This window comes from Kribbella qitaiheensis, from assembly GCF_042657745.1.
In the GTDB taxonomy this organism is placed as follows: Bacteria; Actinomycetota; Actinomycetes; order Propionibacteriales; family Kribbellaceae; genus Kribbella; species Kribbella qitaiheensis.
Window position 1 is genome coordinate 55,675 of sequence record NZ_JBHSKE010000065.1, and the last position, 40,963, is coordinate 96,637.

General features: G+C 66.6%; 34 protein-coding genes, 1 tRNA gene and 2 pseudogenes (1 of these 37 cut by a window edge). 25 read left to right on the forward strand and 12 right to left on the reverse strand.

Features of this window, described 5'->3' with window-relative positions; genetic code table 11:
- Window positions 1-900 carry the 3' portion of a glycosyltransferase family 2 protein gene (locus ACFPJ1_RS36910; protein WP_380110952.1) on the forward strand. Its footprint begins 105 nt before the window's first position, so 900 of the gene's 1,005 nt are visible here — the last part of the coding sequence; its start codon lies beyond the left edge, outside the window; its stop codon occupies window positions 898-900.
- Window positions 901-1,040: 140 nt separating this feature from the next.
- Here ACFPJ1_RS36910 and ACFPJ1_RS36915 read toward each other — a convergent pair whose 3' ends face one another.
- On the reverse strand, window positions 1,041-2,120 hold the full coding sequence (locus ACFPJ1_RS36915; RefSeq protein WP_380110953.1) for an ABC transporter ATP-binding protein: 1,080 nt from the start codon (window positions 2,118-2,120) through the stop codon (window positions 1,041-1,043).
- A gap of 232 nt (window positions 2,121-2,352) precedes the next feature.
- On the opposite strand from ACFPJ1_RS36915, the gene ACFPJ1_RS36920 reads away from it, so the two are divergent.
- On the forward strand, window positions 2,353-3,378 hold the full coding sequence (locus ACFPJ1_RS36920; RefSeq protein WP_132189021.1) for a LacI family DNA-binding transcriptional regulator: 1,026 nt from the start codon (window positions 2,353-2,355) through the stop codon (window positions 3,376-3,378).
- Window positions 3,379-3,665: 287 nt separating this feature from the next.
- Here ACFPJ1_RS36920 and snpA read toward each other — a convergent pair whose 3' ends face one another.
- Both snpA and soxR read right to left on the reverse strand, forming a co-directional pair.
- Window positions 3,666-4,328, reverse strand: coding sequence for a snapalysin (snpA, locus tag ACFPJ1_RS36925; RefSeq protein WP_380110954.1), 663 nt, complete (start codon window positions 4,326-4,328; stop codon window positions 3,666-3,668).
- Window positions 4,329-4,481: 153 nt separating this feature from the next.
- Window positions 4,482-4,958 (reverse strand): redox-sensitive transcriptional activator SoxR, encoded by a 477-nt coding sequence (soxR, locus tag ACFPJ1_RS36930; RefSeq protein WP_380110955.1) that lies wholly within the window; start codon window positions 4,956-4,958, stop codon window positions 4,482-4,484.
- Between the two features lie 580 nt (window positions 4,959-5,538).
- Between soxR and ACFPJ1_RS36935 the strand changes: the two genes are divergently transcribed.
- The gene (locus tag ACFPJ1_RS36935; RefSeq protein WP_380110956.1) at window positions 5,539-7,572 is read left to right on the forward strand and encodes a DEAD/DEAH box helicase; all 2,034 of its coding nucleotides are present in this window, start codon (window positions 5,539-5,541) and stop codon (window positions 7,570-7,572) included.
- Window positions 7,573-7,607: 35 nt separating this feature from the next.
- Here ACFPJ1_RS36935 and ACFPJ1_RS36940 read toward each other — a convergent pair whose 3' ends face one another.
- Complete coding sequence (locus ACFPJ1_RS36940) at window positions 7,608-8,726, reverse strand: aminotransferase class V-fold PLP-dependent enzyme (protein WP_380110957.1); 1,119 nt, start codon at window positions 8,724-8,726, stop codon at window positions 7,608-7,610.
- Between the two features lie 134 nt (window positions 8,727-8,860).
- Here ACFPJ1_RS36940 and ACFPJ1_RS36945 point away from each other — a divergent pair, with 134 nt between their 5' ends.
- Complete coding sequence (locus tag ACFPJ1_RS36945) at window positions 8,861-9,790, forward strand: neutral zinc metallopeptidase (RefSeq protein ID WP_380110958.1); 930 nt, start codon at window positions 8,861-8,863, stop codon at window positions 9,788-9,790.
- A 15-nt stretch (window positions 9,791-9,805) separates the two neighbouring features.
- Here ACFPJ1_RS36945 and ACFPJ1_RS36950 read toward each other — a convergent pair whose 3' ends face one another.
- Window positions 9,806-10,396 carry a TetR/AcrR family transcriptional regulator gene (locus ACFPJ1_RS36950; protein ID WP_380110959.1) on the reverse strand — a complete coding sequence of 197 codons (591 nt, stop codon included), beginning with the start codon at window positions 10,394-10,396 and terminating at the stop codon, window positions 9,806-9,808.
- A gap of 141 nt (window positions 10,397-10,537) precedes the next feature.
- On the opposite strand from ACFPJ1_RS36950, the gene ACFPJ1_RS36955 reads away from it, so the two are divergent.
- The 5 genes from ACFPJ1_RS36955 to ACFPJ1_RS36975 all read left to right on the forward strand — a co-directional run bounded on the left by ACFPJ1_RS36955 (window position 10,538) and on the right by ACFPJ1_RS36975 (window position 17,488).
- Complete coding sequence (locus tag ACFPJ1_RS36955; RefSeq protein WP_380110960.1) at window positions 10,538-13,732, forward strand: penicillin acylase family protein; 3,195 nt, start codon at window positions 10,538-10,540, stop codon at window positions 13,730-13,732.
- Window positions 13,733-13,759: 27 nt separating this feature from the next.
- Complete coding sequence (locus ACFPJ1_RS36960; protein ID WP_380110961.1) at window positions 13,760-14,356, forward strand: YbjQ family protein; 597 nt, start codon at window positions 13,760-13,762, stop codon at window positions 14,354-14,356.
- Entirely contained in the window at window positions 14,346-15,683 is a 1,338-nt protein-coding gene (locus tag ACFPJ1_RS36965; protein WP_380110962.1) for a GH1 family beta-glucosidase, read from the forward strand. Before ACFPJ1_RS36960 ends, ACFPJ1_RS36965 begins: the two co-directional genes overlap by 11 nt.
- 106 nt (window positions 15,684-15,789) lie before the next feature.
- A complete protein-coding gene (locus ACFPJ1_RS36970) occupies window positions 15,790-16,953 on the forward strand; it encodes an MFS transporter (RefSeq protein ID WP_380110963.1) in 1,164 nt (387 codons plus the stop codon).
- Window positions 16,954-16,963: 10 nt separating this feature from the next.
- Complete coding sequence (locus ACFPJ1_RS36975) at window positions 16,964-17,488, forward strand: gamma carbonic anhydrase family protein (RefSeq protein ID WP_380110964.1); 525 nt, start codon at window positions 16,964-16,966, stop codon at window positions 17,486-17,488.
- Here the strand turns inward: ACFPJ1_RS36975 and ACFPJ1_RS36980 are convergent.
- Window positions 17,474-18,304 carry a hypothetical protein gene (locus tag ACFPJ1_RS36980; protein ID WP_380110965.1) on the reverse strand — a complete coding sequence of 277 codons (831 nt, stop codon included), beginning with the start codon at window positions 18,302-18,304 and terminating at the stop codon, window positions 17,474-17,476. The two genes, ACFPJ1_RS36975 and ACFPJ1_RS36980, sit on opposite strands and share 15 nt — an antisense overlap.
- Window positions 18,301-18,822, reverse strand: a complete 522-nt coding sequence (locus ACFPJ1_RS36985; RefSeq protein ID WP_380110966.1) for a SigE family RNA polymerase sigma factor — start codon at window positions 18,820-18,822, stop codon at window positions 18,301-18,303. The genes ACFPJ1_RS36980 and ACFPJ1_RS36985 overlap by 4 nt, the downstream gene beginning before the upstream one ends.
- Before the next feature lie 431 nt (window positions 18,823-19,253).
- Between ACFPJ1_RS36985 and ACFPJ1_RS36990 the strand changes: the two genes are divergently transcribed.
- On the forward strand, window positions 19,254-20,450 hold the full coding sequence (locus ACFPJ1_RS36990; RefSeq protein WP_380110967.1) for an MFS transporter: 1,197 nt from the start codon (window positions 19,254-19,256) through the stop codon (window positions 20,448-20,450).
- Here ACFPJ1_RS36990 and ACFPJ1_RS36995 read toward each other — a convergent pair.
- Entirely contained in the window at window positions 20,419-21,612 is a 1,194-nt protein-coding gene (locus ACFPJ1_RS36995; protein WP_380110968.1) for an MFS transporter, read from the reverse strand. The two genes, ACFPJ1_RS36990 and ACFPJ1_RS36995, sit on opposite strands and share 32 nt — an antisense overlap.
- Window positions 21,613-21,696: 84 nt before the next feature.
- Here ACFPJ1_RS36995 and ACFPJ1_RS37000 point away from each other — a divergent pair.
- A tRNA-Thr gene (locus ACFPJ1_RS37000) sits at window positions 21,697-21,769 on the forward strand.
- Between the two features lie 93 nt (window positions 21,770-21,862).
- Here ACFPJ1_RS37000 and ACFPJ1_RS37005 read toward each other — a convergent pair.
- Window positions 21,863-23,323 (reverse strand): helix-turn-helix domain-containing protein, encoded by a 1,461-nt coding sequence (locus tag ACFPJ1_RS37005; protein WP_380110969.1) that lies wholly within the window; start codon window positions 23,321-23,323, stop codon window positions 21,863-21,865.
- 264 nt (window positions 23,324-23,587) lie between these two features.
- Between ACFPJ1_RS37005 and ACFPJ1_RS37010 the strand changes: the two genes are divergently transcribed.
- Together ACFPJ1_RS37010 and ACFPJ1_RS37015 are read left to right on the forward strand one after the other, a co-directional pair.
- Window positions 23,588-23,920 (forward strand): histone-like nucleoid-structuring protein Lsr2, encoded by a 333-nt coding sequence (locus ACFPJ1_RS37010; RefSeq protein ID WP_380110970.1) that lies wholly within the window; start codon window positions 23,588-23,590, stop codon window positions 23,918-23,920.
- A 101-nt stretch (window positions 23,921-24,021) separates the two neighbouring features.
- Window positions 24,022-24,375: a response regulator transcription factor gene (locus ACFPJ1_RS37015; protein ID WP_380110971.1), complete on the forward strand. Its 354-nt coding sequence runs from the start codon at window positions 24,022-24,024 to the stop codon at window positions 24,373-24,375.
- Between the two features lie 1,166 nt (window positions 24,376-25,541).
- Here the strand turns inward: ACFPJ1_RS37015 and ACFPJ1_RS37020 are convergent.
- The gene (locus tag ACFPJ1_RS37020) at window positions 25,542-26,039 is read right to left on the reverse strand and encodes an Lrp/AsnC family transcriptional regulator (RefSeq protein ID WP_380110972.1); all 498 of its coding nucleotides are present in this window, start codon (window positions 26,037-26,039) and stop codon (window positions 25,542-25,544) included.
- 178 nt (window positions 26,040-26,217) lie between these two features.
- On the opposite strand from ACFPJ1_RS37020, the gene ACFPJ1_RS37025 reads away from it, so the two are divergent.
- The 7 genes and pseudogenes from ACFPJ1_RS37025 to ACFPJ1_RS37055 form a co-directional block, all read left to right on the forward strand.
- On the forward strand, window positions 26,218-26,955 hold the full coding sequence (locus ACFPJ1_RS37025) for an SDR family oxidoreductase (RefSeq protein ID WP_380110973.1): 738 nt from the start codon (window positions 26,218-26,220) through the stop codon (window positions 26,953-26,955).
- Window positions 26,956-27,062: 107 nt separating this feature from the next.
- The gene (locus tag ACFPJ1_RS37030) at window positions 27,063-27,464 is read left to right on the forward strand and encodes a YciI family protein (RefSeq protein WP_380110974.1); all 402 of its coding nucleotides are present in this window, start codon (window positions 27,063-27,065) and stop codon (window positions 27,462-27,464) included.
- 34 nt (window positions 27,465-27,498) lie between these two features.
- Window positions 27,499-29,136 carry a DUF6058 family natural product biosynthesis protein gene (locus ACFPJ1_RS37035; RefSeq protein ID WP_380110975.1) on the forward strand — a complete coding sequence of 546 codons (1,638 nt, stop codon included), beginning with the start codon at window positions 27,499-27,501 and terminating at the stop codon, window positions 29,134-29,136.
- A gap of 61 nt (window positions 29,137-29,197) precedes the next feature.
- Window positions 29,198-29,797, forward strand: a complete 600-nt coding sequence (locus ACFPJ1_RS37040) for a dihydrofolate reductase family protein (protein WP_380110976.1) — start codon at window positions 29,198-29,200, stop codon at window positions 29,795-29,797.
- 448 nt (window positions 29,798-30,245) lie between these two features.
- Window positions 30,246-30,914 carry a DUF899 domain-containing protein gene (locus ACFPJ1_RS37045; RefSeq protein WP_380110977.1) on the forward strand — a complete coding sequence of 223 codons (669 nt, stop codon included), beginning with the start codon at window positions 30,246-30,248 and terminating at the stop codon, window positions 30,912-30,914.
- A 270-nt stretch (window positions 30,915-31,184) separates the two neighbouring features.
- Window positions 31,185-31,311 (forward strand): annotated as a pseudogene (locus tag ACFPJ1_RS37050) (IS3 family transposase); the annotation flags it as partial.
- Window positions 31,312-31,371: 60 nt separating this feature from the next.
- Window positions 31,372-31,707, forward strand: a pseudogene (locus ACFPJ1_RS37055) (transposase); the annotation flags it as partial.
- 176 nt (window positions 31,708-31,883) lie between these two features.
- On the opposite strand, the gene ACFPJ1_RS37060 reads toward ACFPJ1_RS37055, so the two are convergent.
- Window positions 31,884-32,063: a hypothetical protein gene (locus tag ACFPJ1_RS37060; protein ID WP_380110978.1), complete on the reverse strand. Its 180-nt coding sequence runs from the start codon at window positions 32,061-32,063 to the stop codon at window positions 31,884-31,886.
- 220 nt (window positions 32,064-32,283) lie between these two features.
- Between ACFPJ1_RS37060 and ACFPJ1_RS37065 the strand changes: the two genes are divergently transcribed.
- The 4 genes from ACFPJ1_RS37065 (at window position 32,284) to ACFPJ1_RS37080 (ending at window position 37,253) form a co-directional block, all read left to right on the forward strand.
- Complete coding sequence (locus tag ACFPJ1_RS37065; protein WP_380110979.1) at window positions 32,284-33,219, forward strand: NADP-dependent oxidoreductase; 936 nt, start codon at window positions 32,284-32,286, stop codon at window positions 33,217-33,219.
- 368 nt (window positions 33,220-33,587) lie between these two features.
- Window positions 33,588-35,057 (forward strand): MFS transporter, encoded by a 1,470-nt coding sequence (locus ACFPJ1_RS37070; RefSeq protein WP_380110980.1) that lies wholly within the window; start codon window positions 33,588-33,590, stop codon window positions 35,055-35,057.
- Between the two features lie 729 nt (window positions 35,058-35,786).
- On the forward strand, window positions 35,787-36,281 hold the full coding sequence (locus ACFPJ1_RS37075; RefSeq protein WP_380110981.1) for a hypothetical protein: 495 nt from the start codon (window positions 35,787-35,789) through the stop codon (window positions 36,279-36,281).
- Between the two features lie 276 nt (window positions 36,282-36,557).
- Complete coding sequence (locus ACFPJ1_RS37080; protein ID WP_380110982.1) at window positions 36,558-37,253, forward strand: FAD-binding oxidoreductase; 696 nt, start codon at window positions 36,558-36,560, stop codon at window positions 37,251-37,253.
- A 539-nt stretch (window positions 37,254-37,792) separates the two neighbouring features.
- On the opposite strand, the gene ACFPJ1_RS37085 is transcribed toward ACFPJ1_RS37080, so the two are convergent.
- Complete coding sequence (locus ACFPJ1_RS37085; protein ID WP_380110983.1) at window positions 37,793-39,097, reverse strand: ApeA N-terminal domain 1-containing protein; 1,305 nt, start codon at window positions 39,095-39,097, stop codon at window positions 37,793-37,795.
- Window positions 39,098-39,947: 850 nt separating this feature from the next.
- Here ACFPJ1_RS37085 and ACFPJ1_RS37090 point away from each other — a divergent pair.
- The gene (locus ACFPJ1_RS37090; protein WP_380110984.1) at window positions 39,948-40,931 is read left to right on the forward strand and encodes a hypothetical protein; all 984 of its coding nucleotides are present in this window, start codon (window positions 39,948-39,950) and stop codon (window positions 40,929-40,931) included.
- Window positions 40,932-40,963: the final 32 nt, after the last annotated feature.

Genomic DNA, 40,963 nt, shown 5'->3' on the forward strand with positions numbered 1-40,963 from the left:
ATCATCTACGTTGACGACGGCAGCCGCGACGGCACTCTCGACGCGATCCTCGGCATCGCCGCCGCGGACCACACCGTGCGCTATCTGTCCTTCAGCCGCAACTTCGGCAAGGAATCGGCGATGCTCGCGGGCCTGCGCCATGCCGACGGCGACGCGGTCATCCTGATGGACGCCGACCTGCAGCACCCACCCGAGCTGATCAGCCGGATGCTCGAACTGCACGCCCGCGGCTTCGACCAGGTGGTGGCGAAGCGGACCCGGGCCGGTGTGCCGGCCGGCCAGCGGCTCGCGGCCCGGACGTACTACTGGCTGATCAACCGCTGGGCCGATGTCGAACTCGTCGACGGGGTGGGCGACTTCCGGCTGATCTCCCGCCGGGCGGTCGACGGGTTGCTCGAGCTCGAGGAGTACAACCGGTTCTCGAAGGGCCTGTTCGCCTGGATCGGCTTCGAGTCGATCGTCTTCGAGTACGAGAACGTGCAGCGCGAGACCGGCAAGAGCCGGTGGACCTTCCGCAAGCTGTTCGAGTACGGGCTGGACGGGCTGCTCTCGTTCAACAACAAGCCGCTGCGGGTGGCGATCTACTTCGGCCTGGGCCTCACCGCGATCGCGGTCCTCTACGCGATCTGGGTGGTGGTGGTCGCGGCCACCCAGGGCGTGAAGATGCCGGGGTACGTCACCCTGATCGCCGCGATCGTCGGCCTCGGCGGGATCCAGATGGTGATGCTCGGCGTGATCGGCGAGTACATCGGCCGGATCTACTACGAGACCAAGCAGCGCCCGCACTACCTGATCAAGGAGAGCAACCTGACCCCGCCGGGGGTGGTGATCGGCGGCGCGGCCACCTCGACCTACAAGTTCCAGAGCCGCGACGAGAACCGCCTCGACCGCACCGACTGACCGTACTCCGAACCGCCCGCTCCGCCGTACCGCGTGGCGCTCTCACCGGGCACGACGAACAGCCGGGGACAAGACGAACGCCGGCCCCGGGTGGACGAGCCACCCGGGGCCGGCGTACGCAGTACCGGATCCGCTGGGGATCAGGCGGTCAGGCGCTCCTCGGTGGAGGCCGAGAAGAGGTGCAGCTTGTCCGGCTCCGCTGCCAGGTGGATGGTCGAACCCTTCTCGACCTTCATCCGGGCGTCGATCCGGGCGACGATCTGCTGGTGCTCGTTGTTGTGCTCGGCGGTGCCGTAGAGGAACGCGTCGGCGCCGAGCTCCTCGATCACGGCGACCTTGACCGGCAGGCCCTGGTCGGAGACCTTGAAGGCCTCCGGCCGGACGCCCAGGGTCAGGGTCTTGTCGTTGCCGGCCTTGGCGAGCAGCGACCGCTCGACCGGGACGGTGTAGTCACCCAGCTTGGCGCCACCCTCGACCAGGTCCGCGTCGAGCAGGTTCATCGCGGGCGAGCCGATGAAACCGGCCACGAACTTGTTCTTCGGGTGGTCGTACAGGTTCAGCGGGGTGTCGACCTGCTGGAGCAGACCGTCCTTCAGCACGGCCACCCGGTCGCCCATCGTCATCGCCTCGACCTGGTCGTGGGTGACGTAGACGGTGGTGACACCGAGACGCTGCTGCAGCTCGGCGATCTGCGTACGGGTCTGGACCCGCAGCTTGGCGTCGAGGTTCGACAGCGGCTCGTCCATCAGGAAGACCTGCGGGTTACGCACGATCGCGCGGCCCATCGCGACGCGCTGGCGCTGACCGCCGGACAGTGCCTTCGGCTTGCGGTCGAGGTACTCCTCCAGGCCGAGCAGCTTGGCGGCCTCCATCACGCGCTTGGCGCGGTCATCCTTGGAGACACCCTGCATCTTCAGCGCGAAGCCCATGTTGTCCGCGACGGACATGTGCGGGTAAAGAGCGTAGTTCTGGAACACCATCGCGATGTCCCGCTCTTTCGGCGGGCGGTGGGTGACATCGCGGTCGCCGATGTAGATCGAACCCTCGTTGACCTCTTCGAGGCCGGCGAGCATCCGGAGCGAGGTGGACTTGCCGCAACCCGACGGGCCGACGAGCACCATGAACTCGCCGTCCTCGATCTCGAGGTTGAGCTTGTCGACGGCGGGCGTCTCAGAACCCGGGTAGACCCGGGTAGCCGCCTTGAACGAGACAGTAGCCATGACGATTCCTTCCTTCACCGGCAGGAACGTGCCGGACGATCCGAGTAAAGGCCCCCGGTCGGGGGTGCGTTCATCCTGACCTGAGTGGCTGCTCCTGACAAGGTGTACGGCGTGTGAGGTGTCCGTACTGTTCACCTGGTGGACACTTCCGCGCAGGCTGGGCGCGGCGGGAGTCTGCAAGATCTTGCAGACTCTTGCTGCAAGAACAACGATCGGTGGGTAGGGTGCCGCCGTGAGCAGTAGAGCGAGGCTGGCCGACATCGCGGTCAAGGCGGGGGTCAGCGAGGCGACCGTGTCCCGGGTGCTGAACGGTAAACCAGGTGTCGCGGAGGACACCAAACAGGCGGTGCTGACCGCCCTGGACGTGCTCGGCTTCGAGCGGCCGACCCGGTTACGGCGCCGCTCGGCCGGCCTGATCGGGCTGGTGATGCCCGAGCTGATCAACCCGATCTTCCCGGCCTTCGCCCAGGTGATCGAGTCCGCCCTGTCGCAGCGCGGCTTCACCCCGGTGCTGTGCACGCAGTCGCCGTCCGGCGCCACCGAGGACGAGTACGTCGAGATGCTCCTCGAGCGCGGGGTGTCCGGCATCATCTTCGTCTCGGGGCTGCACGCCGACACGGGCGCGGACCACGCGCGGTACCAGTCCCTGGTGGATCGCAAGCTGCCCGTGGTGTTCGTGAACGGCTGGCTGCCGGGCGTCGAGGCGCCCTTCGTCTCCTCCGACGAGGCGGCCGCGATGGAGCTCGCCGTCTCCCACCTGGTTGCCCTCGGCCACCGCCGGATCGGGTTCGCCTCGGGGCCGGAGCGGTTCATCGTCGTACAGCGCAAACTGGCCGGCTACCGCACCGCGATGAAGGCCCAGCTCGGCCTGAACGACGCCGAGGTCGACTCGATGGTCGAACTCAGCATGTTCGGCGTCGAAGGCGGAGCCGCCGCGGCCCAGCGCCTCCTCGACGTCGGCGTCAGCGCAGTCGTCTGCGGCTCCGACATGATGGCGCTCGGCGTCATCCGAGCCGCCCGCCAACGAGGCCTCGCGGTCCCCGACAACATCTCGGTCGTCGGCTACGACGACGCCCCGATGATGGAGTTCACCGACCCGCCCATGACGACAGTCCGCCAGCCCGTCAACGCCATGGCCCTCGCCGCAGTCCAGTCCCTCCTGGAAGAAGTCCGCGGCCACACCACCCCCCACACCGAGTTCCTCTTCCGCCCAGAATTGGTAGTCCGCAACACCACCGGCCCCCACCGCGAGCTGTAGCCCACGGCTGGAAGAGCCGAGAACAAGCCTTCTGACCTATTGGGTAACGGCCGATCGGTTGCCTCTCGGGGAGCGGCCGGCCGGGCGAGCGGCGTACCGAAGGACAGGAAGTAGTCCGTCAGTCCGCCCTGACCGTCAGGCCGGCAAGCGCAACCACCCGCGCGCACTCGGACAACTTTCCTGTCCTTCGGTACGCCGCCAGGCGAACGAACTTCCGTTTGGGCCGTGGCAGTACTTCGGCTCGGAACCGTCCCCTGCCGGGCGGTTCCGAGCCGAAGGTCGGGGGGCTACTTGGAGGTGTGGAAGGCGGCTGCGGCGCCGAGGCTGCTGAAGCCGTTGGCCCACAGCTGGTTGACGCGGGAGCGCTCGGCGGAGTCCGGGTAGGGGTTGGTGCAGGACGGGCCGGGGCCGCCACCGGACATCAGTTCACTGCAGGGGCCGCTGTAGTGGTCCGGCAGGCCGAGAACGTGACCGGTCTCGTGGGCGGTGATCCGGGTCGGGTCGTACTGGATGGCCTGGGCGTAGTCCAGGAAGATGTAGCCGCTGCCGTGCCCATCGGTGGACGCGTAGGAGCCGCGCGGGTCGTTGCCCTCGGTGTAGTAGAAGTCGTAGTTGCTGCCCTCGACGAGCGTCACGTTGCTGACCGAGGAGTTCCAGATCGAGGTGCTCGAGTTGATCTCGGACTGGAAGCTCGGCGCGTCGACCGCGTAGGTGACGGTGACCGCGGCGGCCTTGTTGACGGCCTTGGCCTGCTTCGCCCGGGCGGACTTCATCACCGCGTCGTAGAACGCCTTGGTGGCGGCCTCGTCCTGCGGGGAGCCGGTGTACGCCGCGACGGTGGTCGGGGACGAACTGGGGGCCTGCGCCGTGGGGGCGGCGGCGAAGGCGGGGACGGCCAGGGCTGCGGCGGCGAGCCCGGCGAGAGAAGTCAGTATCCGGCGACGGGACATGGGAGGGCCTCACTCCGTGATTTGTGGCGGAAAGCGATCAGCGGGTTACTGATCGCTACGATCCCGGATGTTGCCAAGCCTTGAGGAAATCCACACCAGATCGCGAAGAAGTCGGGGGTTAACCCTCGTTCGCCGAGTTCGGCTCTATGACATTCATAACTCGCCGGGTATGCCGACGTTCAGAATGCGGGCACCCGGTCCACGTTCGGCCAGCCGGTCCGCCTTGTTGTAGAGGTTGCAGCGCTGCAGGCTGAGGCAGCCGCAGCCGATACAGCCGTCCAGGTCGTCGCGCAGCCGTTCGAGCTCGGAGATCCGCTGGTCCAGCCGGCTCCGCCAGGACTTCGACAACCGGCTCCAGTCGGCGCGGGTCGGGGTCCGGTCGTCAGGCAACGAATCCAGCGCGGCCTTGATCTCGACCAGTGCCAGTCCGACGCGTTGCGCGGCCTGGACGAAGGCGATCCGTCGCAGGGTGCTGCGCTGGTACTGCCGCTGGTTGCCGGCCGTCCGCCGGGAGTTGATCAGGCCCTGGTCCTCGTAGAAACGCAAGGCCGACGCGGCGACGCCGGAACGGTTCGCGATCTCGCCGATCGACAACCAGTGGTCCTTGCTGGGAATGGTTTCCTCCGCCATACCGCCACCCTAGGACGCCGGGACAAGAGCTGAAGGGGACTTTAGTTGTTGGTGGTACTGCGTGGGTGCGCGCCGTCGGCGGTCTTGGGGGTGGGTGCCGCGACCGGGACCGGGGGCTGGCTGGGAACACGACGAGAGTGCCTTTTGTCCGGCCGTTGCCCGCCGCACGGTTCTGGCCGTTGTTTTTGCCGGACAAAGCCACTCGTCGCCGGTTGTGGTGGGGGGGTGCGACGACCTCGCGTGGGTGGTGGGAATTGTGGCCGTGGTCACGTGGTTGTAGATGGTGGAGCGGTTGGAGCCCCTACGCCTGTTGTTGGGTGTGGTCAAGGGGCGGGGCTGGCCGGGGTATACTTTTCGGCGTCGGTGCGCGAGTCGCGTCACCAGAGCATTTCCCAGGCGCTCCGACCCGTCGGTTTCAGCATCCCGCTGATGTATCCCCGGCGACATGGGTGCAACGCGATAGCACCCGCAGGTCGATGCCTATCTCCTGCCCAGCACGTCCGGTCCGGCCAGATTTCTGGCCGGCGCTTGCGTGCGGCTCCGATCCGGCATCAGTCCGTGACGTTGAGAGAGAGATTGCGTGTCCCAGCACCACCAGGACCAGTATGTTCCCGCCGACGGCAACGACGCCGCCGACCGGGCGAAGAAGCCGCGGCACAAGAAGTTCCAGAACCAGTCGTACGGCGAGCGGATGGCCGCCGAGCTGGACGCACCGAGCACCCCGGGCACCGACCGTAGTTCGGCCCGGGTGGAGAAGCCTGTCGTGACCGAGCGCCGCGGCGGCCCCTCGCAATACTCCGACCGTGGCAGCCGTGGCGAGCGCCGCGACGCCCCGCGTGACAACACCGCCCGGGGCAACGACCGCCCGGTCCGCGGCTACCGCGCCGAGCGTGCGAACGACTCCCGTACGGAGCGCCCGGCGTACTCCGAGCGTCGTCCGGCGAGCACCGGCACCTCGTCGTACCCGAAGAGCACCCGCACCGACAGCCCGTCGTACCCGAAGAGCTCGTACGACCGGAGCCCTTCCGACAAGCCTGCTTTCCGCAAGGATCGCGACGAGCGCGGCTTCGACCGCGACCCCCGCGCCGAGCGTGGTACCAACCGCACCTTCGACCGCAACGACAACCGCTCGTTCGACCGGAGCGACCGGGGCGACCGCAAGTTCGAGCAGCGGGAGCGCCCGGCCCGGGTCGAGGCTCCTGTCGACCTCGGCGAGGTTGCCGAGGGCAATGGATTCGCCGCCCTCGGACTGGCGCCGCGACTGGTGCAGCGGATGGCGAAGGACGGCATCACCGCGCCGTTCCCGATCCAGGAAGCCACCATTCCGGACGCGCTGGCCGGCAAGGACGTGCTCGGCCGTGGTCAGACCGGTTCCGGCAAGACCCTCGGGTTCGGCCTGCCGACGCTGATGCGGCTGGCCGGTGGCCACACTGAGTCGCGCCGACCGCGTGGCCTCGTGCTCGTGCCGACCCGTGAGCTTGCCATGCAGGTGCACGACGCGCTCGAGCCGCTCGCCCACGTGATGGGCGTCTCGATCAAGCTGATCGCGGGCGGTCTGCCCTACCCGAAGCAGATCGACGCGCTGCGTCGTGGCGTCGACCTGCTGATCGCCACCCCCGGCCGGCTGATCGACCTGTGTGAGCAGGGCGCTGCCGACCTGGGCGCGATCGAGGTGGCCGTGCTCGACGAGGCCGACCACATGTGCGACATGGGCTTCATGCCGGCTGTCACCACGCTGCTGGACATGACGCCGCCGGAGGGCCAGCGGCTGCTGTTCTCGGCGACGCTGGACAACGACGTCGACACCATCGTGAAGACCTACCTGAAGGACCCGGTCACGCACTCGACCGAGTCCGGCCAGGCCTCCGTCACCACGATGGAGCACCACCTGCTCGTGATCGAGCCGGCGCACAAGCAGTCGCTGACGGCCGAGCTGGCCAGCCGCGACGGCCGGACCATCGTGTTCGTCCGCACCAAGCTGGGCGCCGACCGCGTCGCCACCCAGTTGCGCGACCGTGGCGTGATGGCCGCGGCGCTGCACGGCGGCCTGACCCAGGGCGCCCGGAACCGGACGCTGGACCAGTTCAAGGACGGTTCGGTACCGGTGCTGGTGGCAACGGATGTCGCGGCTCGCGGAATCCACGTCGACGACGTCGGCCTGGTCGTCCAGGCTGACCCGCCGGCCGAGCACAAGGACTACCTGCACCGCGCCGGCCGTACTGCGCGCGCCGGTGGCAAGGGTGCCGTCGTCACGCTCGTGCTCCCGCACCAGCGGCGCGGCATGATTCGGCTGGCCGAGTCGGCCGGTGTCAACACCGAGCCGGTCCGCGCCCGTCCGGGTGACGGCGTCGTGACCGAGCTGACCGGTGGCACCAAGCCGTCCGGCTACCCGGTCAAGCTGCCGGCCCCGAAGCCGACGCGTGGTGGCGGTGGCTTCAACAAGGGTGGCAAGCGCTTCGGCGGCGGCCGCTCGAGCCGTGGCTACGAGGGTCGCGGTGGCTACGAAGGCCGCGGTGGCAGCGGCGGTAGCCGTCGCCCGGAGCGCTCGGGCAACGGCCCGCGTCGCCCCGAGTCCAACCGCTACGAGGGCAACAACAAGTCCTACCAGCTCTGACGTTCCAGCCCTGGCACTTCAGAGAAGCCTCCGGTTCACACCGGGGGCTTTTCTGTTGCCCTGAGCTCCAGTCCGAGACGGGTCAGCAGTACTTCGAGCTCGTCGAGGTTGAGGGGGACTAGCTCGAGAACGAGGTGACCGGCGGAAGCATCGTCGGCGATCACGTAGATGGGTGGGTGGCCGTTCTGGAGCTTGGCGGCGAGGGCTGCGGCATCGATTGCGGGATCCACCGTGAGGAGGACCCGGGACAGCGGCAGCCCCGTCGGGTCTGGGAGCTCCGAGGCCGAGATCCCGGGGAACTCGTCGGCGGCGCGGACGAACGCGGCGACCTTGGCGGCCTGGTCCGCCTCCCACTTGGCCCGGTCCATCGCCTGCCACTCCTCGAGTGCCGCGAGCACGCCGACGGTGGACTCCTTCGTCGGTTTCATCCCGCGCCCGATGCCGTTCTCCTGCGCGCGAACCGCCCGGACCAGCCGCTGCGTGCCGATCACCAGACCGGCCGTCGGCGAGGCCAGGTATTTCTGCCCGCTGATCAGTACCGCGTCCGCGCCGGTGGCCAGCAGGTCCGCGGTACGGGGGAACTGGGCGGCGCCGTCGATGATCGCGGGGACTCCTCGGCGGTGTGCCGCGCGGACCGCGGCGGTCAGGTCGACGGGTTCACCGTGGGTCAGCCGGGACGACACCAGCAGCAGGCAGGTGATGTCGGAACCGGACAGCGCCTCGTCCAGATCGTCTGTGCTGCAAAGGTTTTCGGACCCTGCGAGCACCACGCTCGCCCCGGCCAGACGGACGGCCTGCAGGATCGACTGGCCGTAGGCAACGGCGTGGCCGGCCGGCAGTACGACCCTGTTGTGCATGTCCCTGGTGTCGGGCAGGGCCGCGATCCGCTCGGGGTCGGTACCGGCCATCGCCGCCGCGATCGTGACGGTGATCGCCGCCGACGTGCAGTGGGTGACGGCACCGGCCTGGGCGCCGGTCGCGTGCGCGATCGCCTCGCTGACCCGGTCGCCCAACTCCTCCATCACGAAGAACTCGGGCAGGGCCTCCGCGACCGCCTCGGTCACCTTCGCTGAGCTGCGCGAGACGCCCAGGGGCGTGAAGGTCCCTTTGGCGTTGATGACCTCGGTCAACCGATGCCGCTCATGTGTGCCCATGATGCGGCTCACCATAGTGGCTGGTGGCACCTGTCTGCCATGGTTCCGTCACGCAAAGTTGCGGCCGGACCCTCGAAAATCTCGGTGACCTCGGTCGGCGCGCGAAGCCCCGCGCATGCGGTTAAGGTCAGCCGGTGGCGAGTAGCAGGCGGTTGAGCATAACGGTGGTCTGCGCGGCCCTCGTGATCGTCGGGGCGTCGGGTGCGGTGGCGGTACGCCGTGCCGACGAAGGCCGGCCGGGTCTGGTGGCGGTGCGAGTGCCTGCCCCGACCAAATCGCCGACCGCGACGCCCACCGCGTCGCCCAAGCCGACGCCGAGTCCTTCCCGTCCGACCGCGACGGTAGCGCCGATGGCTGAGGAGAACCGGCTGGTCGTCCAGAACCGGCTCTACAAGGTCGGCCGGCTGCCGGCCTCACGCTGCAAGGAGCCGACCATCCGGCCGACCTCGCTCGCCAAGGTCCGTGCCTACTACACCCAGGCCCTCGGTTGCCTGAACAAGGCCTGGGCGCCCGCGATCCGCAAAGCGGGGTACCAGTTCTGGGCTCCCCAGCTGCAGGTGTACAGCGGTAAGTCGTCGACCTCGCCCTGCGCGCTGATCAGTACCGCGGTGTACTGCAACGGCGTGATCTACATGGACGGCAACTACGACATCAAGAACTACAGGGACTCCGACCCGATGTGGGCTCGCGCCACGATGGCCTTCCTGATCGCCCACGAGTACGGGCATCACGTGCAGGCGATGGCCGGGATCCTCGTCGCGTCCGACGCCCGCGAGGGCTACATGAACGGCTCCGCGGCCCAGCTGACCGAGAGCAGGCGGCGCGAGCTGCAGGCCTCCTGCCTGAGTGGCGTCTACCTGGGCGCCGACAAGCAGTTCTTCCCGGGCCGCGGGTCGTTCCTGGACAGGTGGAAGTGGACGGTCCGCAACCGCGGCGACCAGTGGAACCCCACGCGCACCCACGGCAACAAGACCAACCACGGCCGCTGGTCGCTGCGCGGCTTCGAAGCCGCCAATCCGTCCGCCTGCAACACCTTCACGGCCAAGCCCGCGACCGTTTCCTGACCAACCAGGCGCTGACTAGACCCCCAGCGACAGCAGCTGATCCGCGAAGGTCTCCAAAGCCTGTACTGCGGACGCCGTGTCGCGGTCGACCAGCCAGCCGAGCGTGACTCCGTCGGTGATGGCGAGCGTCATCCGCGCCAGCTGGTCAGCCGGAAGCTTCCACTCAACCCCAGTCGCAGCGGAGATCTCCTGCAGGATCTCCTCGATGCCCGCGAGCTGACTGGCCCTCTGCTCCCGCGCGAGTGGCTCGGTCTCGGCGTTACGCAACGCCCAGCTGGTCAGCTCGTACGTCAGCAACTGCGCGTCCGGGGTGGCCTCGACGAGTTGCCAGAAGCCGAGAAACGCGTTCCGCACGCTCTCCGCGACGTCACCGCCGGGCGTGATCGCGGAGCGGGCGGCGACCACCTGCGCCTCGGCGATCACCCGGATCACTTCGTGCAGCAGTTCCTCCTTGGACCGGAAGCAGTAGTGCACGATCCCGACCGAGATCCCCAGCTCCTGCGCGATTCGCCGGGTGGTGGTCGCGGCGAGCCCTTCGCGGGTCGCCACCTGGATCGCCGCCTGGACGAGCTCGGCGCGCCGCTCATTCGCGGGTACCCGGGGCATCGGACTCCTCTCGACCGGTCTCACAGTACGGCCTCCAGGTCAAGCGTCCAAGACTCTTGACCTGAACCTACTGGTGAGTCATCGTCAGTTTTTGACGATCCCCTGCCGTCATCACTCAGAAGATGCTTCTAGGGAGGACCCGTGACGCGCCGCCGCCCCGCTCAGCTCACTCGCGCCGTCTACACGACGACCGCCGCCCTCGCCGTCAGCGCAGTACTGGCCGCAGGGCTGTCCACCACCAGTCAGGCCGGACCGGCCGCGGCCACGGTACCGGTCGACTACTGCGTCGGGCAGTGCGCGGACATCGTGCCACCCGGACAGAACGGCAATGCGACCTTCACGGATCTCCTTCTTTTCAAGGGGTTCGGCACTCGTCCGCCGCACTTCAGCGACATCGTCAAACCGTACGAACGGCTGGTCTGGAACTCCCAGGGCATCACCGACGACGGCCTCGACCCGTACTTCGACGACGCGTCGTTCGGGGTGAAACCGGGTGACGCGGCGAGCACGATCCATCCTCGCGCGGACGTGACGATCGTGCGCGACAAGTCCCGCGGCATCCCGCACATCACCGGCACCACTCGCGAGGGGACCATGTTCGGCGCCGGGTACGCCGGGGCGCAGGACAGGTTGTTCGTGATGGACGTATTCCGGCATCTCGGTCGCGGCCAGCTGACCCCGTTCGCGGGTGGCGCGGCCGGGAACCGCGCGTTCGAGCAGGAGTTCTGGCGGACAGCGCCGTACACCGAGGCGGATCTGCAGAAGCAGTTCGACGACGCCGACGAGCGCTATGGCGCCAACGGGGTCAAGATGCAGAAGGACATCCAGGCCTGGGTGGACGGGGTCAACCACTACATCGACACCGTCGGGATCGCCTACCCCGGCGAGTACGTCGCGCTCGGCCTGCCGACGCCGCAACCGTGGAAGGTGACCGACGTGGTCGCCACCGCGGCCGTGGTGGCCGGCATCTTCGGCACCGGTGGCGGCGGCGAGATGGAGTCCGCGCTCGCGCTGCTCGAGGCGCAGGCGAAGTACGGCGTTGCCCAGGGCACCAAAGTGTGGGAGTCGTTCCGCTCGCAGAACGACCCGGAGGCCAGCACCACCGTGCACAACGGCGCGACCTTCCCGTACGGCACGACGCCGGCCGACCCAGCCGGTCGCGCGATGCCGGATCGTGGCTCGGTGACTCCGGAGCCCGAGGTCGTCGACCAGACCGGTTCGGCCGGCATCGCCAAGACGCTGAAACCCAAGAGCAGCACGGGAATCAAGCCACCGAACAAGGCCCAGGGCAAGGAATCCCTGAAGGGAATCTTCGACGGCGGCGTTTTCCCGGAGGGCTTCGGACCCAAGGGAATGTCGAACGCGCTGCTCGTCTCCGGCGCGCACACCGAGAGCGGCAACCCGGTCGCCGTCTACGGACCCCAGACCTCGTACTTCGCTCCGCAACTCCTGCTCCGCCAGGAACTCCAGGGCCCGGGAGTCAGCTCGCGCGGGGTCGCCTTCGCGGGGCTGAACTTCTACACCCTGATCGGCCGCGGCGCGGACTACTCCTGGAGCGCGACCTCGGCCGGCCAGGACATCACCGACACGTACGCCGTTGAGCTGTGCGATCCGGGCGATGGGACACCCACCAAGAACTCGACGCACTACCTCTTCCGGAACGAGTGTGTCCCGGTCGAGAAGCTCGAGCGGCACAACGCGTGGTACCCGAGTCTCGGGTCCTCGGAACCAGCCGGCTCCTACACGTTGGTTGCCCAGCGCACGAAGTACGGCATCGTCACGCACCGGGGCACCGTCGGCGGGAAGCCCGTGCTGTTCACCAAGAACCGGTCGACGTACGGGAACGAAGCCGGCTCGGCCCTCGGGTTCATGCTGTTCAACGACCCGGACGCGATCCACTCCGCGCAGGACTTCCAGAACGCGGCGACGAACATCGGCTACACGTTCAACTGGTTCTACACGGACAAGACCGACATCGCGTACTTCAACTCCGGCGACAACCCGGTCCGGGCGGCCGGGGCCGACCCGAACCTGCCGACCTGGAGCACCTATGAGTGGCAGGGGTGGAACCCGGACACCAACCGCGCGACGTACACGCCGCCGGCACAGCATCCGCAGGTGGTCAACCAGGATTACCTGACCAGCTGGAACAACAAGCAGGCGCCGGGGTTCTCCGCTGCCGATGGGAACTTCGGCTACAACTCGGTCTACCGCAGCCAGCCGCTGGACGACCGGATCAAGGCGGTGATCGGGTCCGGGCAGAAGTTCACCCGCGGCAAGTTGGTCGAGGCGATGGAGGATGCGGCGACCGTCGATCTCCGCGCGGACCAGGTGCTGCCGTATCTGCTCCGGGTACTGAAGAGCGCGCCGGTCACCGATCCCGCTGTCGCGGATGCTGTCGCCAAGCTGCAGGCGTGGCAGGCGGCCGGCAGTCATCGGAAGACGCCCAACGAGGCGACGAAGGCCTACGACCACGCCGAGGCGATCCGGATCCTCGACGCCTGGTGGCCGCTGCTGGTCCCCGCGCAGTTCCAGGGGCTCGGCCCGGACCTCTACGGAGCTCTGGTGAGCGCGCAGAAGATCGACGAGCGTCCGAGTGCCCAAGGCTCGGCGTTCCAGAACGGCTGGTGGGGATTCGTCCAGCGCGATCTGCGCAAGGTCCTCGGCGACCCGGTCCAGACGCCGCAGCCGGTGACGTACTGCGGTGGTGGCTCCTTGACCTCCTGTCGCACGGTGCTCGCCGACTCCTTGCTGGCGGCAACCAAGGTGCCGCCCGCCACGACGTACCCGGCGACAGCGGACTGTACTGCGGGAGACCAGTACTGCGCGGACCAGATCGTGCACCAGCCGATGGGCGGGATCACCCAGGACCGGATGACGTGGGTCAACCGGCCGACCTACCAACAGGTGGTCGAGTTCCCGGCGCGCCGCGGTGATGACGTCGGCAACCAGGCCGTGGGCAAGACCGCGACCGCTTCCAGTTATGAGACCGGGCTGTTCAACTCGCCGCCTGCGAAGGCCGTCGACGGAGACCTGGGGACGCGGTGGGCGAGCAAGTGGTCCGACCCGCAGTGGCTGAAGGTGGACCTGGGCGCCGAGCAGACGATCCGCCGGGTGGTGCTCCGGTGGGAGGCGGCCTACGGGTCGGCGTACCGGCTCGAGGTGTCCCGGGACAACGTGAACTGGCAGCAGGTGTTTGCCACTAGCAACGGCGACGGCGGGGAGGACGTGGCCCGGTTCGCCGCCACCACGGCGCGGTACGTGCGGATCACCGGGACGCGGCGGGCGACGTCGTATGGGTACTCGCTGTACGAGTTCCAGGTCTTCCGTCAATGACGAGCACGGGGCTGGAAAGATGACGGCATGAACCAGAACTTTCCCCCGAACCCGAACCAGCCGTACCCGCCGCAGCAGGGCTACCAGCAGGGGCCGCCGCCGGGGTACGCTCCGCCGCCCGGCTACCAGCAGGGCCCGCCGCAGCAGCGCGGGTACGGGCAGCCCGGGTACGGCCAGGCGCCGGGTGGATATCAGCCGGGCCCGCAGAACGCGCCACACGTGGCGCCGCAGGGTTCGCCGTACCCGGTGCTCGTCTCGACCATGAACGACCTGCCCGGATACACCGCGGAGAAGGTGTTCGGCGAGGTGTTCGGGCTGACCGTCCGCAGCCGCGACTTCGGCTCGAACTTCACCGCGAGCTTCCGGTCGCTCGGCGGTGGCGAGATGCCGGAGTACACCCAGATGCTGGCCGAGTCGCGGCACGTCGCGGTGATGCGGATGTGCCAGATGGCGCAGCAGATGGGCGCGAACGCGATCCTGGCGATGCGCTTCGACTGCAACGAGATCGCCCAGACGATGAGCGAGGTGGCCGCCTACGGCACCGCGGTGATCGTCCGCAAAGTGGAGCCGCCGCGTCCCCAGGACGTCGCCAGACCCAATGAGGATGATGCGAGTGACAGCTGATTCGCTGAACTTCGGCCCCGATTTTCGGTGGGGGGTCTCGACGTCGGTGTACCAGATCGAGGGTGCCGTGACCGAGGGTGGTCGCGGCCCTTCGACCTGGGACACGTTCTGCGCCTCACCGGGCGCGGTCCTGAACGGCGAATCAGGGGAGGTCGCCTGCGACCACTATCACCGGTATGCCGAGGATGTCGGGCTGATGCGTGATCTCGGGGTCGACGTCTACCGGTTCTCCTTCTCCTGGCCGCGGATCCAGCCGTCCGGTACCGGTCCGGGCAACGCCGCCGGGCTCGACTTCTACGACCGGCTGATCGACTCGCTGCTGGCCGCCGGTATCCAGCCGGCGCCGACGTTGTTCCACTGGGACACCCCGCAGGCGCTCGAGGATGCCGGCGGCTGGGCGTCCCGGGACATCACTGGGCGGTTTGCCGACTACGCCGCCCTGCTGGCCGAACGCTTCGCAGACCGGGTGTCGTTGTGGATGACGATCAACGAGCCGGTGGTGCTCACCCTGCTCGGGTACGCCGTGGGTGGTCACGCGCCGGGGAAGCAGCTTGGCTTCGAGGCGCTGCCGGTGGCTCATCACCAGTTGCTCGCGCACGGCCGCGCAGTACAGGCTCTGCGGGCAGGTGGTGCGTCGAATATCGGGATCGCGTCGAACCACGCTCCGACCTGGCCGGCCAGCGACAGCCCTGAGGACGTGGCGGCGGCAGGCTTCTACGACAACCTGGTCAACTGGCTCTTCGCTGATCCGGTGCTGCTCGGCCGCTATCCCGAGGGGCTGGGGGAGGCGATGCCCGGTCCGGTCGCCGAGGACCTCGAGGTGATCTCCACCCCGATCGACTGGTTCGGCCTGAACCACTACGCGCCCGTCCGGGTCGGCGCTCCCACCGGCAACCCCGACACCGCGGCCACGGACGGCATTCCCATACCCGAAGGTCTTCCTTTCGAACCGCGTGTTCTGGAGGGTTACGCCCGCACGGACTTCGGCTGGCCTGTCGTTCCTGAGGCCTTCGGTGAGATTCTGCAGACCTTCAAGACTCGGTACGGCGACCGGTTGCCGCCCATCTACATCACCGAGAACGGCTGCGCGATCAACGACGAACCCGTCGACGGCGTAGTCACCGACCAACGCAGGATCGATTACCTGGACGCCTATCTCCGTGTCCTGAAGCAGTCCATCGACAACGGCATCGACGTCCGCGGCTACTTCCAGTGGTCGTTGTTGGACAACTTCGAGTGGGCCGCCGGGTACTCGCAGCGCTTCGTCCTGGTGCACGTGGACTTCAAGACCCAGGCGCGCACGCCGAAAGCGTCGTACCACTGGTAACGCGGCGTGATCGCCAAGAGCCGGGAATGACCACCGAGTCGGCCGCACCTCACGCTCTTGCCGAACCGGTGGTGCCGGTTCGGAGGCGGTGGACTGCGGGTGTGTCGTGCTGGCGAATGTCGGGGTGTTCGCCGCCTGGCTCGGCCCGATCCAGGTGCTGCTCGCGAAGCAGTCCGATGCGATTGCTCCGGGCAACAAGGAGTTCGTCTTCGGTCTGGTCACCGGTGTCGGTGCGGCGGTCTCGGTGGTCGCGAACCCCTTGTTCGGGGCGATCTCCGACCGCACCCGATCGCGCTTCGGTCGTCGGGTGCCCTGGGTGCTCGCCGGTGCGCTCGGCGGAGCGGCGGGGTTGCTGGTGCTGGCGGGTGCCGGTGCGGTCGCGTGGATGCTGCTCGGTTGGTGCCTGGTGCAACTGTTCTGCAACGCGTTGCTGGCGGCAATCACCGCCGCTGTGCCGGACCGGGTGCCGAAGCTCCAGCGCGGTGTCGTCGGCGGGTGGGTCGCGCTCGCCCAGACGCTCGGCGCGCTGGTGGGAGTCGGACTGGCCACCGTCGTCGGAGGGGTTGGCGTCGGCTATATCGCTTGTGCCGCCTTCCTGGTCGTCTCGGTGATTCCCTATCTGCTGATCAGCGGTGACCAGCAACTGACCGAACGGCCGGCGTTGGTGTGGCGTGAGTTCTTCGCGGGATTCTGGGTGAGCCCTCGGCGCTTTCCGGACTTCGGCTGGGCCTGGTTGACCCGCTTCCTGCTCAATCTCGGCAATGCGCTCGGCACGCTGTACCTGTTCTTCTACCTGCAGGATGCGGTGGGCTACGACGACCCCGATACCGGCGTACTGATCCTGACCGCGATCTACAGCCTCTGCGTGATTCTGACGGCCGTCGGCTCCGGAAGCTGGTCGGACCGCCTGGCCCGCCGGAAGGTCTTCGTCACCTGGGCGGGGGTCGTGATGGCGCTGGGTGGCCTGCTGCTCGCGATCTGGCCGACCTGGTCCGGCGCGCTGGTGGGAGCTGTCGTTCTCGGTATCGGCTTCGGCGTGTACCTGTCCGTGGACTTCGCGCTGCTCACGGAGGTCCTGCCGAGCGCGCGCGACCGGGCGAAGGACCTGGGCGTGATCAACATCGCGAACTCCCTGCCGCAGGTGATTGCTTCCGCTATCGCAGCACCTGTGGTGCGCTTCCTTGGCGGCTACCCGGTGCTTTACGTACTAGCCGCGGCAGTGACGCTGCTGGGCGCAGTACTGGTTCGACGGGTCAAGTCAGTCGCTTAGTCTGCTCGGTATGCCGCTGTATTCCTTTGAGGGCGTCAGCCCGACCGTCCACCCGGAAGCCTGGATCGCGCCGACCGCCACCCTGGTCGGTGACGTTGTCGTCGAGAAGGGCGCCTCGATCTGGTACGGCGTGGTGATCCGCGCCGACCTAGGCCGGATCGTCATCCGCGAGGGCGCGAACATCCAGGACAACTCGGTGATCCACGTCGGCGACGGGCTCTGCGAGGTCGGCCGGAACGCGACCGTCGGTCACCAGTGCCTCGTGCACGACTGCATGGTCGGCGAGCAGGCTCTGATCGGCAACGGCGCGATCGTGCTCGACGGCGCCGTGGTCGGCGAGCGCGCCCTGATCGCCGCCGGCGCCACCGTCACGCCGGGCTCGGTGATCCCGCCCGAGTCCGTCGCGCTTGGCAGCCCGGCGAAGAAGATCATCCCGCTGGAAGGCACCGCCAAGCTCTTCGTCGACCACAACGCCGCCGTCTACCACGACCTCGCCCGCCGCCACGCGGCCTCTGTCGAACTAGTCGCCGAGTAGCTCTGGCGCGAGCCTGCCCTGGGCATCGAAGGCCTCCACCTTCTTGACCGCGGGTGCTTTGGCCGGGACCACGAAGGCGAAGAAGCGCTGGCTCCGGGAGGCCGGTGTACCGGTCGCGGGTGCCTGGTACGTCGTACCGTTCGCCAAGGTGATCTTGACCGAGCGGGCGCCGTAGTGGGTCGCTCCGTAGACCAGGCTGTAGTTGAGCTCGGTCAGGGCGGGTTTCGTGCCGCTGGTGGCTGTTTGCGCGCGCCAGTCGACCCTGGCGTGCGGCTCGGGCCGGTCGAAGCAGGCCGCCGCGTCGAACACTCCTTGCGGGATCACCTCCAGACAGCCGGCTTCCGAGGTCGTGGTCCCGGCTTGGTAGGACACCATGCCCCAAGGGCGGCCGTTCAGCTTGGTCTCGGTCTGCAAGTAGTAGCCGTGCGGGCGGAAGGCGTTCGCGTCGGGCAACTTCGTGTACACCTGGTTCAACCAGGGCTGGGGGAGCGGGAATCTCGGCAGGTTCGCCTGCTCTTGGCGCGGCGGGTTCTCGGTCAGGATCTTGCCGGTGTTCGGATCCATGACGATCGTCCTGGCAGGCGTGGGGAACCCGGCCACTGGAGGTTCGCTCTGCGGGGTGCCGGTGAGTGTCTGGCTCGCCAGGATCACCCCGGCGGTGACTACGGCGACACCCGCCAGCGACCCCGCAGTACGGCGTCTCCTGAGTCGGCGGACGCGGTCATTCACCAGTGCGGCTGGATCGGACGGGCCGGTCGAAGGATCTGCCAGGTCGAGCAGGCTGTCGCGCAGGCGTTCCAGCTGGTCTTGGTTCATCGGTGCGCCTCCTGAGGCTGGTTGTCGAGGGCCTTCCGGAGTACTGCGAGGCCGCGGCTGGCGTGGGACTTCACCGTGCCGACGGAGCAGCCGAGCAGTTCGGCGACCTCGTGCTCGGGCAGGTCCTCGGCGTACCGGAGGAAGATCACCACCCGCTGCTTCGGACTGACTCTCCGGAGCGCCTGCTTCAGCGCGTCCCGGTCGTCCACCTGGGTCGTGGGCGTCGCTTCGGTTCGTGCGGCCGGCTGCCCGGCCTCGGACTCGGGAAGCTCGGCGGTCGCGTGCTCACCCCACCACTTGCGCCGACGCCGGGACAGGAAGGTGTTCAGCACGATCTTGCGGAGATAGGCGTCCGGGTTGCCGTCAGCCACCCGGTTCCACCGGAACCACAACTTCGCCAACGCCTCCTGCGCCAGATCCTCCGCATACCCGTGATCCAGCGTCAACCCGACCGCCAACCGCACGGTCGAGCCCCACCGAGCCCGGACGAACTCGTCGAACCCATCCTGATCCCGCATCCATTCACCCCTCTCACCTGATCAACCACCCGACCCTCCTCCCAGGTTGAGGTCCCCCCAGGGTCAGCACTGCCGGTCGCAGCGGCACACCTGCCTCCGCGCCCGCCTGCCCCCGCGCCCGCCTGCCGCCGCGTACGCCTGCGTCCGCGAACGCCTGCCCCACGGCGCTCCGCGCACGCCTCCCCCCGCGCCGTCCGTCGTGCGCTGCGCCTCGCCCCATCCGCCTGCTCCGCGGCCGGCCCCCACCGGCGTCTCAGCCCCGGCGCCGCCAGCGCCCGGCTCCTCGCGTCCACTGGGCGCTCGCCTCGCCCCACCTTGCTGTCTCTCTGTCAGTGCCGCCGCGGTGCAGTGTGGGTGCAGTACGGGTTCTCTGCCGGTTCAGTGCGGCGCGGGGCGGGTTGCGATTACTGTTCGGTTCGGGAGGGATAAAGATGGCGGAAACACAGCAGTCGGTCGGGCTTCGCAGCCGGTGGTTCGCGATCGTCGCCTTCGCCCTGGTCGGCGCCTCGACCCAGCTCGTCTGGCTGAACTTCGCCGGCGTCACGACGGTTGCCGCCGAGCGCTACGGCGTCTCCGAGAACGCCATCGGCTGGCTGGCCCAGGTCTTCCCTCTCTTGTACGTCGTGCTCGCGATCCCGGCCGGGCTGATCCTCGACCGGTGGTTCCGCAGCGGCTTGCTCGTCGGTGCCGTCCTGACCGCCCTGGGCGCCTGCCTGCGGCTCGTCGGCGACGACTACGGCTGGCTGCTGGCCGGCCAGATCGTTGCCTCGGTCGCCCAGCCATTCGTCCTCAACGCCGTCACCGGCATCACCGGCCGCTACCTTGCCGAGAAAGACCGCCCGAAGGGGATCGCCGCGGGCACCGCCAGCATCTTCGCCGGCATGGTGATCGCGTTCCTCCTCGCCGCCATTTTTGCCGACGGCAACCAACTGCCCACCATGCTTATCCTGACGGCAATCTTCTCGGTGGTCTCCGCGCTCGTCCTGCTCGTTGCCCTGCGCAGACCAGGCGAGCACAAGGCGGCCCACCATCGTCCGGATCGCAACGCCCTGAAGGTGGCCTGGGGCGACTCGCTGATCCGGCGGCTCTGCGTGCTGGCGATCTTCCCGTTCGGGGTCTTCGTCGCCATGACCACCTTCGCCCAGGCCCTGCTGGAACCCGCCGGAGTCAGTGGCGAGACGGCGAGCACGATCCTCCTGGTCAACGTAGTCGCCGGCGTGATCGGCAGTGCCGTGATCCCGGTGATCGTGGTCAGGCATCGCGCGGAGTCGGCTCTGCTCGTGATGAGCCTGCTGCTGACGGCGCTCGCCTGCACAGCCCTCGCCTTCGTGCCCAGCGCGTTGACGGGATTCGTCGCCATCACCGTGATCGGGTTCCTGCTGCTGCCCGCCCTGCCGATCGTCCTCGAACTGGTCGAACGCCGTACCGGTGAGGCCGAAGGAACCGGCGCCGGCCTGATCTGGATGGCGGGCAACCTCGGCGGACTCCTCGTCGCGATCGTGGTCGGCCTGCTGGTGGATTACCCGATGGCGGCGTTCCTGGTGATGGCGGCGGTCGCGCTGATCGCAGTACCAGGTGCACGTGCCCTGCGAGGTCCTATCGCCGCGCTTGAACCCGTAGAGCGATAGCGGTCGCGGCCGTCGCGAGGAGACCGCCGGCGCCCGCGGCGATGAAGACCACCCGGGCATTGGTGTGCTCGAGCAGGAGACCCCCGAAGACGTACGAGATCCCCGCGGCCAGGCCGATCGCGCCGTACAGGTTGCCGAAGACACGGCCGAGCATCGCCGGCGGCACTACCCGCTGCAGGTGCGTGTTGATCGCCACGTCGAGCGCGGCGATGCCGACTCCTCGGATGGTCTGCAGAGCGAGCGCCGCCCAGATCGCCCAGGCCAACCCGGTGAAGAGGTTGCCCAGACTGCTGATCGCGAGACCCGCGATGAGGAGCACGGGCATCGCGAAGCGGCTCGCGTACCTGGTGAGCAACGCGTAGCCCACGACCAGGCCGATCCCGACCCCGGCGTACAAGGTCGCCGCGGCGGAGTCCCCGCCGTGCAGTTCGTCCTTCGCGAGGAACACCATCGCCACGTCGTCCACCCCGTTGAACGCCACCACCGCGAAGAACCCGAGGCCGATCACCCGCACCGTCTTCGTCTTCCAGATGTAACTGAGGCCGTCGCGCGCGTTGCGGAGTACCGAAGTACCGGCGTGTTCGTTGCTCGGCGGCAGACTCGGCAAGCCCATGAGCAGGACCGCGGACACGAAGAACGTCGCCGCGTCGATCAGCAGGATCCCGCGGACGTCGAGGACCAGGAACAGCACGGCCGCCACCAACGGCCCAATCGCCTCGAGCCCGTAGGTGCCGGCCCCGAGCGTCGAGTTGGCCGTCTCCAGGTCCTTGTCCGCCACCAACGCCGGCACCGCGCTCCGACTACTCGCCTGGAACACTTGCGCCACCAGGCTCCGAACCGCCACCAGCACCAACAACACCGGCAACGGCGGCAACGCCACCGCCATCACGACGACGAGAACCCCCTGCGCCAGATCGCACCCCACCATCACCTTGCGCAGATCAATCCGGTCCCCGACCACCCCCGCGAACGCACCGAACAACCCCGGCGTGAAGTCCCCCGCCAGCAACAACAACGCCACCGCCAACGCGGCCCCGGTAACCCCCTCGACGTACAACAGCAGCGCCACCAGCCCCAGCGAGTCCCCCAAGAACGACACCGCCCGAGCCACGAACAACCGCCGAAACCCCCGATTCCCGCGCAACACCCCGACCCCTCCCACCAAACCCCTCCCTCCACCTCCCGACCCTGCTCACCAGATCCTCTAAGATGACTCAGCAACACTGGGGGACCCACAGTCCCACCCGCCGACGTGGCGCAATTGGTAGCGCACCGCTCTTGTAAAGCGGTGGTTAGGGGTTCGAGTCCCCTCGTCGGCTCCTGACCAGGCAATATGCCTCGAGAGTGATGAACTTTCGTGCCAAACTCACGTGATACTCACGTGATTGGCGTTTTCGTGCCGAGACCTGCAGCTAGTGCCCGGGACCTTCTGGCACTTGCCGGTCGTCCTCATGGATCGGCCGAAGCGCCGCATCGAGGGCCTCGGCCGCCGCAGGATTGCGCACCTTGCGACCGATGTAGTCGTCCAGCGTCGTGCTTGTGCGGGAGTGGCCCAGCTGATCGGCGACTTGTCGGGCGGAGTGTCCTGCCTCGTCAAGGATGGTGGCGGTGGTCTTACGGAACTTGTGGGAGGTCACCCATGCCAGCTCGTCTGCCAAGGAGCGAATGCCGGCGAGCTCTGTCAGCTCCATCAAGGCGGCTCGTTCCCGCCTAGGCAGTTGGTAAGCGTCTGCCAGTACCCCCGCTTCCTGCTCGTCGAGTCTGACTCGGCCAGTCTCGATGAGAGTGATGCGCGTCTTCTTCCAACCGAGCTTGTTCACGACGTCCTGCTGGGTGAAGCCGGCCTGGCGGCGGTGGTATCGAAGAACCCGCCCGAGTTCACGTCGTCTCTCGCTTCCGACCGGCGTGCGCACGTCTCGCAGACTCTTTCGGACGTTGTGCGGATCTCGAAATCCCCCGGTCGAGTCCGGGAAAACCGGCGAATCGGATGGCATCCCCGCGTTCCATCTATCGCGGAGCATGTCCACAGTCCAGTCGGGAAGTAGCAGGCGCCGTTCGCCAGCCTCGGACTTGACGCGGGTGCGCACGAGGCCTTTCCCAGCCACCCGCTGAATCTGGTGTGTGCAGTCGACCTCGCCAGCGTCCAGTGAGACATCTGCCCAGAGGACCGCGAGCGTCTCTCCGATCCGTTCGCCAGTGGCGAGCATGAACTTACTGATGTCGACTAGGTCGGCACGTATCGCGCGCTCATCCTGGTTCACGAGCTCAAACCACTGTTCTCGCTCTTCCTTGCTCAGAGCGCGAGGAGGCGTGCGCCGAGACTTACTGACAATCGCGATCTCACGAACTGGATTCAACGAGAGCGCACCATCCCTGACGGCGATGGCCATGATGCCCGAAATAATGCTCTTACAGGTCTTCGCACTCGCTACGCCGATCTCGTCCTTGATGCTGACGATGGTCATGTTCATCCGTGGAGTCGTCGCCTCGACGAATCGAAGCGCGCCGATTCGCGGAAGGATGTTCTTGTCCAGGTGATACTTATAGGTGTCGTAGGTGCCGGGCGCTCGCACGCCCTCGTCAACCAACGCCTTCAAGTTCGCCATGAACAGATCGGCTCCGACCGAGAACCGATCGGTCGCCTGCAGCCCGCCGGAACCCGCACGCTTAGCCCTGTCCTTCAGGATCGTCCGAAGCTGGTTCGCTGCCTCGGTCTTGGTCCTTCCCCGTCCAGCCACCAACCGGGTCCGACCATCGAAGTCACGGTAGTTCGCCCGCGCCTCAAACTTGTCCGGCCGGCCCCTGCTGTCATGGTGGACAGGCATCGTCCAAATGTCGCCCCAGGTGCCCAACGGCAACGGCTTCTTCGCCACGCCTACTCTCCCTGCGCCTGCTAGCAGCAACGGTGGACGTTCTATCAACGTTTCACCTCGGCGCGTGCTGACCGCTAGGCATGTTGGAGATCGCCGATCGCCGGGCGCACGACACCTTGCGCATTGCTGACCTGCCTGCATCACGTCGATGACGTACAGCCCACGAGCGAACCGGAATCGTGATTGGTCCAGTGATCGTCGCAGCTGGCGGCTGCTTGGTGCATGCTATAGGCAACATTCTCGAGCAAATGGAGGCCGACTTTCATGGTGCAGCGGACTGAGGTTCTCCTCACCGACGACCTCGAGGGCACGAACATCTCGGCTGGCAAGGGAGGCACAATCACCTTCGCCCTGGACGGCAAGACATATGAGATCGACCTCAATACCAAGAACAGCAACGCATTACGCAAGGCCTTGGCGCCGTATGTCGAGGCTGCTCGCCCCGCCCGAACCAGCCGCGGTGCGAAGGTCAGGCGCACGCAGGTAGGAGCAGACGTTAGAACGATCAAGGAGTGGGCCCGCGCCAACGGCTACGAGGTCAACGACCGCGGCCGCATCCCAAACCACATCCGCGAAGCCTTCGAGGCCGCGAACTAGCCTCCGCGGATGCCGACAAGCGGGTGACCTGGTCACGTGGTCTGAGTAACTGGTCGGCTTCCTAGTCCGGCGGTTAGGGCCGGCTGATCTGCGACCGGAGCGTGCAGGACCTACTGACCGCCGCCTCGTCGGATCGCGTGCTGCTGCGGACCCATCGGGCCCCCGACGTGATGATCGGCGAGTTCCTCCGCCTGCAACCTCGATCGAAACGGCAGCCGGTCCTGCTCGCCGCGCTCACCCCGCGCGAGACTGAGGTGCTGAGACTGATCGCCGAAGGATTGTCGAACGCGGAGATCGCCGACCAGTTGGTCCTCAGTGACCAGACGGTGAAGACCCACGTCAGCCGGATCCTGAGCAAGCTCGGCCTGCGCGATCGCGCGCAGGCGGTGGTCACAGCCTACGAGTCGGGGCTGGTCAGATCACGTTCCGAGCTGGACCGGTCGGGGCCGGACTAGCCGACGATGCCGCCGTCGATGGTGATGGTCAGGCCGCAAACTTAGGAGGCTCCTTCGGAGAGCAGGAACCACACGAAGACGCGACGTCCTCCGGCCGAACGCGATCGCGCCGCCGTGTATCAACCGGCCTCCTCGCAATCGATGCTGATCGGCTCGCAGCACTAGGTCGGCAAGTCGGTGAGTTGCCGAGGGAAGCGAACGAGGTGACCGACGCCGATGTTCGCCGGACTGGCAGCGTGACTCGCCGGCGACCTCGGCGGCGGAGTCGGCGGAGTCGTACTCTCGGCACCGCTCGGCGACCTGACGCGCCTCGTCGCTGCGCGCCTTCGCGGCGAACACGCAACTCGTAGCCAGCCAGCGCCCGGCCGTCGGCATCAAGGAAGGCAGCCTCGGTGGGTAGATGGTGAAAGGGCGAGACTCAGAGAGGAAATGATGCGCCGAGGAAAGATTGCCGCCGTCACCGCGGCTGTGGGTGTTCTGCTCGTGGGATGCACCGACCCAGTGAGAGGCCGAACCGGCGAAGCCGATCACCATCTTTGGCAGCCTCTACGTTCTGTCAGACGGGCCGTGCCCGGGCACCGACGGACCAAGCGCTTTTGTTCGTGATGATCTTCAGTAGCGACGGCCTGACGACGCTCGGCCATGGTGATCTAGGCGGTGGGACTGCTGATCCTGCCCTGTGCATTTATTCCTGGTCCGTTGATGGCATCCCGGACAACCGTCTTACGTGGTGCAGATCGGTCTCCGGCTCGCCAAGGTCGACGGTGACCCCGTGCGTCGGCAGGAGCGGGTCGAGCTCGCCTGGGAGGATATGAAGCCGCGCGGGGCTGACCCTCCTTGAGACCTTGAACGAAAGCGCGGCGGGACATACGCGCCGTACGGTGATCGTGCCAGGCGACAACGTCGGCTTGGGAACAGAGTTGCTCGGTGAATGCGCCCGCCTGGTGGCCGGAGGCAGCCATAGGCCGACCCATCTGACCGTGAGTGGCCGGTGGTTGCTCGCGGAAGCCCACCGAACGGGCACGGGACGGGCACGAATCCGGGAGGAGATCGAACACCCTGAGTCGCTGCAAGCCGTCCCGGCGTTGAGGCCTTCCCCACCGACATCAGACCACCGCGACGCTCCAGTGGCGATGGGAGCCACTATCGTCGGCGGCTACCGCTGACTACGACCAGCCCTCGGAATGGGTCACTGGTCGCTCAGGCATCGCCTGTTGAACGGAGCGTCCTTCGAACTGCGTGGAGAGCACGATGTGGGTGCGCATCTCGCCGTGAGTGCCCAGGCGTTCGATGAATCCTTCGAGGTGCGCCAGGGAGGTGGCGCGGGCCTTGAGCATCGTGCAGTGCTCGCCGCTCAGCTTGTGGACCTCAACCAGTTCGGGATAGTCGGCGTCGGTGGTGGTCTTGAGCAAGCATTTGTCGATCGCGCAGCGCAATTGGATGAAGGCCAGTAAGGGTTGGCCGGCCCGCGCTGGGTCAACGACCGCGGAATAGCCGCTGATGATGCCCGCCTGCTCCATACGACGGACGCGTTCGGCGACCGCCGGGGAGGACAGGTGAACGCGGCGACCGAGTTCGTTGAAGGACAACCGCGCGTCGGCCTGGAGTTGGGCGAGCAACCGCCAGTCGACGTCATCCAGTTCCATCGATTGATAAGTATTCATCGAATTCTCCTTCCGTTCTCTAGGCAACATCGAGTCTGACCGGTTCGTCGGCCATTCCTCGATGAGCTTTGCCTTCCTAGTATCAAGCCATGGTGCATCAAGGCGACCGGATGGTGTGGCTGGGCGCTGACCGGGTGTGGGTCCGTATCGCGGGTGACGTCGCTCTTGGCAGCGTCCGATGACCGCCATCCCCGCTGATCCTTTGAATGGGGCGCGCGTCGTGGTGATCGGCGGAAGCTCGGGTATCGGACGCGGTGTCGCCGAGCAGGCGCGGGCCCGCGGGGCGAACGTGCTACTCACCGGTCGCGACAAGGCGAAGCTCGCCCGAATCGGCGAACTGATCGGGTCCGAGTCGACGGCTGTGCTAGATGCGCACGATGACCAGGAGATCGAGCGCTACTTCGCCCAACTCGGCCCTGTCGACCACGTCGTCTCGCTTGTTGGAGATTCGATGGCGGGCGGATTTCTGACCACTAGCCCAGACACGATGCGTCATGTGCTGGACTCAAAGTTCTGGGCCAACTGGATGATCTGTCGGGGCGCAGCTTCGGTGTTGCGTCCGGGTGGAAGTGCCGTCCTCACGGCTGGTACCGGGGGGCGTGCGGACGAGATTTCCGCCAGTTACGTCGCCAACCTCGCCATCACGGCGCTCGTGCAAGGCCTCGCGGTCGAGCTAGCCCCCGACGTGCGGGTGAATGCAGTGGCTCCCACATTCATGGGCCGCGCGACCGCCTTCTGGAAGGAGGTACCGGCCGAAGAACTCGCACAGCAACAAGCGGGATTCAGTGATTCCGTCCCCCTCGAGCGGACCGGCACAGTGCACGAGGTCGCTTCGGCCTACCTGTACCTCATGGGCAACTCCTTCGTCACCGGTCAGGTCCTGGCTGTCGACGGCGGTGTGATGCTCACCAAGTAGAACCACGGGTGGACGTCGATCGCGAGCCGCGCATGTCGATAACTCTGGATCGATTCCGTCATAGGTATGAGGGCGCCAACAGCGCCACGCAACGAAGGGAGATCTACATGAAGTTCGTCTTGCTGACGAAGTACGCCGACATCGAAGGCATCGCGCCCCCGACGGAATGGGATCCGACCGAGATCACTGCCCACATGGATCACCTGAACGCGGTGAACAAGGAGCTCGCTCAGAGCGGTGAGTTGGTCGAGGTCATCATCTTGAGCGGACCAGACCTGGCCACGATCGTCACCTTCAACGGCACCGGCGCTCCCGTGTGCACCGATGGCCCGTTTCCGAAGTCGAAGGAGATGCTTGCCGGAATGCAGATGATCGACGTCGAGTCACAGGCGCGGGCACTCGAGATCGCGGCGAAGGTCTCAGCGGCGCCGGGACCGGGCGGTCGCCCCATCGCACAGCCGATCGAGGTGCGAAAGCTGATGGGCAGGTCCGGCCCGACCGACCTGTGACTACCGCCAAGGAGTCGAGGAGCTGCTGCGCTCTTTGGCGCCGCAGGTCCCCGGCGCTGTCATCCAGCGCTGGGGCGACTACGACGCCGCCGAGGATGGCGTCCAGGAGGCCCTGCTCGCGCCCAGCGTGCACTGGCCCGAAGAAGGATTGCCGGACAACCCCGCCGGGCGACTCATCCAGACGGCGACGAGAAGCATGACCGACCAGTTTCGCGGCGATGCGGCCCGGCGCCGCAAAGAAGACCTGGTCGCCCGGCAAGAACCCACGGCGCCGCAGGTCGACGACAAGGACGACACCCTGAAGCTGCTGTTCATGTGCTGCCATCCGGCGCTGACGCCACCGTCTGCCATCGCCCTGACGTCGCGAGCAGTCGGCGGCTTGACCACAGCCGAGATCGCCGGGGCCTACCTGATGCCCGAGGCGACGATGGCGCAGCGGATCAGTCGAGCCAAGCAGCGCATCAAGGCGTCCGGACTGCCGTTCGAGATCCCGAGCGGGGAGGATCACCCGCAACGACTGCGTGCGGTGGTGCATGTGCTCTACCTCATCCTCAACGAGGGGTACACCACAACGGAAGGCACCCAGCTGGCCCTTCCTGACCTCACGACAGAAGCCATCCGGCTCGCCCGAAGCCTGCACACCCTCCCGCCCGCCTTGGCCCGGCGCCGAACGCCCCTAGCTCGCCGACCATATTTAGCCGCCCTAGTTCGCCGGCCACCGGAGCATCACGGGTTCAGCGTTCCGGCTATGAGTAGAGACGAACTTCGGCAGCGCTACCTGGAGATCAACGGCGACCACCCGATGAGCGAGGCCGACGACGCCTACGTGACAAGACAGTTCCGGGTTCTCGACGAGCTCTGCGCCGAGCAGGGTCGTGACGTCGAGGCGGTCCGGCGCCTCATGCTCGGCGGCGAACTGCCGATGCCCGGCTACCTCCGCTCGGACGGCGCCGAGATGATCCCGGCCGATCTGTTCGGGCTCGCGGACAAGCACGGCGACGGCCTGCGGGAGTGGTTCATCGCCCAGTGGTCCGATGTTGCCACCGGCAACGAGGAGGGGGACGCCTACCTGAGCGGGCGGTACGTCTGCCTGCATTCGGTGACACCTTCGACCATCCAGCGCGAGGACGAGTTGATGCGGGCCATCGACTCGACGACAAATCCCGCCGAGCTGAAGCCACTCGTCGACGGGTTGGACGAGTTGGAGCCCGAGTTCACCGCCTACGACCGGCGGCTGCGCTTCGACGGACCGGTCTCACGCGACACGCACATCACCGCGGTCCGGACTGACGGCGAGGTTTCCGGCCTGCTCGCGCTGATGCTGCTCATCGACGCCCGTTGCCCGGCGCGCGCACCAGACGGACGGATCGCTCATCCCGCTGGACCAACAGGACCGAGCCCTCTGGGACGAGACGCTCATCACCGAAGGTCGGCGCTCGTCGCCGATGCCATGTCACACGGGTCAATCAGCGAATACCAGATGCACGCAGCCATCGCCCAGTTCACGATCACGCCGCACACGCGACGGACACCGACTGGGGCAGATCGCCCCGCTGTACGGCCTGCTCGAGCGCATGACGGGCAATCCCGAGCAGGTGGAGCCCGACCTCCCGTCCAAAGGCCACAGCCGCGGCGGCTCGCACTACCAGCCTGCCCGAGAAGCAATACCTGATCGCGCCGGCCGCGCGGCTCAAGCGCTAACAGCCACACCATCAACCGAATGGAGACCCACAATGCGCAAGCTGATCGTGATCGACTGGATGACCCTTGACGGGGTCGTGCAGGCACCCAGCTATCCCGACGAGGACACCGAAGGCGGCTTCAGTCACGGGGGCTGGCACACACCATTCTTCGACGACATCTCGATGCAATGGACGATGAACAACATCACCTCAGCGGGCAGCTTCATTTTTGGGCGCCGCACCTACGAGACGTTCGCCGCCCACTGGCCGAAAGCCTCCCAAGAGGAGCAGACGCTCGCAGAGCCCTTCAACACGCGGCAGAAGTACGTCGCATCCAACACGCTCACCGAGCCTCTCGAATGGCAGAACTCCACCCTGCTCCAAGGTGACGCCACTGCGTCTGTCGCTGCGTTGAAGCAGTCCGCCGGCGGCTCCCTGCACGTGTTCGGCAGCACGCAACTAGTACACGCCCTCCTAGCCAATAACCTGGTCGATGAGCTTCGGCTGATGATCGACCCGATCCTTCTAGGCGCCGGCAAGCGCATCTTCCTATACGACGGCGCGCCCACGCCATTGCGCCTCACAAACAGCCAACCGACAACGACCGGCGCGATCCTGGCGACCTACCAGACAGCCAAGGACGCACCGTGACAGGCACATGCTGCAAGTGGTCAGCGCCATCGCCAGCAGTTTCAGCGTCACGTCACTCGACGATGTTCTGGCTCCCCACCCCTCCATGCCTCGGCGCCGTTACGAGGGGCCAGACTCGCGCCCGGTGACGAACAGACAAGGGAGTCGTGCGGCGTCATCCTGTCGATGTGGCATAGGTAGCGACTACTGCTCGTGGCGCTGGGCCCCGCACCGCCGCCTTGGCCCGACTCGCTGAGCATCCATAGGGGCCGCGCCACCGATCCGTCCCCGACCCTGAGCACCCACCACCCGACCCTGTTGGCGGTGATGACTGGCGTACGCACGTCGACCGCGACGGTTGCTTCGGGCGATGCCCACCGGAGGTCGTAGAGCCGTGCGCTGGCTCAATTGCCTACTCTGCACACCTTTCCAAGCCGGAACCCGGCTGAGACGAATGAGGAGGACAACCATGACGACGCCCGAAGTCGTATCGTCCGCACAGTGGCAGGCGGCCCGCGACCGTCTCCTCGGGACGGAGAAAGCGGCCACCCATGCCCTGGACGCCCTGGCCGCCGAGCGCCGACGGCTGCCGATGGTCCAGTTCCGCGCGGACTACCGTTTCGCCACACCGGACGGCGAGGTCACCCTGCTCGAACTGTTCGATCGGTACCGGCAACTGGTGGTCTACCAGTTCATGGACAACGGCCCGGACGACTACTGCCCGGGCTGCACGGCGTACACCGACAACACCGACACCGTCGCCGGCCGGATTTATCTGCACGAACGCCAGACCACCTACGCCACGGTCTCGGACATGCCAATGCCACAGATCCAACGCTACCGCCAACAGCGTGGCTGGTCGGTACCGTTCTTCTCCTCCCACGGCAGCACATTCAGCGCCGACTGTGGTACCGGCGGAGGATTCGGGCTCAGCGCGTTCCTCCGCGACGGCGACGACGTTTTCCGGACCTATTTCACCAACGGGCGGGGCGTGGACCGGCTGCGGTTCGACCTGAACATCTTCGACCTGACCGCGCTCGGACGCCAGGAGGACTGGGAAGACACCCCCGACGGCTGGCCCCGCACCGAAGGCCGATTCGAAGTGATCCACCGGCACCAGCCGGCCGGACCCGCGTGACCGCGAGGCCACACCGATGGCTGACCTATCGTCAACGAGTCCATGTCCACCGACGGCGTTGTGCAGGGAGACGGCGCTGTCGACGAGAACACCAGCGGTGGATTCGCCCACGGCGAATGGCACGCGGTCTACACTGGCGGCCGCGGCCACCAGGGTCGAATCAGCTTGACTCCACCCAAGCCAGGCATGATCACGCGGTGGCCGCCCTACGGGCAGCCGAGGGTGGGCAGCGATGACGAGGGCTACTACATCACGCTGACTGCCCGCGCCGCCGAACTGAGGCTGGCGATCGTGTCCTGGATCGAGACCACTTACCACCGGCGGCGCCGTCAACCGGCTCAGCAAGCTCACACCTAGCGAGTTTGAGACACTTCAACCGGTCGTACTCGCGGCCTGAACCACCACACCCCGCGAGTCAACTGAACTCGGGGCAGTCCCCCGACTCAGGCTCAACGTTGTGGCAGTGGGTGGCACGACAAGGGGTGCGGATGGCGCTGGGGACATTCCCGCGGTCTGTAGGAGTTGGATGTCTCTGAGTAGACCTACTACCGGTGGCGCAACCAGTACGGCGGCCTGAAGGCTGACGACGCGAAACGACTGCGGGAGCTGGAGAAGGGGAACTCGACCCTCAAGCGGCTGCTTGCAGACGCGGAGCTGGACAAGGCAGCGCTGAAGGAGATCGCGCGTGGCACCTCTGAGCCCGGCCCGCCGCCGCGCCGCAGCGGTCATCCTGCAGACCTGCCGCGGCCTGTCGCAGCGGCGGGCGTGTCGGGTGGTCGGGCAACCCCGCACCACCAAGCTCAGCACGGCTGCGCAAAGCGTGACGGACCACTTCGAGAGGCGCACTGGCCTTATCGCTGGGAGATCGCTCTGGCCGCCAGCGTGATCGCCACCGTTCCGATGATCATCCTGTTCGCAGTAGGGCCAGCGCCACATCCTCGACGGCATCGCCACCACCGCCCAGCAAGGCTAGGAGACGCTCAGCTCCTCGGTGTCCCGGATACCGCGCAGACAACGGCAGACCGGCACCGGGGAGACGAGAATGACGACACCGGCGACCAGCAGAGTCGCCCGAACGCCGATCAGCTCACCGATGACGCCCCCGAGCCCGGCTCCGAGGGGGAACAGCCCCATGATCAGGAACCGCATCGTCGCGTTCACCCTGCCGAGGTGGCTTGCCAGGCAGTTGCTGTGACGCAGTAGACGCGTCCGCGTGCGGCTCCGCACCCCGGGTCAGTGCCAGGTTCCTGCTAGCCGGTAAAGGGGATTGGCGGCCTGCCGGGAAGACCAGCCCGGTCGATGCGGGAATCGTGGGCGATGGTGCCGGACATAGCGTGCGGAGACGAAGTCGTACAAGGAAGTTTCTTTCGTGGCGGTGCACTGGGTAGCAACAGACTTTGGCGGGCTTGAGGTCCTCGACCTCGCGGAGGTCGACGTTGCCGCGCCGGGCGAAGGCGAGGTCACGATCGAGGTGGGCGCCGTGGGGATGAATCCCGCCGACTACAAGCGCTTCGCAGCTGGCTCCGATCGTTCAATCCTGCCGATGCCGATCGGTTTCGAGGTGGCCGGGGTGATCACGGCCGTCGGTCCGAACACCCGGATCGCCTCGGGAGACGGAACGATCGGCGACGAGGTGCTCGCGTACCGCGTCTCGGGCGGATACGCGTCGTCGCTCACAGTCCCGGCCCGAGACGTCTTCGCCAAGCCGGCCAACCTGAGCTTTGCGGAGGCGGCCAACCTGCTGCTTGCCGGGGCGACCGCTTCCGAAATGGCGCAGGTCACCGGGGTTGCGGCTGGAGACACGGTGCTGGTGCACGGCGCCTCTGGCGCGGTCGGTGTCAGCGTCATCCAGCAGGCGAAGCTCCTCGGCGCCCGGGTGATCGGTACGGCAAGCGAGAAGAATTTCTCCGTCCTCGAGCGTTTTGGCGCCGAGCCGGTCGCGTATGGTGACGGTCTTCTGCAGCGCGTCCGGCACCTGGCGCCGCACGGTGTCGACGCCGCTCTCGACACTGTCGGCACGGACGAGGCGGTTCGGGTGTCCCTCGCCCTGGTCGACGATCTCGGCCGCATCGTCACGATAGCCGCCGCGAAGCAGGCCACCGAGCACGGATTCCGGGCGATTGGTGGCTCTATGCCCGCGAGTGCCGCGTATCGGAATTCGATCCGATCGCACCTGATTCAGTTGACCGCTGACGGCGCTCTCGTTGTGCCGGTGGCTCGCACCTTCCCGCTCACCGAGGCCATCGCCGCCCTCGAGTTGCTCAAGAGCGAACACACCGGCGGAAAGCTCGCTCTCATTCCCTGATCGAATCTTGCGAGACTCCGATCAGCAGATCCACGCCCGCGTGTTGTGGTCTCGGTGGCCGGCGGCCTCTGTCAGGTGGGTTGGATCTGTCCGAGTCGCCAGGTCTGGTCGACCTCTGGACTCGCTCCATGCAAGGCGTTCCAGCAGACGCTCCCCTACGGCGCTCGAGCGGCTCGTGCCCGGACGCCGTACTGCGGGCCCGACGCGCCACTTGGTCCCCCGGGTAGCAGGGGTTGAACTGTCGTGTTGCCGGGGGGAGCGATCTGCGGGTGGCAGGCAGGACATGGCTGCTCCTTCCGGCCACGCTGCTAGGAGGGTTGTGGCTTGTCCTCGCCCGGACCAGTTGGTCGCCAGAGAGGAGGATCTCTATGCCGTCCGGTCAGGCTGCGGTGGACGCCGGCGCCGCACTGGCACCCCACGCGAAGCAGAAGAGCCGCTGGTGGGTCTTGGCTGTGATCAGCCTTGCTTACCTGATGGTGATCCTGGACGCGACGATCGTCAGTATCGCGTTGCCGTCCGCGCAGAAGGCCCTGCATTTCAACAACGACGACCGGCAATGGATCGTCACCGCGTACTCGCTGGCGTTCGGTAGCCTGCTGTTGCTCGGGGGGCGGCTGGCCGACCTGTTCGGGCGGAAGCGGACTTTCATCGTCGGCATCGTCGGCTTCGCTGCCGCGTCGGCGGTCGGTGGCGCGGCGACCGGCTTCACCATGCTGGTCATCGCGCGCTCGATCCAGGGTGGCTTCGGTGCCCTGCTCGCTCCGACGGCGTTGTCCTTGTTGACCACGACGTTCACCGACCCCAAGGAGCGCGCCAGGGCATTCGGTATCTACGGCGCGGTCGCCGGTTCGGGCGCCGCGATCGGTTTGGTGCTCGGCGGGGTGCTCACGCAGTACCTGGACTGGCGATGGACGCTCTATGTCAACGACGTTCTCGCGGTGATCGCACTGACCGGCACAATCGTGTTCCTCGGCCGCGCGGTTCCTACGCAGCGGCCGAAGCTGGACGTCCCCGGCGTACTGATTGTCTCCGTGGGCCTGTTCTGCACCGTCTTCGGCTTCGCCAACGCCGAGACGCATCCGTGGGGCAACTGGGAGGTCTGGGGGTTTCTGGCTGCCGGGGTTGTCCTGCTGCTGGCGTTCGTTGGCTGGGAGTCCCGGGCGAGGCACCCCCTCTTGCCGCTCCGTATCGTGGCGGATCGCAACCGCGGCGCCGCCCTGTTCGCGGCCCTGATCGCGTCGGCCGGCTTGTTCGGCGTCTTCCTCTTCCTGACCTACTACCTGCAGGGGACGCTGGGCTATTCACCTGTCCAGAACGGCATCGCGTTCCTGCCGATGATCGCCATGGTGATGTTGTTCGCGCAGCTGTCCACGAACTTGCTGGTGCCGAGGCTCGGTCCGAAGGTGATCGTGCCGATCGGCCTGCTGGCGGCGGCCGTCGGTATGGCCTGGTTGACCCGTCTCGGGTTGCACAGCACCTACGCGCAGCAAGTGCTACCGCCGCTGCTGGTGATCGGCGCAGGGGTCGGCATGTCGATGCCGGTGGCGATCAGCCAGGCGACACTCGGCGTACAGCCGAGCGATCAGGGAGTGGCCTCGGCCAGCGCGAACACCGCTCAGCAGATCGGTGGTTCGATCAGTACCGCGCTGCTGAACACCCTGGCCGCCAGCGCCGCGGTCAGCTATTTGCTGACGCACTCGGTCGGCCCGCTGGCGCAGGCGAATGCGACGATCCACAGCTACGCCACGGCGTACTGGTGGGCTGCCGGATTCTTCGCCGTCGGTTCGCTCGTCACGGTGATTCTCTTTCGCCGGAAGGGTGTACCGCGGCGCGGGTGAGCCCTTCCACTGAGGTTCCGCCAAGGTTCTCCGGAGCTCGGCGGAACCAGTCGAAGGGCGGATGACGCGGCCAGCCCCTGCGTTTGTTTGGTGCCCCCGGCAGGATTCGAACCTGCGACGCACGGTTTAGGAAACTGAAGCACCTCGCCGACTTACGCCCCTCCAGGCGTGCCTGGCTAACGCCACTTCGTGCGATCTTGACTCCAGTAGCCGCGCTTCAACTCCGCTTTGTTCCCCACACTGTTCCCACGCTGAACTGCTGAGCGTTGGCCGAACTCAGACAATTCCAGGGACTGAACTGGGCCGAGTCGATTCGCAGTGTCGGCCAGATTGGCGGTCCGCCCGCGCCCATCCTGGCCGGTGCAGGCGTGATGGCACGCCGATCCGGCAGTTGCCTACACGAACACTCCCCGCATCACCACACCGCCGAGGAGCTAGCCGAAGGTAGAGCAAACGGGCAGGGGCCCCAACGGAAAACTCCGGAGGTGATTTGTGAGTTCAGATCCAACCTCCCGACATCTAACATTCTTAGGTGGGACGAATCGCTGGACCGTGCCCTCCGCGTGCCCCAAAAGCGGTGGTCGTTGGCGCTGCGACCGACTGCGCGCCGGCGACTCTCTCCGACGGGCCGCCCGGCGGCGCCACGCGAGCATCCGGCACGGAGCCCATCCCATCGCGTAACAGAGTCGCGGCGTAGATTCATGTTCGGTACAACGGATGGGGTACACCATGTCGGTCGAACTGTGGTCTGCAATTCTCGCCGCTGCGGCACTTATGGTCGCGTTAGTCGCGGCATATTTCGCGAAGCACAGCGCAAGTGCGGCCGAGAGATCAGCAGCAGCCGCCGAACGCTCCGCTGACGCAGCACGCGACCAGGCAGACGAGACCCGGCGCGGCAACGAGTTAGTTCAGCAAGCGCGCCAGCGCGGCGTCCGGGCAACGGACGCGACCACTTCCAGCGCCTCGACAGTGGGTTGGGAGGTCGAGCGCGGATCACGACCTGATGTCGTGAGACTCCGCAACGTCGGGGAGGCCGCCGCTGCCAACGTATCCGTTGGACCGGCTGCATCGATCTACACGCTGTCGGACACGGCTGCAGTACAGCCGCACGAGGCGGTCGACGTTGGCCTGCTCAGCACTGCGGAAATGTCGCCCGCGACGTACCTGCTCGTGTCATGGGATGGAGTTGTCACGCCGGTATCGGTGCCGATCCCACCCGAGTAGCGGGCAGCGAATATGTGTCGGGCGAAGCTGCGCGATGGCATGGATTCCGCCATCTCCAGGCTTCAGAGGTATCACCGCGGTCCCCCGCTAGCCACGTCCAGCAGCACGAACTGACTCCAGCCCGCGTGATGAACCGTGTCACGTGGGTCGGACGTAGCGTGAGCCGGAGTCCGCGCCTGGCGCCAAGGCACCGGGCTCAGGTTCGTGACTGCCTGTTGCTGGTGAGCGCCGTCATCCCTAGCTGACAGGTTCTCCCCGCGCGCCTACCGTGAGGAGGTGGCTCTCGTGTCGCCCATCGACGCTGGCCGGCTCGCCGCTCAGATCGCCGGTGAGGTGGTTACGCCCGGGCACCGGGAGTACGACGTTGCACGTCGGGTCTGGAACGGCATGATCGACCGTCGACCGGCGGCGGTCGCGTGGTGCACGAGCGCCGCAGACGTGGCTGCTTGCCTGGGGTTCGCTTCCGTCGGCGGACTTCGCGTTGCTGTCCGCGGCGGCTCCCACAACGTCGCCGGCAACGCCACCTGCGACGACGGCCTCGTCGTCGACCTGTCCCCGATGCAGGCCGTCGAGGTCGACATCGGGGCTCGCCGTGCCCGGGCCGGAGGGGGAGTCACCTGGGGTGTCTTCGACGAGGCCACCCAGCGCCACGGGCTGGCCACGACGGGAGGGCTCATCCCGACCACGGGCATCGCCGGGTTCACCCTGGGCGGAGGCTTGGGGCATCTGATGCGCAGTTGCGGGCTCGCGTGCGACAACCTGCTATCCGCCGAGGTGGTGACCGCGGACGGCACGACGTTGCACGCGGACCAGCAGCAGCACCCGGACCCCTTCTGGGCGCTTCGCGGAGGCGGCGGCAACTTCGGCGTCGCCACGGAGTTCGAGTTCCGGTTGCACAAGGTAGGCCCGGTCCTGCTGGGCGGCCGGATCGCGCACCCGTTGAGCGCTGCCCGCGAATCGCTGCGCTTTTAACGCGGCTTCGGCGTCGAGGCTCCGGACAGCGTGATCGTCTACGCCGGCCTCGCCACCGGTCCGGACGGGGTGCCACGCGTCGGCTGGCGAGCCGTCGTCAACGGGCCGGCGGAGGATGCCGAGCCTACTGCGGACGTTCGGCACGCCGCTGCTCGACGACATCCGGCCGCAGCCCTACGTGGACATCCAGCGGATCGTCGAGCCGCGGTTCCCGCCCGGGCGGCTCAACTACTGGAAGGCCAACTTCGTCAACGAGTTGAGCGACGAGCTCATTGACGTACTCGTCGACGCAATGAAGCGGGTACCGTCTCCGTACACACTCATCGCCATCGAGCCGATGGGCGGCGCCATCGCGCGTGTCCCGGAGACCGCGACCGCCTTCCAGCACCGCAGTCCGTCCTTCAGGTGGCGAGTGTTCCCAGGCTGCTCCGAGATCGTTGTAGTCCGTGTCGTAGTTGTCTTGCCGTCCGTTCATGCCAACCTCTGTCAGTTCGTCTGTGCCGGGTGCGCATTCATCTCTGGAAGTGCGGCTCTCGGAATCACGGACGCTCGTAGGGCTGGCTCATGGGTACCAAGCGCAGGTTGCGTTGGATGATGTCGGGGTGCACTCCCAGTCTTGTGGCCACCCACACCCGGAACACCAGTTGCGTCTCGCGGAGTGTGTTTGCAAGCAGGAGGGGGTCTGGGTCTGGCTGGTCGGGATGTTTCACGCTCCGGTAGACATCGGCAAGTCGCAGAAGCCATTGCTCCAGATCAAAACCTACCTCGGCCTTGATCTGGGTAGTGATACGCCGCAGGTGCGGGCGAAGCTTCTGCCCAGGCGCGTCGCCAGCTTCAACAGCGATCAAGTAGCCGATGGATTCTAGTGCGGCGGCCGCGTCCGATAGAGCAGTTTCGAGTGCGACGCCTGGTATGCCGACCGCGTGAATCATACCGGCGATGCCGCGCCAGTATTGGTCACGGAGACGAACCCAGCGGCGGAGTCCTGCGGTTCCGATGTTGTCATAGTCAAACAGGAACCGGTTGCGCATGCCCCGCCCGGACGGCTCCTCGAGATCGTAGGTGGTCACTGCTGCCCACCGCGGCCCAAGGACGTTGCGGGCAAGTGCGCGCACTGGGTCACTGTCACGACGCACCTCGACGGCGAACACGCCGTAGCGCCGCCATCCGGCGACTACTAGTAGGTCCCGGACGCTTCGATGCAGCTTGAGGTGCTCGTTCCAGTCGCGAGCCTTCTTTGCGCGGGTGTGGACGTGGATCTTGTCGCCGATGAGGCTCTGTCCGGGGATCCTTGAGATGGTGAAGTTGTACGTAGGTTGCAGCGTGGCGTTGAGACGGCGCGAAAAGGTGACGGATTGCTGCCGCTTGAGTCTGATTACATCAGTGGCGCCGCTGCTACCGTCATGCACGCGTTCGTGGCTGACAGAGCCAATTGCCATCCATTCCTCAAGCCCTTCGACGCGTGAGCGTAGCGAGTTGACGCTGCCATAACTGATCCCCTCGTCACCTGTCTGGACGGCGTACCGGAATCGGACCCGTCCCTCACGCATCGCTCCTATGCTGCAGCGCGTGTTGTACGGGCCAACGAGACACAGGTGCCCACGAGAGTCTGCGAACCATACGACATGTGGGAAGGAATACACGTATTTCTTGAATTCGGGATCATCCGCCCAGATGACGCTTCGGCCGAGGGTCATGCGTTCAAGGTCATCGTCTCGCTCGAAGGTGAAGACCAATTCGATCTCGGTACCAGTGTCGTGGACCATCGCCGGGAAACCACGCGGATTGGACTCGTACCAGCACGTACCGACCCGTGGGTGGCCGCGTTCCAGCTCATTAGACATGCGCTCATCATGCCGCCCATTGCGGCGCGGCGTCGCAGCTTTAACGTATGTCTGAGCACGAGCAGCCGGGTGGGGCTTTCCTCAGCCAGCCCCCGTGGGTTTGTCCGCCTTGGTTGCGATGACTTTCGGCCTCTTCCCACGCGGGCCAGCAACCACGCCGGAGTCCTTGAGTAGCGCTATCGCCCGACTTACTCACGCCATCAGCTCGGTCAGACTCCGCGAAGCTGGACCGCTTGGCCGGTGACGTTGCTGAACTCGCGACACCGCAGGCGGCGTCATCATAGTTGGCGTCGCGGAAGACGAGCAAGCTCGAGCGACAGTCACCGCCGACCTCGTCAAGCCCTCGTAACGAACCACGTGTAGGATTTCGACCTCGACTTCAAGGAGGAGTTCTACGGTCGTGTTGGGGGTGCCGCCCGGCGTGGACATCCGTTAGGTTGCCTATCTCCCTGCATCCGACCGGCCGGCCGCCGGTCTCCATCGGCAAGTCTCGGTCATGGAGACAATTGCGGCCACGTCACACCAGCTTCACTCGGTTCGACCTTGCTCGACATTCTCTCTCCGCAACCAGAGTTGACCCTGGCTGTCACGCATGAAGTGTTGCAACCTGGATGCCAAGCCTGGGAGGCGAGGGCAGCACGATTGGTCGACCGTGCTCCCAACCGAATATCCCGTGGCTGGCATGGTGAGCAGGGCGGCATGATCGCGCCTCGCTGACGATCGACCCGGCGAACGGACTAGAGCGTCCGTCGGTGCCTGCGGTGATCGATCCGCCCGCCGCAGCCGGCGTGAGGTCCTGTCCGTGGCCGTTGCGTGTACTTGCAGTGCATGATCAGAGACTATTCCTTCCATGGACGAGAAGCCTGCCGCGCCGGAGCGAGGGTCTTTAGCATGGCTGGGGGCTGCGCTGGGCATGCCTCTGCTCGGGTATCTCCTAAACCGTGACAGCGCAGAGGTGAGGGCGATCCTCGACGGAGAACTTGAGCTAGGCGGTGAGCAACTGCAAGTCATCGAGGCGTTGTCGACTCGTCGAGAGGCGATGCCCCAAGAGATTGATGAGATGGGCATTAGCGAGGCGCTACGGCATTGGCTCTTGCAGCTCGGCGATGGACAGTCGAACGCGATGCTGCTGCACAAGCTGACTAGCGATGCAGTTGAGCCTGCGCCGGCCAGTGCGGACGAGGTTGAAGCGACGTTCGTCGCCCTCGCTCGGGAGGTCTACCCGGCGTTCTTGATGCCGATGGAGGTCCTGACTGCTCCTGGGATGCCAGTACCTACGGCATTCTTGGAGGAAATAAACGAACAAATATCTACGTTGATCGCTGCTCTTCCAGCTGCCGATGTATTCATTCACGCGGTCCGCGCAGATACGGTCCTTGGCGGACTTTTCCGTGGAACACATCCCGTCATGGGTGTATATGCCGCAGTGTACCTAAATACAGGCCATGGCGGCCCCGTATTCCTTGCCCGTCTGCCGACGCTAACACTTCGTGCGGCGTGGCGAGAGATTCAGGATTCGAATCCCACAGAGGAACGGTTCGTTGCTGAAGGGCTGAGGCAGCTAGCCATTGTGCGTCGCGTTCTCGGTGGGCGGACGGCTCAGATAAAAGCCAGGTTTGCGTTCACTGGAGTACTGCTACCAGCCGCCGGTCGCATCGATCTTGGTAATAACGGCGTCGTGCGCCCGGCGACCGATGCCGACCGACGGTATGCGCCTGGCATGCTGCAGCAACAGTTAGGCGGTACTCCAGATGCGCAGGGTGTCGTACCGTATATCAGTTACGCTGGTGACGTAATTCGGCTCTTCACGATCCAGGGTGTAGTCGGGGCCTGAAGCCACCGGTCTCGAGGAGTGATCTGGCGATG

Bases quoted from the DNA above. Each gene is read 5' to 3' on its own strand.
- ACFPJ1_RS37060 (WP_380110978.1), bottom strand. From the start codon at position 32,063: ATGCGGTTCCTGATCATGGGGCTGTTCCCCCTCGGAGCCGGGCTCGGG.
- snpA (WP_380110954.1), bottom strand. From the start codon at position 4,328: ATGTCCCGTCGCCGGATACTGACTTCTCTCGCCGGGCTCGCCGCCGCA.
- ACFPJ1_RS37020 (WP_380110972.1), bottom strand. From the start codon at position 26,039: ATGAATACTTATCAATCGATGGAACTGGATGACGTCGACTGGCGGTTG.
- ACFPJ1_RS36940 (WP_380110957.1), bottom strand. From the start codon at position 8,726: ATGGGCACACATGAGCGGCATCGGTTGACCGAGGTCATCAACGCCAAA.
- ACFPJ1_RS37025 (WP_380110973.1), top strand. From the start codon at position 26,218: ATGACCGCCATCCCCGCTGATCCTTTGAATGGGGCGCGCGTCGTGGTG.
- ACFPJ1_RS37085 (WP_380110983.1), bottom strand. From the start codon at position 39,097: ATGTCTAATGAGCTGGAACGCGGCCACCCACGGGTCGGTACGTGCTGG.
- ACFPJ1_RS36915 (WP_380110953.1), bottom strand. From the start codon at position 2,120: ATGGCTACTGTCTCGTTCAAGGCGGCTACCCGGGTCTACCCGGGTTCT.
- ACFPJ1_RS36975 (WP_380110964.1), top strand. From the start codon at position 16,964: ATGCCGCTGTATTCCTTTGAGGGCGTCAGCCCGACCGTCCACCCGGAA.
- soxR (WP_380110955.1), bottom strand. From the start codon at position 4,958: ATGGCGGAGGAAACCATTCCCAGCAAGGACCACTGGTTGTCGATCGGC.
- ACFPJ1_RS37030 (WP_380110974.1), top strand. From the start codon at position 27,063: ATGAAGTTCGTCTTGCTGACGAAGTACGCCGACATCGAAGGCATCGCG.
- ACFPJ1_RS37075 (WP_380110981.1), top strand. From the start codon at position 35,787: ATGTCGGTCGAACTGTGGTCTGCAATTCTCGCCGCTGCGGCACTTATG.
- ACFPJ1_RS37010 (WP_380110970.1), top strand. From the start codon at position 23,588: ATGGTGCAGCGGACTGAGGTTCTCCTCACCGACGACCTCGAGGGCACG.
- ACFPJ1_RS37040 (WP_380110976.1), top strand. From the start codon at position 29,198: ATGCGCAAGCTGATCGTGATCGACTGGATGACCCTTGACGGGGTCGTG.
- ACFPJ1_RS37070 (WP_380110980.1), top strand. From the start codon at position 33,588: ATGCCGTCCGGTCAGGCTGCGGTGGACGCCGGCGCCGCACTGGCACCC.
- ACFPJ1_RS36980 (WP_380110965.1), bottom strand. From the start codon at position 18,304: ATGAACCAAGACCAGCTGGAACGCCTGCGCGACAGCCTGCTCGACCTG.
- ACFPJ1_RS37045 (WP_380110977.1), top strand. From the start codon at position 30,246: ATGACGACGCCCGAAGTCGTATCGTCCGCACAGTGGCAGGCGGCCCGC.
- ACFPJ1_RS36990 (WP_380110967.1), top strand. From the start codon at position 19,254: ATGGCGGAAACACAGCAGTCGGTCGGGCTTCGCAGCCGGTGGTTCGCG.
- ACFPJ1_RS37090 (WP_380110984.1), top strand. From the start codon at position 39,948: ATGGACGAGAAGCCTGCCGCGCCGGAGCGAGGGTCTTTAGCATGGCTG.
- ACFPJ1_RS36960 (WP_380110961.1), top strand. From the start codon at position 13,760: ATGAACCAGAACTTTCCCCCGAACCCGAACCAGCCGTACCCGCCGCAG.
- ACFPJ1_RS36985 (WP_380110966.1), bottom strand. From the start codon at position 18,822: ATGCGGGATCAGGATGGGTTCGACGAGTTCGTCCGGGCTCGGTGGGGC.
- ACFPJ1_RS36950 (WP_380110959.1), bottom strand. From the start codon at position 10,396: ATGCCCCGGGTACCCGCGAATGAGCGGCGCGCCGAGCTCGTCCAGGCG.